This is a genomic window from Embleya scabrispora, assembly GCF_002024165.1.
Lineage (GTDB): Bacteria > Actinomycetota > Actinomycetes > Streptomycetales > Streptomycetaceae > Embleya > Embleya scabrispora_A.
On record NZ_MWQN01000001.1, the window covers coordinates 6,529,174 to 6,586,844 of the forward strand.

At 72.8% G+C, this 57,671-nt stretch carries 50 protein-coding genes and 1 riboswitch (2 of these 51 only partly in view); of the genes, 35 read left to right on the forward strand and 15 right to left on the reverse strand.

What is annotated here, in order from left to right:
* From B4N89_RS28705 to gcvP, 6 genes are all read left to right on the forward strand, one after another.
* Positions 1-750, forward strand: the 3' portion of a protein-coding gene (locus B4N89_RS28705) for a MerR family transcriptional regulator (protein ID WP_078978668.1). It extends 12 nt beyond the left edge of the window; the window shows 750 of its 762 coding nt (coding positions 13-762); its start codon lies off the left edge, out of view; the stop codon is at positions 748-750.
* A gap of 186 nt (positions 751-936) precedes the next feature.
* Positions 937-1,410 (forward strand): bifunctional nuclease family protein, encoded by a 474-nt coding sequence (locus B4N89_RS28710; RefSeq protein ID WP_078978669.1) that lies wholly within the window; start codon positions 937-939, stop codon positions 1,408-1,410.
* A gap of 368 nt (positions 1,411-1,778) precedes the next feature.
* Complete coding sequence (locus tag B4N89_RS28715; protein WP_380000939.1) at positions 1,779-2,393, forward strand: MerR family transcriptional regulator; 615 nt, start codon at positions 1,779-1,781, stop codon at positions 2,391-2,393.
* A 47-nt stretch (positions 2,394-2,440) separates the two neighbouring features.
* Complete coding sequence (locus tag B4N89_RS28720) at positions 2,441-3,127, forward strand: SanA/YdcF family protein (protein WP_078978670.1); 687 nt, start codon at positions 2,441-2,443, stop codon at positions 3,125-3,127.
* 85 nt (positions 3,128-3,212) lie between these two features.
* The gene (locus B4N89_RS28725) at positions 3,213-4,619 is read left to right on the forward strand and encodes a DNA polymerase IV (protein ID WP_201260925.1); all 1,407 of its coding nucleotides are present in this window, start codon (positions 3,213-3,215) and stop codon (positions 4,617-4,619) included.
* A 71-nt stretch (positions 4,620-4,690) separates the two neighbouring features.
* A riboswitch (glycine riboswitch) is annotated at positions 4,691-4,787 on the forward strand.
* 199 nt (positions 4,788-4,986) lie between these two features.
* A complete protein-coding gene (gene gcvP / locus B4N89_RS28730; protein WP_235618832.1) occupies positions 4,987-7,908 on the forward strand; it encodes an aminomethyl-transferring glycine dehydrogenase in 2,922 nt (973 codons plus the stop codon).
* 35 nt (positions 7,909-7,943) lie between these two features.
* Here the strand turns inward: gcvP and B4N89_RS28735 are convergent, their stop codons facing one another.
* The 6 genes from B4N89_RS28735 to B4N89_RS28760 form a co-directional block, all read right to left on the reverse strand.
* On the reverse strand, positions 7,944-8,543 hold the full coding sequence (locus B4N89_RS28735) for a TetR/AcrR family transcriptional regulator (protein ID WP_078978672.1): 600 nt from the start codon (positions 8,541-8,543) through the stop codon (positions 7,944-7,946).
* A gap of 159 nt (positions 8,544-8,702) precedes the next feature.
* Positions 8,703-8,903 (reverse strand): DUF5999 family protein, encoded by a 201-nt coding sequence (locus tag B4N89_RS28740; protein WP_078978673.1) that lies wholly within the window; start codon positions 8,901-8,903, stop codon positions 8,703-8,705.
* Positions 8,904-9,055: 152 nt separating this feature from the next.
* Entirely contained in the window at positions 9,056-9,571 is a 516-nt protein-coding gene (locus B4N89_RS28745; RefSeq protein ID WP_143658121.1) for a hypothetical protein, read from the reverse strand.
* A 276-nt stretch (positions 9,572-9,847) separates the two neighbouring features.
* Positions 9,848-10,834: a hemolysin family protein gene (locus B4N89_RS28750; RefSeq protein ID WP_078978675.1), complete on the reverse strand. Its 987-nt coding sequence runs from the start codon at positions 10,832-10,834 to the stop codon at positions 9,848-9,850.
* Positions 10,834-12,174, reverse strand: a complete 1,341-nt coding sequence (locus tag B4N89_RS28755; protein ID WP_078978676.1) for a hemolysin family protein — start codon at positions 12,172-12,174, stop codon at positions 10,834-10,836. Before B4N89_RS28755 ends, B4N89_RS28750 begins: the two co-directional genes overlap by 1 nt.
* A 328-nt stretch (positions 12,175-12,502) precedes the next feature.
* Positions 12,503-13,285 carry a polysaccharide deacetylase family protein gene (locus B4N89_RS28760; RefSeq protein ID WP_235618833.1) on the reverse strand — a complete coding sequence of 261 codons (783 nt, stop codon included), beginning with the start codon at positions 13,283-13,285 and terminating at the stop codon, positions 12,503-12,505.
* 352 nt (positions 13,286-13,637) lie between these two features.
* Between B4N89_RS28760 and B4N89_RS28765 the strand changes: the two genes are divergently transcribed.
* The 14 genes from B4N89_RS28765 to B4N89_RS28830 all read left to right on the forward strand — a co-directional run bounded on the left by B4N89_RS28765 (position 13,638) and on the right by B4N89_RS28830 (position 34,111).
* The gene (locus B4N89_RS28765) at positions 13,638-15,116 is read left to right on the forward strand and encodes a glutamate--cysteine ligase (protein ID WP_078978677.1); all 1,479 of its coding nucleotides are present in this window, start codon (positions 13,638-13,640) and stop codon (positions 15,114-15,116) included.
* A 28-nt stretch (positions 15,117-15,144) separates the two neighbouring features.
* The gene (locus tag B4N89_RS28770) at positions 15,145-15,948 is read left to right on the forward strand and encodes a CPBP family intramembrane glutamic endopeptidase (protein ID WP_078978678.1); all 804 of its coding nucleotides are present in this window, start codon (positions 15,145-15,147) and stop codon (positions 15,946-15,948) included.
* Positions 15,949-16,138: 190 nt separating this feature from the next.
* Complete coding sequence (locus B4N89_RS28775; protein WP_078978679.1) at positions 16,139-16,717, forward strand: hypothetical protein; 579 nt, start codon at positions 16,139-16,141, stop codon at positions 16,715-16,717.
* 96 nt (positions 16,718-16,813) lie between these two features.
* The gene (locus B4N89_RS28780; RefSeq protein ID WP_078978680.1) at positions 16,814-18,034 is read left to right on the forward strand and encodes a hypothetical protein; all 1,221 of its coding nucleotides are present in this window, start codon (positions 16,814-16,816) and stop codon (positions 18,032-18,034) included.
* The gene (locus tag B4N89_RS28785) at positions 18,031-20,043 is read left to right on the forward strand and encodes a hypothetical protein (RefSeq protein ID WP_078978681.1); all 2,013 of its coding nucleotides are present in this window, start codon (positions 18,031-18,033) and stop codon (positions 20,041-20,043) included. Before B4N89_RS28780 ends, B4N89_RS28785 begins: the two co-directional genes overlap by 4 nt.
* Entirely contained in the window at positions 20,040-21,137 is a 1,098-nt protein-coding gene (locus tag B4N89_RS28790) for an AAA family ATPase (protein ID WP_078978682.1), read from the forward strand. The genes B4N89_RS28785 and B4N89_RS28790 overlap by 4 nt, the downstream gene beginning before the upstream one ends.
* A gap of 3 nt (positions 21,138-21,140) precedes the next feature.
* Complete coding sequence (locus tag B4N89_RS28795) at positions 21,141-23,834, forward strand: SAV_2336 N-terminal domain-related protein (RefSeq protein ID WP_078978683.1); 2,694 nt, start codon at positions 21,141-21,143, stop codon at positions 23,832-23,834.
* Between the two features lie 245 nt (positions 23,835-24,079).
* Positions 24,080-25,681, forward strand: a complete 1,602-nt coding sequence (locus B4N89_RS28800) for a hypothetical protein (RefSeq protein WP_078978684.1) — start codon at positions 24,080-24,082, stop codon at positions 25,679-25,681.
* Positions 25,657-26,034: a hypothetical protein gene (locus B4N89_RS50035; RefSeq protein ID WP_161500847.1), complete on the forward strand. Its 378-nt coding sequence runs from the start codon at positions 25,657-25,659 to the stop codon at positions 26,032-26,034. The genes B4N89_RS28800 and B4N89_RS50035 overlap by 25 nt, the downstream gene beginning before the upstream one ends.
* Positions 26,031-27,005, forward strand: a complete 975-nt coding sequence (locus tag B4N89_RS28810) for a hypothetical protein (protein WP_078978686.1) — start codon at positions 26,031-26,033, stop codon at positions 27,003-27,005. The genes B4N89_RS50035 and B4N89_RS28810 overlap by 4 nt, the downstream gene beginning before the upstream one ends.
* Positions 27,006-27,008: 3 nt before the next feature.
* The gene (locus B4N89_RS28815) at positions 27,009-28,832 is read left to right on the forward strand and encodes a vWA domain-containing protein (protein ID WP_078978687.1); all 1,824 of its coding nucleotides are present in this window, start codon (positions 27,009-27,011) and stop codon (positions 28,830-28,832) included.
* A 57-nt stretch (positions 28,833-28,889) separates the two neighbouring features.
* Positions 28,890-32,744 (forward strand): vWA domain-containing protein, encoded by a 3,855-nt coding sequence (locus B4N89_RS28820; RefSeq protein WP_078978688.1) that lies wholly within the window; start codon positions 28,890-28,892, stop codon positions 32,742-32,744.
* A gap of 5 nt (positions 32,745-32,749) precedes the next feature.
* A complete protein-coding gene (locus B4N89_RS28825; RefSeq protein ID WP_201260926.1) occupies positions 32,750-33,547 on the forward strand; it encodes a PhzF family phenazine biosynthesis protein in 798 nt (265 codons plus the stop codon).
* Between the two features lie 111 nt (positions 33,548-33,658).
* Entirely contained in the window at positions 33,659-34,111 is a 453-nt protein-coding gene (locus B4N89_RS28830; protein WP_161500848.1) for a VOC family protein, read from the forward strand.
* A 25-nt stretch (positions 34,112-34,136) separates the two neighbouring features.
* On the opposite strand, the gene B4N89_RS28835 is transcribed toward B4N89_RS28830, so the two are convergent.
* Positions 34,137-35,048, reverse strand: coding sequence for a LysR family transcriptional regulator (locus tag B4N89_RS28835; RefSeq protein WP_078978691.1), 912 nt, complete (start codon positions 35,046-35,048; stop codon positions 34,137-34,139).
* Positions 35,049-35,176: 128 nt separating this feature from the next.
* Here B4N89_RS28835 and B4N89_RS28840 point away from each other — a divergent pair, with 128 nt between their 5' ends.
* Together B4N89_RS28840 and B4N89_RS28845 are read left to right on the forward strand one after the other, a co-directional pair.
* Positions 35,177-36,679 carry an MFS transporter gene (locus B4N89_RS28840; RefSeq protein WP_078978692.1) on the forward strand — a complete coding sequence of 501 codons (1,503 nt, stop codon included), beginning with the start codon at positions 35,177-35,179 and terminating at the stop codon, positions 36,677-36,679.
* Complete coding sequence (locus B4N89_RS28845; RefSeq protein WP_078978693.1) at positions 36,676-37,446, forward strand: siderophore-interacting protein; 771 nt, start codon at positions 36,676-36,678, stop codon at positions 37,444-37,446. The genes B4N89_RS28840 and B4N89_RS28845 overlap by 4 nt, the downstream gene beginning before the upstream one ends.
* 69 nt (positions 37,447-37,515) lie before the next feature.
* On the opposite strand, the gene B4N89_RS28850 is transcribed toward B4N89_RS28845, so the two are convergent.
* The gene (locus B4N89_RS28850) at positions 37,516-37,923 is read right to left on the reverse strand and encodes an RNHCP domain-containing protein (RefSeq protein WP_078978694.1); all 408 of its coding nucleotides are present in this window, start codon (positions 37,921-37,923) and stop codon (positions 37,516-37,518) included.
* 2 nt (positions 37,924-37,925) lie between these two features.
* Entirely contained in the window at positions 37,926-38,309 is a 384-nt protein-coding gene (locus tag B4N89_RS28855; RefSeq protein WP_078978695.1) for an RNHCP domain-containing protein, read from the reverse strand.
* Positions 38,310-38,704: 395 nt separating this feature from the next.
* Here B4N89_RS28855 and B4N89_RS28860 point away from each other — a divergent pair, with 395 nt between their 5' ends.
* Positions 38,705-39,196: a GNAT family N-acetyltransferase gene (locus B4N89_RS28860; RefSeq protein ID WP_078978696.1), complete on the forward strand. Its 492-nt coding sequence runs from the start codon at positions 38,705-38,707 to the stop codon at positions 39,194-39,196.
* Between the two features lie 41 nt (positions 39,197-39,237).
* On the opposite strand, the gene gdhA is transcribed toward B4N89_RS28860, so the two are convergent.
* Positions 39,238-40,599: an NADP-specific glutamate dehydrogenase gene (gene gdhA, locus B4N89_RS28865; RefSeq protein ID WP_078978697.1), complete on the reverse strand. Its 1,362-nt coding sequence runs from the start codon at positions 40,597-40,599 to the stop codon at positions 39,238-39,240.
* Between the two features lie 303 nt (positions 40,600-40,902).
* Here gdhA and B4N89_RS28870 point away from each other — a divergent pair, with 303 nt between their 5' ends.
* Both B4N89_RS28870 and B4N89_RS28875 read left to right on the forward strand, forming a co-directional pair.
* The gene (locus B4N89_RS28870; RefSeq protein WP_161500849.1) at positions 40,903-41,742 is read left to right on the forward strand and encodes a glutamate ABC transporter substrate-binding protein; all 840 of its coding nucleotides are present in this window, start codon (positions 40,903-40,905) and stop codon (positions 41,740-41,742) included.
* A 101-nt stretch (positions 41,743-41,843) separates the two neighbouring features.
* The gene (locus B4N89_RS28875; RefSeq protein WP_078978699.1) at positions 41,844-42,761 is read left to right on the forward strand and encodes an LLM class F420-dependent oxidoreductase; all 918 of its coding nucleotides are present in this window, start codon (positions 41,844-41,846) and stop codon (positions 42,759-42,761) included.
* 111 nt (positions 42,762-42,872) lie between these two features.
* On the opposite strand, the gene B4N89_RS28880 is transcribed toward B4N89_RS28875, so the two are convergent.
* Positions 42,873-44,087 carry a pyridoxal phosphate-dependent aminotransferase gene (locus tag B4N89_RS28880; RefSeq protein WP_078978700.1) on the reverse strand — a complete coding sequence of 405 codons (1,215 nt, stop codon included), beginning with the start codon at positions 44,085-44,087 and terminating at the stop codon, positions 42,873-42,875.
* Positions 44,088-44,452: 365 nt separating this feature from the next.
* Here B4N89_RS28880 and B4N89_RS28885 point away from each other — a divergent pair, with 365 nt between their 5' ends.
* The 3 genes from B4N89_RS28885 (at position 44,453) to B4N89_RS28895 (ending at position 47,697) form a co-directional block, all read left to right on the forward strand.
* A complete protein-coding gene (locus tag B4N89_RS28885) occupies positions 44,453-44,977 on the forward strand; it encodes a GNAT family N-acetyltransferase (RefSeq protein ID WP_143658122.1) in 525 nt (174 codons plus the stop codon).
* Positions 44,978-45,080: 103 nt separating this feature from the next.
* Complete coding sequence (locus tag B4N89_RS28890) at positions 45,081-46,082, forward strand: ketopantoate reductase family protein (RefSeq protein ID WP_078978702.1); 1,002 nt, start codon at positions 45,081-45,083, stop codon at positions 46,080-46,082.
* A gap of 265 nt (positions 46,083-46,347) precedes the next feature.
* A complete protein-coding gene (locus B4N89_RS28895; RefSeq protein ID WP_078979712.1) occupies positions 46,348-47,697 on the forward strand; it encodes an SDR family NAD(P)-dependent oxidoreductase in 1,350 nt (449 codons plus the stop codon).
* A 152-nt stretch (positions 47,698-47,849) separates the two neighbouring features.
* On the opposite strand, the gene B4N89_RS28900 is transcribed toward B4N89_RS28895, so the two are convergent.
* Complete coding sequence (locus B4N89_RS28900) at positions 47,850-48,278, reverse strand: PadR family transcriptional regulator (RefSeq protein WP_414646397.1); 429 nt, start codon at positions 48,276-48,278, stop codon at positions 47,850-47,852.
* Positions 48,279-48,632: 354 nt separating this feature from the next.
* Here B4N89_RS28900 and B4N89_RS28905 point away from each other — a divergent pair, with 354 nt between their 5' ends.
* The 4 genes from B4N89_RS28905 to B4N89_RS28920 all read left to right on the forward strand — a co-directional run bounded on the left by B4N89_RS28905 (position 48,633) and on the right by B4N89_RS28920 (position 51,323).
* Positions 48,633-49,301, forward strand: a complete 669-nt coding sequence (locus B4N89_RS28905; protein WP_078978704.1) for a class I SAM-dependent methyltransferase — start codon at positions 48,633-48,635, stop codon at positions 49,299-49,301.
* A gap of 260 nt (positions 49,302-49,561) precedes the next feature.
* The gene (locus B4N89_RS50040) at positions 49,562-49,906 is read left to right on the forward strand and encodes a hypothetical protein (protein WP_078978705.1); all 345 of its coding nucleotides are present in this window, start codon (positions 49,562-49,564) and stop codon (positions 49,904-49,906) included.
* Between the two features lie 43 nt (positions 49,907-49,949).
* Positions 49,950-50,381 (forward strand): proteasome activator, encoded by a 432-nt coding sequence (locus tag B4N89_RS28915; RefSeq protein ID WP_078978706.1) that lies wholly within the window; start codon positions 49,950-49,952, stop codon positions 50,379-50,381.
* A gap of 81 nt (positions 50,382-50,462) precedes the next feature.
* Positions 50,463-51,323, forward strand: coding sequence for a thioesterase family protein (locus B4N89_RS28920; protein WP_078979713.1), 861 nt, complete (start codon positions 50,463-50,465; stop codon positions 51,321-51,323).
* A gap of 27 nt (positions 51,324-51,350) precedes the next feature.
* Here B4N89_RS28920 and B4N89_RS28925 read toward each other — a convergent pair whose 3' ends face one another.
* Positions 51,351-52,229: an AIM24 family protein gene (locus B4N89_RS28925; protein WP_235618834.1), complete on the reverse strand. Its 879-nt coding sequence runs from the start codon at positions 52,227-52,229 to the stop codon at positions 51,351-51,353.
* 326 nt (positions 52,230-52,555) lie between these two features.
* Here B4N89_RS28925 and B4N89_RS28930 point away from each other — a divergent pair, with 326 nt between their 5' ends.
* On the forward strand, positions 52,556-53,488 hold the full coding sequence (locus tag B4N89_RS28930) for a TIGR03620 family F420-dependent LLM class oxidoreductase (protein WP_235618835.1): 933 nt from the start codon (positions 52,556-52,558) through the stop codon (positions 53,486-53,488).
* 57 nt (positions 53,489-53,545) lie between these two features.
* On the opposite strand, the gene B4N89_RS28935 is transcribed toward B4N89_RS28930, so the two are convergent.
* Together B4N89_RS28935 and B4N89_RS28940 are read right to left on the reverse strand one after the other, a co-directional pair.
* Positions 53,546-54,601, reverse strand: coding sequence for an aminotransferase class V-fold PLP-dependent enzyme (locus B4N89_RS28935; protein ID WP_078978708.1), 1,056 nt, complete (start codon positions 54,599-54,601; stop codon positions 53,546-53,548).
* A gap of 199 nt (positions 54,602-54,800) precedes the next feature.
* Positions 54,801-55,295, reverse strand: coding sequence for a hypothetical protein (locus B4N89_RS28940; RefSeq protein ID WP_078978709.1), 495 nt, complete (start codon positions 55,293-55,295; stop codon positions 54,801-54,803).
* A gap of 266 nt (positions 55,296-55,561) precedes the next feature.
* Between B4N89_RS28940 and B4N89_RS28945 the strand changes: the two genes are divergently transcribed.
* Together B4N89_RS28945 and B4N89_RS28950 are read left to right on the forward strand one after the other, a co-directional pair.
* Entirely contained in the window at positions 55,562-57,043 is a 1,482-nt protein-coding gene (locus tag B4N89_RS28945) for an MFS transporter (protein WP_235618836.1), read from the forward strand.
* Positions 57,044-57,197: 154 nt separating this feature from the next.
* A protein-coding gene (locus tag B4N89_RS28950) for an ABC transporter ATP-binding protein (protein WP_078978711.1) crosses the window boundary here: on the forward strand, positions 57,198-57,671 show its 5' portion. 384 nt of this gene lie beyond the right edge of the window; the window shows 474 of its 858 coding nt (coding positions 1-474); it begins with the start codon at positions 57,198-57,200; its stop codon lies off the right edge, out of view.

The window sequence follows — 57,671 nt, forward strand, 5'->3', positions numbered from 1 at the left end:
GCGGCCGGATCGGTCTCCTCGAGCATCGGCGGGGTGTTGACCCTGCTGCGTCCCGAGTTCCCGGACATCAGCATCTCCAAGATCCGGTTCCTCGAGGCGGAAGGGCTCATCGAGCCGCAGCGGAGCCCGTCGGGCTACCGCAAGTTCGGCCCCGCCGACATCGAACGACTGCGCTACGTGCTGCGTGTGCAGCGCGACCGCTACCTGCCCCTGCGGGTGATCAAGGACCAACTCGACGCGATGGATCGCGGGCTCGAACCGGCCGGCCCGACCCCGGCCGAATCCGCGCACCCCGGGGACGGGGACGGCGATCCCGGAGCGGCCGGCCGGGACGGGGGCACGGTGCTCCTCGACCGGCCGGGGCTGATCGCCGCGGCCGGCATCCAGGACGCGGATCTGGCCCGGCTCGAGGAGTTCGGCCTGATCCAGCCGCACCGGCCGCGCCCCGACGGGGCCGGTGCGGACCCGGCCGAGGAGGGCGTTGTCTACGACGGGGACGCGCTCGTGGTGGCCCGCCTGGTGGCCGCGCTCGGCCGCTACGGCGTCGAGCCGCGCCACCTGCGCCAGGCCAAGGCCGCGGCGGACCGCGAGGCCGCCCTGGTCGAGCAGATCGTCGCGCCGCTCCTGCACCGCAGGGGCGCCCGCGCGAAGGCGGGCGCCGAGGAGACCGTCCGCGACCTGCTGGCGCTCACCTCGCGCCTGCACACCGTCCTGGTCACCACCGCGCTCGCGCCCCGCCTGGGCCGCTGATCGGCGCCCCGACGCGGCGTGCCCGCCTCGGCGCCCTACCCCGGCGTACGGTCGGCGCGCCGAACGCCGCCCGTCCCGGCCCCTCGCCGGCCGCCTCGCGGCGCCGCGAAGAAAAAACGACGAATCCCCGACCTATTCGGCCCCCGGGGATCGGTCACCGACAGTCGGGCGCGCTAGTGTGGCGATGTGAACGAGCTAGAGGTTGTGGGCGTCCGGGTGGAGATGCCCTCTAACCAGCCGATCGTGCTCCTACGGGAGACGGGGGGCGATCGTTATCTCCCCATCTGGATCGGCCCGGTAGAGGCGACGGCCATCGCGTTCGCCCAACAGGGCGTGGTACCCGCGCGTCCTCTGACGCACGATCTGTTCAAGGACGTGCTGGAGGCGTTGGGGCAGGAATTGACCCAGATCCGGATCATCGACCTGCGCGAGGGCGTGTTCTACGCCGAGCTGGTCTTCTCCGGCGGCGTGGAGGTCAGCGCGCGCCCGTCGGACGCGATCGCGCTCGCGCTGCGCACCGGGACGTCGATCGTGGGCAGCGACGCGGTCCTGGACGAGGCGGGCATCGTGATCCCCAACGAGCAGGAGGACGAGATCGAGAAGTTCAGGGAGTTCCTGAACGACATCTCGCCCGAGGACTTCGGCACCACGAGCCAGTAGCCGGCCCGCCCCGGCCCCGGCGCATCCTCGGAACCGTCGACCGACCCCTCGCCTCCTCGGCGACCGGGTCCCGGTCGGCGGTTCTTCGCGTCTCGGACCCGATCAGGGTCGATCGATTCCGAGCAGAGGCGATCAGTGGCAAAGTCGGCAGACCTACCCGTGTCCATGGGGTTCAAACCACTCGTGCGAGCAGCGTCACTCGGCGTGCCGAACGGCCCGGTCGTTGACGCGCTGTTGGTGACTGCCTACCGTCGAAATCGACAGTTCCGGGATGACCCCTGCGCGTTGCACCTCGCCGCCTGCGGCCCGGGACTGAAAGAGACTCCTCGCGCCGTACCCGGGCGCGCGGGGACGAAAGGGAGGTCGGCGTGAGCAGCACCGGCGACATCACGGCGGCGGAGCGCGCCCGCACGGCACGTCCTCTGCCGGCGACCGACCCCGGTGCGGGCCTCCGGCGGCCGGACGTCGTCCCACCCGGCACTCCGTCGGAGGACGTGGGCTACCGCGGCCCGACCGCCTGCGCGGCGGCCGGCATCACCTACCGGCAACTCGACTACTGGGCCCGCACCGGCCTGGTCGAGCCCACGGTCCGCTCGGCCCACGGTCCGGGCACGCAGCGGCTGTACGGCTTCCGCGACATCCTGGTGCTGAAGATCGTCAAACGGCTCCTGGACACCGGCGTCTCGCTGCAGAACATCCGGATCGCGGTCGCCCACCTGCGCGGACGCGGCATCGGCGACCTGGCCGGGATGACCCTGATGAGCGATGGGGCGAGCGTGTACGAGTGCACGTCCTACGACGAGGTCATCGACCTGGTCCAGGGCGGCCAGGGCGTCTTCGGCATCGCGGTGGGGGCGGTGTGGCGCGAGGTCGAGGGCTCGCTCGCGCAACTCCAGGGCGAGCACACCGGCACCGGGGAGCCGACGCCACAGGTCCATCCGGGCGACGAGTTGGCCCGCAGACGTCGAGATCGCGCGGTCTGAGCGGCGACACCGCCGACGGGAACCGGTGCGCGGGGCCGGACGTCCACATGGATGTGCCCATTCGTCGCCCCACCCTGCCCCGCTCACGCCGTGCCCAGCGGCGCGGCTATCAGGCCGTGGTCCTGCTCACGGTGGCCGGACTGGCCCCGGTGACGGGGCTGCATCTGTACGCCGGGGACCGGGTGCGCTCGGTGCAGCGGGTGCCCGCGCGCGACGTCACGATGGTGCTCGGCGCGGGTGTGCGGGGGGATCGGCCGTCGGAACTGCTGGCCCGCCGACTCGACGTGGCGCTGCGGCTGTACCGCTCCGGCAAGACCCGGGTGATCCTGGTCAGCGGCGACGGCGGCGGCAACCGCCACGACGAGACCAAGGTGATGCGTCGCTACCTCGTCGAGCGCGGCGTCCCGGACAAACGTGTCGTGAGCGACGACTCGGGATTCTCCACCTGGGAGTCCTGCGCCCGGGCGAAGCGGATCTTCGGCGTCGAGCGGATGATCGTGGTCACGCAGAGCTTCCATCTGCGCCGTGCGCTGGCGTTGTGCAAGGCCGCCGGCATCGATGCCTACGGTGTTCCGGACCGATCCCTGACATGGGGCCACATCGGGCCCACCGTGTACGGAACCGGTCGCGAGGTGCTCGCCGCGATCAAGGCGACCGGAACGATCGTGTTCAAGCCGGACCCCCGCGTGACCGCCCGCCCCAGCGACGCGATCCGGCGCGCCCTGGCGGACTGACCGCCGGCCGCCCGGCCGCCCGAGACGGCGCGCCCGAACGAGCGTTCACCGGGCATGTCGGACCGATGCGTCAGAATTGCGCGGTGTGAGACAGGCGCCGGGCATCCTCCACCTCGACATGGACGCGTTCTACGCGTCGGTCGAGCAGGTCGCCAAGCCCAGCCTGGCCGGCAAGGCGGTGATCGTGGGCGGCATCGGGGCCCGAGGTGTGGTGGCCACCGCCTCCTACGAGGCCAGGGTCTTCGGCGTCCGCTCCGCGATGTCCATCGGCGAGGCCCGTCGGCGCTGCCCCAACGCCGCCTTCCTCAGCCCCCGCTTCGGCCTCTACCGGCAGGTCAGCGACACCGTGATGGAGCTGCTGCACCGGTTGTCCCCACTGGTCGAACCGCTCAGCCTGGACGAGGCGTTCATCGACCTGGACGCGGGCCCGCACGGCGGCGCCCTGGACACCGCCCGGGTCACCGAGATCGCCGTGCGCCTGCGCGCCGACATACACGCCGCCACCGGCCTGACCTGCTCGGTCGGCGCGGCCACCTCGAAGCTGCTGGCCAAGATCGCCTCCGAGGCGGACAAGCCCGACGGGTTGTGCGTGGTGGTGCCCGGCACCGAGCGGGCGATGCTCGATCCGCTTCCGGTGCGCGCGCTGCCCGGGGTCGGACCGGCCACCGGTGACGTGCTGCGCCGGGCCGGCCTGGACACCGTCGCCGAACTGGCCGCGGTGGACGAGAGCGAACTGGTCCGCCTGCTGGGCCAGGCGCACGGACACGGCCTGTACGTACTGGCCGCGGGCCTGGACGCGCGCCCGGTGGTGGCCGACCGCGACGCCAAGTCGGTGTCGGTCGAGGACACCTTCGCCACCGACCTGGTCGACCGCGAGCGGATCACCCGGGAACTGGACCGCCTCTCGATCCGCTGCGTGGAGCGGCTGCGCGCGGCCGGCCGCTCCGGTCGCACCATCGTGTTGAAGCTGCGCCGCTACGACTTCAGCACGCTCACCCGCTCGGAGACGCTGCGCGGCCCCACCGACGACCCGGGCGTGGTGCGCGAGACGATCCGCCGGTTGGCCGCCCAGGTGGACGTCACCGGCGGGGTGCGGCTGCTCGGGGTGGGCGTCAGCGGCCTGGCCGACTTCGCCCAGCAGGACCTGTTCGGCGCCGCCGACGCGCCGGCACAGGAGCCGGCGGAGGACGACGACGCGGAGCCGACGGGGGAGGAGCCCGCCGAGGCCGGCCCCGGGCGGGTCTCCTGGTCCCCCGGGCAGGACGTGGTCCACGAGGACTTCGGCCCCGGCTGGGTCCAGGGCAGCGGCGTCGGGCGCGTCACGGTGCGCTTCGAGGTCCCGGGCGGAAAACCCGGCCGGGTGCGCACCTTCGCCCTCGCCGACCCGGCGCTGCGACCGGGGGAGCCGCTGCCCCTGCCGGGCACGGGCGGCGACCGGGGCGACCGGCCGGCCGGTCCCGGCGACCTCGGTCCGCCGGACCCGCCGACCTGACAACCCCCGCACCTCCGGCCTGGCGTCCCGTCCGTACCCGATGCCACGCTGATACCGTTGAAGCCGCCCATTACGTTCGCGCGGGAGAGTCCTCGTGTCGTCCGCACGAGGCGCCGAAGGAGCAACTCCTCCCCGGAATCTCTCAGGCACCCGTACCGCGTGGTCGTGGGCACTCTGGAAAGCAGGATCCGCACGTGGCTCGCCGAGTCGGGTCGGATCCTCGCCGACGGTGCAAATCGCGTTCGTGGGACCGGCCCCGCCGGTGTTCCGGGCGGGGTGAAGCTCTCAGGTACCGATGACAGAGGGGGAGGCCGGTGGGCGCGCGACCCGCGTGTCCGTCCAGGAGCGATCCAGGAGGCCTTTCGCGATGACACCGCGCACCCCTGCCCCGACGCGTGCTCACGCCGTACTCCCCTCCGGCCCCGGCTCGTTGACCGGCCTGGAGGCCGCGTCGCCGTTCACCGGCCGGCACATCGGTCCGGACACCGACGAACAGGCGAAGATGCTCGCCGCCATCGGCTACGGGTCCCTGGACGAGCTGACCGACGCGGCGGTGCCGGCCGCGATCCGCGCGCTCGCGGGCTTCGAGTTGCCGGCCGCGCGCACCGAGGCCGAGGTGCTGGCCGAACTGCGCGAGCTGGCCTCCCGCAACACCGTGCTGACCTCGATGATCGGGCTCGGCTACCACGGCACCTTCACCCCGCCGGTGATCACCCGCAACGTGCTGGAGAACCCGGCCTGGTACACCGCCTACACGCCCTACCAGCCGGAGATCTCCCAGGGCCGGCTGGAGGCGCTGCTCAACTTCCAGACCGTGGTCACCGACCTGACCGGCCTGGACGTGGCCGGCGCCTCGCTGCTGGACGAGTCCACCGCCGCCGCCGAGGCGATGACGCTGGCCCGCCGGGCCGGGCGGGCCAAGAGCGACGTGTTCGTCGTGGACACGGCCACGCTGCCGCAGACCGTCGCCGTGGTGCGCACGCGCGCGCGGGCGCTGGGCATCGAGGTCGTGGTCGCCGACACCGCCGACGGACTGCCCGAAGGCGGCTGCTTCGGGGTACTGCTCCAATACCCGGGCACCGACGGTCTGGTCCGCGACCTGACCCCGGTGATCGAGGCCGCGCACGCGCAGGGCGCCCTGGTGGCGGTCGCCGCCGACCTGCTCGCGCTCACCGTGCTGCGCGCGCCCGGCGCGATGGGCGCCGACATCGCGGTCGGCACCACCCAGCGGTTCGGGGTGCCGATGGCCTTCGGCGGCCCGCACGCGGGCTACCTGGCGGTCCGCGAGAAGCTCACCCGCAGCATGCCGGGCCGTCTGGTGGGGGTGTCGGTGGACGCCGACGGCGCGCCCGCGTACCGGCTCGCGCTGCAGACGCGCGAGCAGCACATCCGCCGGGAGAAGGCGACCAGCAACATCTGCACCGCACAGGTGCTGCTCGCGGTGATGGCCGGGATGTACGCCGTCTACCACGGGCCGGACGGGCTCGCCTCGATCGCGCGCCGCACGCACCGCTACGCGGCCGTGCTGGCGGGCGGGCTGCGGGCCGGCGGCGTCGAGGTGGTGCACGGCGACTTCTTCGACACGGTCACCGCCCGGGTGCCGGGCCGGGCCGAGCAGGTGCTCGCGGCGGCCCGCGCGGCCGGCGTCAACCTGCGGCCGGTGGACGCGGACCACGTGGCGATCACGTGTGACGAGACCACGCTGCGGGCGCACGTCGAGGCGGTCTGGGGCGCGTTCGGGGTGAGCGGCGACGTGGCCGCGCTCGACGCGGAGACCGCCGACACGCTGCCCTCGGGGCTGCTGCGCGACACCGAGTTCCTGACCCACCCGGTCTTCCACACGCACCGCTCCGAGACCGACATGCTGCGCTACCTGCGTCGGCTCGCGGACAAGGACTACGCGCTCGACCGGGGCATGATCCCGCTCGGCTCGTGCACGATGAAGCTCAACGCCACGGTCGAGATGGAGCCGATCACCTGGCCGGAGTTCGCGAACATGCACCCCTTCGCGCCGGTCGACCAGGCGGCGGGCTACCTGGAGTTGATCGACGGGCTGGCCGACTCGCTGGCCCGGATCACCGGCTACGCCAAGGTCTCGCTCCAGCCCAACGCCGGCTCCCAGGGCGAACTCGCCGGGCTGCTCGCGGTCCGCGCGTACCACCACGCCAACGGCGACACCGCGCGCGACGTGTGCCTGATCCCCTCCTCCGCGCACGGCACCAACGCGGCCAGCGCGGTGATGGCGGGGATGCGCGTGGTGGTGGTCAAGACCGGTGCGAACGGCGACGTGGACCTGGCCGACCTGCACGCGAAGATCGAGCAGTACCGGGACACCCTCGCGGTGCTGATGGTGACCTACCCGTCCACGCACGGCGTGTTCGAGGAGGGCATCGAGCAGGTGTGCGCGGCGATCCACGAGGCCGGCGGCCAGGTGTACGTGGACGGCGCGAACCTGAACGCGCTGGTCGGACTGGCCCAGCCCGGCGGCGCCATCGGCGCCGACGTGTCGCACCTGAACCTGCACAAGACCTTCTGCATCCCGCACGGCGGCGGCGGCCCGGGCGTCGGCCCGGTCGCGGTGCGCGCGCACCTGGCGCCGTACCTGCCCAACCACCCGCTCCAGCCCACCGCGGGCCCGGAGACGGGCGTGGGACCGATCTCGGCGGCCCCGTGGGGCTCCGCGGCGATCCTGCCGATCCCGTGGACCTACCTGCGCCTGATGGGCCCGGAGGGGCTCAAGGAGGCCACCCAGGTGGCCGTGCTCGGCGCCAACTACATCGCCAAGCGGCTCACGCCGCACTTCCCGGTGCTCTACACCGGCCCGAACGACCTGGTCGCCCACGAGTGCATCATCGACCTGCGCGGGATCACCAAGGCCACCGGCGTCAGCGTGGACGACGTGGCCAAGCGGCTGATCGACTACGGGTTCCACGCGCCGACGATGTCCTTCCCGGTGCCCGGCACACTGATGATCGAGCCGACCGAGAGCGAGAACCTGCACGAGATCGACCGGTTCTGCGACGCGATGATCGCGATCAAGGGCGAGATCGACCGGGTCGCCTCGGGCGAGCTGCCGGCCGACGACAACCCGCTGGCGAACGCTCCGCACACCGCCGCATTGCTGGCCGGCGAGTGGGCGCACGCCTACACGCGCGAGGAGGCGGTCTTCCCCGCCGGGGTGGTGCCGGCCGAGAAGTACTGGCCGCCGGTGCGCCGGATCGACGGCGCCCAGGGCGACCGCAACCTGGTCTGCTCGTGCCCGCCGGTCGAGGCGTACGGCGCCAACTGAGCCGCAGGCCCGCGCGGCCCGTCCCCGAGCACCGCTCAGGGGCGGGCCGCGCCGTGTGTCAGCAGGCGCGCCACCGACGCGGCGAAGCCGGGCTTCGTGGCCAGGTCGCTGCCCAGGACGCCGAACATCAGCGCGCCGCTGAGCGATTCGAACAACAGATCCGCGTCCAGGTCCGGCCGGGCCTGGCCACGCGCGATCGCGTCCGCGACGAAGGCCCGGAAGATCGCCCGGACCGGATCCATCCGGGCCACGAGCAGATCCTTCAGCTCGGGCTGGTCGCGGTACTCGGCGAGCAGCCCGGGCACCGCCGCCGCGGTCTCCGGGCGCCGGAAGGAGTCGAGCGCGGCCTCGGCGAAGCGCGACACGCCGGTGGCGAAGTCCTCGTGCGGCAGCGGCCGGAAGCTCATCTCGCGGGCCGGGTACACCGCCTCGTGCACCAGGTGCGCCTTCGAGGGCCAGCGGCGGTACACGGTGGGCCTGGTCACCCCCGCACGGCGGGCGACCGCGTCGATGCTGACCCGGTTGTACCCCTGCTCCGCGACCAGTTCGCGGGCCGCGGCCAGGATCGACTCGTCGGTGCGCGGGTCACGCGGGCGGCCGGGCCGAGGGGTGTCGCCAGTGTCGCCAATGCCCATGGGGACAAAACTCCGAGTCGTCGCGCGTAGCCGGTGCCGCTCGGACTGTATCGGGACCCCGGGCCGCCGCTGCGATTCGCCGCCGGACCGGGTTCCGGGCAGACGAGAGCCGGAGGTCGTTCCGAGGGACCTCCGGCTCGTCAGGGCCGTGCGAACGGTTCAGGCCGCCGAAACCAACCCCACCCGGGGTCGGTGCGGGGCGATGGTGCGTCCGTCCGGCAGCAGTTCGCCCGTGTCCTCGAACAGGACGACGCCGTTGCACAGCAGGCTCCATCCCTGTTCGAAATGAGCGGCCACAACGGCGGCGGCCTCACGATCGGGGCTGTCCGCCGGGGGGCAATGCGGTCGGTGCTGGCACATCCTCGTACCTTCTCTGTCTGCGCGGAGCGCGCCGGGCCCCATTGCCCGGCAGATCACAGTCTCCGCCTTGAAACCGCCTCGCGCAGGACTTATCGCGGTTCTCACCCGACTGCGCCCAAGATGTGACCACACGTGTGAACGGCGGGGTGTGATCAGCTGTCCGCAGCCCCCACGGCGGCCGGCCGGCGGGTACGCGCGGCCAGGACCTCGGCCAGTTCGGCCGCGGTGTATCCGCGCAGCGCCTGCACCCCGCACGGCGCCGGGGCGAGCGGGATGAGCAGGTCGACACCGCCCGCCTCGTCCGCCAGCCACAGCGCGACCATGTACATCCCGGGGACGTTCAGCAGGCGCGCCTCGTCGCGGCGCAGCATGGTCTGCGGCAGTGCGCGGGCCGCTGCGGCGGCGGGCGCGGTGGCGACGGTGAACGGGCCCTCGACGAATCGGCCGACGCCGTGGCCGGTCGGACCGGTGCGGACCTCGATGCCGCCGACGACCGTGTCCCCGGACCACAGGAGCCAGCGCCAACCCACCTGCCGAGCGCTGCGGACACCGCGCTCGGAGACCAGGTCCAGCAGGTCGATCTCGAAGACGCGGTGCGGGAATCCGGCCGTGAGCGCGGCTTGCTCGGTGCGGCAGTCGGCGGGAAGCGATTCACGGGAATCGAGCACGGCTCGCGCCGCTCGTCGGGCCGATTCGGGAGCCTCGGGCACACGCAGGACCATGAGACCGCCTCATTTCGATGCAGAGTCCAAGAAACCCGGAAAATCCGGGGAGGGGAAAGCGGCGCTGTGCTGTGGGGAACCGGGTATCCGACCGGGGGACGACCCGGCGGCGTTCAGAGGGACCCGGCAGGGCCGGTCAGCGCATTGTACCGAAACGGCTGCGAAAAGTAACGGTGTATTGCGAACTGACACCCGTTTGAAGACCTTTTGGAACAGTCTCGATCAGGGGAAAAGCGAGGACATCACGTCGTCGAGGGTGACCAGGCCCAGTGGCGCGGAGTCCGGCGCCAGCACCAGGGCCAGGTGGGTGCGGGAGCCGCGCATGCGGGCCAACAGGCCGGTCAGCGCGGTGTCCGGGGTGACGGTGACAAGCGGATAGACCGGTACCGAAGCATCCGTTTCGGGCGCCAGCACGTCGAGGACGTGGACGTAGCCCTCGGGGCGCCCGGCCGGGTCCAGAACGGGGAAGCGGGACAGACCGGTGCGCACCGCGACCTCTTCGAGGGCGGCCGCCGACACCGGCGCGGGCAGCGCCACCACGTCGGACCACGGGTGCAGCACCTCGCCGGCCGTGCCGGAGTGCAGCGCGAGCGCGCCGGCGAGCCGGTCGTGTTCGTCCACGTCCAGCAGGTCGTGCTCGCGCGACTCGGCGAGCAGCGCCGGAAGTTCCTCGGCGGTGTACACGCTGCGCACCTCGTCCACCTGCCGCACCCCGAAGACGCGCAGGCAGAGGTTGGCGATGTGGTTGAACAACCACAGGATCGGCGCGGTCACCCGGGCGAACACCAACAGCGGCGGGGTCAGCCACATCGCGCACTCCTCGGGCCCGGCCAGCGCGATGTTCTTGGGCACCATCTCGCCGAGCACCATGTGGCAGAACACCACCACGGCCAGGCCCACCACGAAGGCGATCGGATGCACCGCGCCGGCGGGCAGGCCCAGCGCCTCGATCGGGGTGCCGAGCAGGTGTGCGAGCGCGGGCTCGGCCACCGCGCCCAGGCCGAGCGAGGCCACCGTGATGCCGAGTTGGGCGGCGGCGAGCATGGTGGACAGCCGGCCCATCGCGGTGAGCACCATCGTCGCCCGGCGCGAGCCGGCCTCGGCCCGGGGCGCGATCCGGGTGCGGCGGGCGGAGATCACCGAGAACTCGGCGCCGACGAAGAACGCGTTGGCCGCGAGCAGGACCAGCGACAGCAGCAGGTCGCCCATCACTCGTCGATCTCCGTCCGCAGTTCCACCTCGTCGATCCGGTGGCGGTCCATCCGGACCACGGTGAGCCGCCGGCCGGCCACGACCACGTGGTCGCCCACCTGCGGCAGCCGGCCCAGCTCGGCCAGGACCAGGCCGGCCAGCGTGTTGTAGTCGCCGACCGGCATGCGCCAGCCGGCGGCCTCCTCGACCTCGTCGGCGCGCAGCAGGCCGGACAGGCGCAGCACGTGGGTGCTCGGGGGGCGCTGCGGCGGCGCGTCCGGCTCGTCCGCCGGGTCGTGTTCGTCGGCGAGGTCGCCGACCAGTTCCTCGGCCAGGTCCTCGGCGGTCAGGATGCCGGCGGTGCCGCCGTACTCGTCGACCACGACGGCCAGCTGGGTGCGACCCTCGCGCAGGCGCTCGACGGCGCGTTGGAGGTCGAGCGAGGTGGGCACCAGGACCGGGGCACGGGCGATCCGGGTGAGCGGGGTGTGCGGGCGCTCCGCGGCGGGCACGCGCAGCGCGTCGCGGACCACGGCCACGCCGACGATCTCGTCCAGGTCCTGGCCGCGCACCGGGATCCGGCTGTGGCCGCACGCGCGGGCGGTGTCGAGGAGTTCGGTCACCGACGCGGTCGCGGGCAGGGTGACCAGTTCGGTGCGGGGGGTCATCGCCTCGGCGGCCTGCTTGCCGGCGAAGCGCAGGGCGCGGTTCAGGATCCGGGCGGTGCCGACGGGCAGCGCGCCGGCGCGGGCCGAATGCCGGACCAGTTGGGCCAGTTCGTCGGGGGAGCGGGCCGAGCCGAGTTCCTCCTGCGGCTCGATCCCGAGCCTTCGCACCAGGGCGTTGGCGGAGCCGTTGAGGAAGACGATCAGCGGGCGGCAGAGCCGGGAGAAGCCGATCTGGAACGGACCGGCGACGCGGGCGACGCCCAGGGGGCGGGCGATCGCGGCGTTCTTGGGCACGAGTTCGCCGAGCACCATCTGCAAGGCGGAGGCCAGCACGAGGGCGGCGAACCTCGGGAGGCGGAACGCGGCCTCGGCGAGGTAGCCGGCGATCAGCGAGGTCAGCGTGATGCCGAGTTGGGCGCCGGAGAGTTGGAAGGACAGGGTGCGCAGGCCGTGGAGTACGCGACGGGCGCCGCGGTCGCCGGCTTCGGCTCGGGCGGCGACGTCGCTGCGCTCGACGGTGACGAGGGAGAACTCGGCGGCGACGAACATGCCGTTGCCGGCGATGAGGACGAGGAGGAGGCCGATGGCGAGGGGGGTGTCGATGGGGGCCTCCGGGGGGGAGCGAGCGGCGCCGCTTGCGCCCGTGCGCTCGTGCCCGGTGGGCGCGGGAGTATGCGTTCGGCCGCCCATCCGGGGGCCTTGTCCTCAAGCGCCGGACGGGCTGGGTGGGTTGCCCCGGGTGGGGAGGCTGCGGTTGTGGGTTGCTTTGTCCTCAAGCGCCGGACGGGCTGGATTTGGTGGTGTTGTGCTGGGAGGCTGCGGTTTGGTGGGGCTTTGTCCTCAAGCGCCGGACGGGCTGGGTGGGTTGCGCCGGACGGGCTGGGGTTGGTGGTGTTGTGCGGGGAGGCTGCGGTTTGGTGGGGCTTTGTCCTCAAGCGCCGGACGGGCTGGGTGGGTTGCGCCGGATGGGCTGGGTGGGTTGCCCCGGGTGGGGTTTTGGGCTTGGGGGGCGGCTTGGTTATGGGGTTACGAAGGTGTAGCCGTTGGACTTTAGTTCGGGGATTATTTGTTCGAGCATTGTCATGGTTTGGCTGCGTTCGCCGCCGCCGTCGTGGCACAGGATGATGCCTCGGGGGCCGAGTTGGCCGTGGACGTTCTGGAGCATTTTGGGGACGCCGGCCTTCTGCCAGTCGTTGGTGTCCACCGTCCAGTGCAGTGAGCCCATGCCCAGTGACGCGGCGGTCTGGCGCACCTCCTCGGACCAGTTGCCGCCCGGAGCGCGGAACCAGCGCACGGGCGTTCCGGGGGAGGCCTTGTGGATCCACTCCAGCGTCTCCTGCATCTGGCCGTGCATCTCCTGCGGCGTGCGCTTCTTCAGGTTGATGTCGTGCGTCATGCTGTGGTTGCACAACGTGTGGCCGGCCGCGACCACCTTGCGGACCAGGTCCGGGTGGTCCTTGGCCTGTTGGCCGACCATGCAGAAGGTGGCCTTGACGTCGTTGCGGGCGAGGATCGACAGGGCCTTGTCGGTCCACTCCGGCCACGGCCCGTCGTCCAGGGTCAGGGCGACCACCTTGCCCTCGCCCTTGACCTTGCTCACCAAAGTGGCGTCCGCCGGCGGCTGCTGCGCGGCCGGCGGCGTGGCCGGCTCCTGCGCGTTCGGGCTGCCCGGTTGCAGCGGTGCCTGTATCTCCTTGGGCGCGTCGCCGGCCCTGGGCGAGGCCGCCGCCGACCAGCGGCCGTCGCCGGCGACATTCCACACGAGTGCGCCACAGACGAGGATCGCGATGACCGTGACCACTGCCTGGAATCGCAGACCCTGTATCGGCAGTGCCCGAATCAACCCCCGCACGACAACCCCCAAAAAGATCTCGCTTCGGCGCCTTGGGAAGAGGCCACCCTAGGTGATCGCCGACAAGGCTTGAAGATCCACCACCGGATGCTTCCTCGATGTGATCAGTGACGTGGTTGTCGGCCTCGTGGTTCCCCTGTGTTTCGTCACGGTCGATCGGTAATGTTCCCAATGTCGGCCCGATGCATCGGTTGGGGGGAACGTCGGCGGGAACGTTCGGCACGTCCCGATCCGACAGGTACCGGATTGCGACCACTCGACCGGCTCCCTACCGGAGCCGGGTTCCTGGGGAGGGGCATTCATGGGCGAAAAGGTCGAGGTCACCGAGTTCGGCAGGTCCGATCGGCAGCGCTACCGGCACAAATTGCGTCGATGTCTGGAAACGCTCCAGCGCATGCTCGACGAGAACCGGTTCGAGAGCGCTCGAAAGCTCATGGGTGTCGAGATCGAACTCAACCTGGCCGATGCCGCCGGCCGGCCCCGGATGAGCAATGCCGAAGTACTGCGGCGGATAGCCAGCCCCGATTTCCAGACGGAACTGGGCCTGTTCAACATCGAGGTCAACATTCCGCCGCACCGGCTGACCGGACCGGTGTTCTCCGAATTGGTGGAGGAACTGCGCACGAGTCTGGACTACGCGGATCGCAAGGCCGCCGAACTCGACGCGCGGATCGTGATGATCGGAATTCTGCCGACCCTCACCGACGCGCACATGGCGTTCGAGACGATATCCGACAACGCGCGCTACACGCTGCTCAACGACCAGATCCTGAACGCCCGGGGCGAGGACATCCGGCTGCGCATCGACGGCGTCGAGCGGCTGGACACCACCTCCACCACGATCGTCTCCGAGGCCGCGTGCACGTCCGTGCAGTTCCACCTCCAGGTCACGCCGCGCAATTTCGCCCCGCTGTGGAACGCGGCGCAGTCGATCACCGGAGTGCAGTGCGGCATCGGCGCGAACTCGCCGTTCCTGTTCGGTCGCGAGTTGTGGTGCGAGACCCGGCCGATCCTGTTCGAGCAGGCGTGCGACACCCGGCCGGAGGAATTGATCGCGCAGGGTGTCCGGCCGCTGACGTGGTTCGGCGAACGCTGGATCGATTCGGTGGTCGACCTGTTCGAGGAGAACCTGCGGTATTTCCCGTCGCTGTTGCCGATCTGCGACGACGAGGATCCGATCGAGGCGCTGGATCGGGGCGACGTGCCGCATCTGCGCGAGCTCAAGCTGCACAACGGCACCATCTACCGGTGGAACCGCCCGGTCTACGACGTCGCACGCGGGAAACCGCATCTGCGGGTGGAGAACCGGGTGTTGCCGGCCGGACCGACCGTGGTCGACATCATGGCCAACGCGGCGTTCTACTACGGCCTGGTGCGCTCGCTGGTGGACGACGACCACCCGGTGTGGGAGCGGATGCCGTTCGAGGTGGCCACCGGCAACTTCCACGCGGGCGCCCGCTTCGGCATCGACGCCGAGTTGAACTGGCCCGGACACGGCACCGTTCCGGTTACCCGACTGGTCCTGGACGACCTGCTGCCGCGCGCGTACGAGGGGCTGGACCGGTGGGGCATCGACCCGCGCGAGCGGGACGAGTACCTGGGCATCATCGAGCAGCGCTGCCTCCTGCGGGTCAACGGGGCCGGCTGGCAGAGCGCGCAGTACCACCACTACCGCGACGCCAAGGGCATGGACCGACTGGAGGCGTTGCGCGCGATGACCCTGCGCTATGCCGAGCACATGCGCGGCGGTGACCCGGTGCACACGTGGCCCGTGGGCTGACGACGGGCTTGTCCGCGCTCGATACCGTGTGCCTGTGATCACCGAGCCCGCGTCCGAGACCGTCGAGACGCCCACCCAGCCCCGGCGCCGCGTGCTGCGCTCCGAGGTGGTGCTGGTGCTGGCCCTGTCCCTGGGGGCGTCCGGGGTCTCCTCGCTGATCTCCTTCCTGGGTTCGCTGACCGCGCCGGGCGGGCTCGGCCACAAGGCCGCGGTGTTGAACGGCTCGCGCGCGGTGGATCGGCCCTGGTTGGACCTGGCCTGGCAACTGTTCGGGATCGCCACCGCGCTGGTGCCGGTCTTCCTGGTCGCGCACCTGCTGATGCGCGAGGGCTCCTCGCTGCGCGTACTCGGGGTGGACCGCACCCGCCCGTGGTGGGACCTGGGGCGCGGGACGGCGGTCGCGGCGGCGATCGGCGGATCCGGCCTGGCGCTGTACCTGGGCGCGCACGCGGCCGGGGCCAACCTGACCGTGGTGCCCACCACGCTGCCCGACGTGTGGTGGCGGATCCCGGTCCTGGTCCTGTCCGCGATCCAGAACGCGGCCCTCGAGGAGGTGATCGTCCTCGGCTATCTGCTGCGCCGGCTCGACCAGTTGCGGGTGCCGTGGATCAAGGCGGTGGTGATCGGCTCGGTCGTGCGCGGCTCCTATCACCTGTACCAGGGCATCGGCGGGTTCTTCGGCAACGTGGTGATGGGCGTGCTGTTCTGCCTGCTCTACCGGCGCTGGGGACGGGTGATGCCGCTGCTCGTGGCGCACGCGCTGATCGACATCGTGGCGTTCGTGGGCTACGTGCTGCTGGCCGGCCGGGTGGACTGGCTGCCGACGGCGTAGCGGCGGGGTCGGCCCGACTCCGGGGTCGTGCGGGGTTGTCGTGGCCGGTCGCGACGATCGATTTGTGGACTCATGGGTACGTCTTGGGGGCGCCGTTGGTGTCTGATGGGCATTGTGGGCAGACCTCCATCGAGCGGGGTTCGCCGGCGGACAGGCGCATATCGGGCGACGCGGGGACGCAGGGGGTCGTATGGACAACCGGAGGCGGGCGGAGTTCTTCTCCACACCGAACCCCATCGGCGGGCCGCCGCGCGGGCGGTTCGGGCTGAACGCGCTGAGTCGACACCCGGTCCGGATCCTGATGGTGGCCGGCGGACTGATCCTGCTGGTGATCGTCTTCTTCGTGGCGCTGCTCACGGTGGACGGCGGCGGGTCGGGCGACAAGAAGAAGTCGGTGGACGCGACCGGCGGCAAGAGTTCGTCGGCCTCGCCGAGTCCGGGCAAGTCCGGTACGGGCAAGGCCACGACCGGGCCCGGGCAGAGCGCGGCGGGGCCCAAGCCGGGCTCGGTCGCGGCCACCGTGCACACCGGCGGCTGGCTGGTGATGTACAAGGGCACGTCGTACCAGTCGGACAAGGTCGTGCAGATCAAGACCGGCACCGAGGTGCGCGCGAACTGCCATGCGGAGGGCTCGATCGCCTACTACGCGGGCTCCTCCAGCAAGACGTGGGCGCAGATCGACGTGGAGGGCAGGACCGGGTTCGTGCCCGCGATATTCCTGGACACCGGCGGCGACGTGAGCAAACAGATACCCGCCTGCACGAGTTGAGCGCTCGCGCACGCCTCGGAACGCACTCCATCGGGTCGGTCGGATCACCGGCGTACGGCGGGCGGGCGGACCGGGATCGACTCCGGGGGAGAGCCCATGACCACGCTCGTCTTCGTGCACGGAACCGGCGTGCGCGATGTGACCGACTCGGCCGCGGTCCGCACCATCACCGCCAGGGTCGCCGCACGGCTGCCGGGGGTGCGGGTGGAACCGGTGGACTGGGGCGCGGCGTTCGGCGTCGAGGTCTCGCCCGAACTGCGCACGCTGATCGGGATCGCCGACCCCGCCGAGTGCGGACCGGCCGCCGAGGTCGACCCCGAGGAGGCCGAACTGCGGTTGTGGGCGGTGTTGGAACGACACCCCCGCCACGAACTGCGCGAGGTGGCCGCGGGCGTGGCGCCCGGCGGGCGGCGGACCGAGGCGGCCGAGGATCTGCGCTGGGCGGTGGAGCACGACGTGGTCGGGATCGACCTCGCCGCGGTGTTGCCCGGCGTGCCGCCCGAGTGGCCGGACGTCTTCGCCGCGGCGGCGCGGGACGTCGCCGACTCCGCCGAGTTCACCGGCGCGGTCGAGGCGTTGGCCGCCGGCGCCGACTACGACGTGATCGGCCGCGCCGTGGTGGCCGGCTTCGAGCAGGCGCTCGCCGCCCGGCCCGGGGCGCCGAGCGCGTGGTCGCCGGAGTGGCGCGACACCCTGGTCGCCGCCGTGCGCGACGCGTGCGGCGGCACCACCGCCGGCGGCACCTGGGTCGGCCGGACCTTCAAGAGCGGCCTGATGTACGCGAGTTGGCCGCTGCAGAACACGCTGCGCGGCGGCACCCTGGGCAACAGCGTGCCCGCGATCGGCGACATCCTCCACTACCAGGCGCACGGCGCGACGCTGCGCGCCTACCTCGCGGCGCGGATCGCCCGGATCGAGGGGCCGGTGGTGCTGCTCGCGCACTCCCTGGGCGGGATCGCCTCGTTCGAGACGCTGGCCGAGGCGGCCGGGCCCGACACGCCCGAGCGGCGGCGCCATCCGCTCCCGGGCGTACGGGCGCTGATCACCGTCGGCTCGCAGATCGGCTACCTCGGCGCGGTCGGCGCGCTCGCGACCCACCCGGCGCAGGCGGAGCCGCCGAGCCGGTTGAGCATTCCGTGGACCAACGTGTGGAACGCCCGCGACTGGTTGTCGTTCCGCGCCGCACCGGTCTTCGGGACGGCGGTGCGCGACGTCGAGGTCCGGGTGCGCCGGCCCTTCCCCCGGTCCCACGGGGCCTACTGGCGCTGCCCGCGGCTCTACGACGAGATCGCGCGCGCGGTGGAGGGCGCTCGGTGACGGTGCACGCCCTGTTCGTCTGCGTCGAGCACTATCCGGCGGACGAGCACGGCGTGGGAGATCTGCCGGGCGCGCTCGCGCAGACCCTGGAACTGGTCGAGTGGCTGCACGCGAGCGGCGCCGCCGGTGCCGAGCGGATCACCGTGCTCGCGTCGGTGCGGGCCGCGTCGAAGCCGACCGCCGAGCGGCTGCGGGACCTGATCGCGCGGGATTCGATCCTGCTGGGACCCGGCGCCGGGCCCGGTGAGCTGCAACACGTCCACTTCGAGCGGGTGATCGGCGGGATCGGGGAGAACTGGCGGGACGGCGACCGGTTCCTGCTGCACTGGACCGGCCACGGCCGGCTGGACGCGCACGGGCGGTGGCTGGAGCTGCCCGCGTTCCACCTGGCGGGTGATTCCCGGCTGTCGGTCCGGGCGATCGGCGTCGACGAACTCCTGGCCCGATGCGGCGAGGTGCCGCGCCGGGTCGACCAGTTCCTGATCTTCGAGACCTGCGCAGACCGTCGCGGTGAGCCCAGGGCCATCCCGCTGAACCTGACCGCGGCCGGCCCGAGCGACAAGTCGGCCAAGGCCCGGATCTCCGCCGTCTTCGCCGCCGACGACGGCCAGTTCGCGTACCGCCCCGCGGACCGGCCCGCGTTCACCACGGCCCTGATCGAACACCTGACCCTGCGGGGAGTGGACGCGCTGACCGTGCCGGCCTTTCGCGAGATGTTCGACGAGATCGACACCCGGCTCGCCGCAGGCGACCCCGGAGGCCGGCCGCTGCGCCAGTCGCCGATGTACCGCGGGCCCGGCGCCGCCGACTGGCGCGAGGGAGAGCGCGATCCGGAGAACCAGTTCGGCCTGTACCGACACCGCCTGCTCGCCCTCCTCGCCGACCTGGAGATCGGCGCCGGCGAACCCGCCGTGCTGCGCACCTACCTGCGCGAACGAGGCGTGCCCGAGTGGGTCTTCGCCGGCGCCGACCTCCTCGCGTGGGGAGAGGCGCTGATGTCGCTGTCGGGACCGCCGGGCCGGCATCCGATCCGGCACCTGCTGGAATGGCTGTACGCCGGATGCCATCAGACGCATGTCGCGGAGTGGGCCGAGCGGTTGCGCGAGGCCGGACACATCGACGCGTTCCGCCCGGCCGAGGTGCGCGAGCGGCAACCGCTGACGCTGGTGATGTTCATCCGCGAGAACGAACACTCGCCCGACCGGCCGGACCGAGTGCGCTACGACGCCGAAGCACAGTTCTACGTCGGCCTCGAACGCTTCGAGGCGCCCCCGGGCCTGCCCTCGGGCACCGGCCTGCCCCGGGAGCGACTCGACGACCACCTCGCCGACTTCTACCTGACCATCCGCACCGGCTGGACCTCCCTGGCCAGGGCCAGGGTGCAACTGGTGGTGCCGACCGAGTTGTTCAACGAGCCCTTCGAGGCGGTCCGGATCGGCGGCGCCGACGACCACATCGTGCTCGGCGAGCACCACGAGGTGGTGCTGCGGCCGATCGTGCGGCACGGCGTGGTCCGGCCGATGCACTACGACACCTGGGCCGACTCCGCGAACCTGCGTGCCAACCCGGCGGTGCGGCACCTGAACCGGCACCTGTGCGGCCGCGGCAGCCGCGACTGCGACGACGAGGCCGTCGGCTTCCTCCAGGACTACCGGTGGGAGCACCGACCGGGCCGACCCGGCACGGTCGAGACCGCGGTCGGCCGCGGCGACTGGGCCCTGCTGTGGACACACGGGACCACCTGTACCGACGCGTGCGCCGGCACGAACGGCGCGCACGCCGACTGCTCCGGCGCCGCCCTGGGGCGGGACCTGTACCGGATACTGGAGCAAAAGAACCGAAAACTGACGCAACTGCCTTCCGCCGTGACCCTCCTGCGGCGCACCCTGGGGCGCAGGGCCACGCCGCCGGAGCGGGTCGTGCTGTTGTTCGACGATCCCGGTTGGCGTCCGTGGCAGGGTGCGGGACTGCTGCGCGGCGCCCCGGCGGGCAGGGGGGACGGGCGATGAGCCAGGCCACGACGAGCAGCGCCGGGGACCACGATCCGGGGGAGTCCGCCGCGTCGTGGTGGATCTACCGCGACGCCCACGGCGAGACCGGGGGCCCGGCCGGGACCGGCCCGGTCGCACTCCCGGCTCCGCCACCGTGGCGGCTGTTCGGCACCGACGACGTCGGCGACCACGTGCCGGAGCCCGCCGCGCTGCCCGGCGAACGCTCCGGCGAGCCGTACTCGGGCGAATTCCACGGCAACCGCCGCGTCTACGACCTCGTCAACGCCGCGATCTACCTGCGCCGGCCGCTCCTGGTCACCGGCCGCCCCGGCACCGGCAAGACCACCCTGGCCCGCAGCATCGCCACCCGCCTGCGCCTGGGCCCGGTGCTGCGCTGGGGGATCACCAGCCGCTCCACCCTCCGCGAGGGGCTGTACGGATACGACGTGCTCGCCCGCCTGCACGACATGAACCTGCGCGCCAAGGGCGCGACGGGCCCGATAGGCGCCGACGCCGACGACATCGGCGCCTACATCACCCTCGGCCCGCTCGGCGACGCCCTGCTGCGCCGCCCGCACCCGAGGGTGCTGCTGATCGACGAGATCGACAAGAGCGATGTCGACCTGCCCAACGACCTGCTGCACGTGTTCGAGACCGGCCGCTTCGAGATCCCCGAACTGCGCCGGGCCCGGCTGCGCAGCGCGAAGGTGACACCGTACGACGGCGACTTCGGCGACCGGGTCGAGGTGCGCGACGGCACCGTGCGCTGCGCCGCGTTCCCGATCGTCATCCTCACCAGCAACGGCGAACGCGCCTTCCCGGCCGCGTTTTTGCGGCGCTGCGTGCCGCTGGAACTGCGCGCGCCGGATCGCGACGTGCTCAAGCGCATCGTGCGCAGCCGACTGCCCGAGGGAGTGCCCCTGGACGAGTCGTTGCTGGACCACTACCTGGAGTTGGCGAACGGCGTCGACGGGCCGCTGCTGTCGCCGGACCAACTGCTCAACGCGCTGCAGTTCCGCGACCGGATCCGCGAGCGCACCGGGCCGGCCGGCCGGCTGCCCACCAACGACACGCTCGCCACCCTCCTGTTCCACGACCTGGACGGGGGATGAGCGATGGCGGAGGAGGAACCCGCCGAGGTCACCGTCGACGCGGTCCTGGACTGGGCGTGGTTGACCGCCGTGATCGGCACGCGAGGCGCCCCGCCCGATGCGGCGGTCGAGATCGCGGCGCCGGCGGCAGCGGCGCCCGCGGCTCGCGGACCCGGGCCGCCGGTCCCGCCCGGACCGGAGCCCCCGCCCGCGCCGATCGCCCGCCGCCCGCCACGGGCGGTGCGCGGCCCCCGCCCGGAGACCTCCCTCGCCTTCACCGCCGTGCCCGACTCCGTCGAGTCGATCGAGCGGATCGGCACCGGCCCGGCGGGCGCGGTCGCCCGTCGCCTTCCCGCCTGGCTCGGCGAGGCCCGGCCGCCGGCCGCCTCGGTCCTGCCCGACCGGCTCGAACTCGCGCGCCTGCTGCGCCGGTTGCGCTCCCACGGCACCGCGCCCCACGCGGTGGTCCTGGACGAGGAGGCCACCGCGGAACAGGCGGCGCTGACCGACCTGATCGTGCCGGTGCTCGAACCGGCCCGGGAGCGCTGGTTCGAACTCGCCCTCGTCGTGGACAGCGCGCCCTCGATCGCCCCGTGGCGACGACTGCTCGCCGAGTTCACCCGACTCGTGAACGGGAACGGTACGTTCCGCGCGGTGCGTTCCTGGTCCCTCGACACCGACGTGCCCGGCCGTGCGGTGCTGCGCACGCCGTTCGGCATGCCGGCCCCACCCGCCGCACCGGTCGGCCCCACCGGACGGCGGATCGTCATGGTGATCACCGACGGGGTCGGCCGCGCCTGGTCCCACCCCCAGACCTCGGCCATGCTCGCCTCGTGGGCGAAGCAGTGTCCCGTGGTGCTGCTGAACCTGCTGCCCAAACGCTGGTGGGACCGCGCGCGGATCCCGTCCACCCCGGTCGTCTTCCGCAGCCGAGGTACGGGCGCCGCCCGCCGATCGGCCTTTCGGGTCCGGCACACCACGCGCTGGACGGGCCCGCCCGAACGGGTCGCCGTCCCGCTGATCGCCCTGCACCCCGAGGGCCTGTGGGCGGACGACCCGGCGGATCGCCGAGCCGGTCGGTGGAGCGAACTCTCCCGCTGGGCCCGGATGATCACCGACGAGCGCGGTCGCGAGTTCGCGGGCCCCGCGTGGGTGCTCGACCCGCGCGCGCCGGCGGGCGGGCCCGTGCCCGCCCCGGTGCCGGCCGAGGACCGGCGCACACCGGCGGTACGGCTCGCCGAATTCCGCGCCGGCGCCTCCCCGGACGCCGTCGAACTGCTCGGAAAACTCGCCGCCGCGCCGATCAGCCCGGCCACGATGCGCGTCGTGCAATCGGCGGTGCTCGGGCAGGAGGACCCCGCGTTCGCCGCCGAGGTGATGCTGAGCGGCCTGCTGGTCGAGTCGCCGGATCGGGACGAGGCGGCGCGAGCGGACGACGTGGTGTACGACCTGGACGAGCAGGTCCGGGAGACGTTGCTGACCGCGATGAGCCGACGGTCGGCGCTGGAGGTGTACTTCCGGGTCGCCGAGTTCCTGCACGAGCGCAACGGCCACGCCGAGTTCGACTTCCAGGACCTGCTCACCGCGCGCGAGCCCGCGGCGGTCGGTCTGCTCGGCCCGCACAGCCGCCCGCTCGCCCGGGTCGGCGCGACGCTGCTGCACCATCTCGGGCCCGACTACCGGCCCCGGGCCCGACGCCTGGAGGCCCGGGCGAACGGCCCGATGTGGCGCCGACGCGAGCTGACCCGGGCGTGGACGGCGCGGATGAGCGACTGGATCCGGGCGCGGCCGGTGGTCACGGACGGGCTGATCGTGGTGCAGGACGTGGCGGGGATGCTGGTGGTCCTCGATCCGCTGACGGGGATGGCCCGGTGGACGGCTCACCTGGGCGCGCCGTCGCGGTGCGCTCCGGTGGTGACGTCGGGGCGGGTGTGGGCGGGGTGTGACGACGGTGGGCTGTATCGGTACGACCCGACGAGGAGGCTCGGGCCGGACGCGTCGGTGACGGTCGGCGACGCCGCCGTGGTGGCGCTGGTACCGGGGCCGGTCGGTGCGGACGCGGTGTTCGTCGCCACTTCGGACGGCCGCGTCGTGTGGCTCGACGCCGCGAACGACACGACGGAGCTGTGGGGAACGCGCTCGGGCGTACCGGCCGGACTGTGTGTCTCGGGGGATCGGACCGCGGCGGTGGACCGGGCCGGCCGGGTCGGGGCGTGGCGCGCGCCCCCGGAATCCGCCTCGTGGACGCGGGACCTGTCCGAGGCCGTGCACGCCGCCCCGGTGGCCGACGAGGAGCACGTGTACGTCCCGCTCGCCACCGCCGGGATCGCGGCGCTGCGCTGGGCCGATGGGGAGGTCGCCTGGCGGGCGCGGTTGCCGGGTGGGGTGTTGAGCACACCCGGGGTCGGCGCCGGGCTGGTGGTGGCGGTGTCCACCGACGGTCTCCTGTACGCGTTCGACGTCGAATCGGGACGTCGGGTGTGGCACACCGTCGACGTGCCGCAACCCGGGTTGCGGGTGACCCTGGCGGACGGGCTGGTCCATGTGGCCGGTGACGCCGGCGGCATCCGTACCCACGACCTGGCCACCGGTCGTCGACTGGCCGAAATCCGCTCCGACGTAGGGGTGTCCGTGGCGGCCGCCGCGCGGGGACGGCTGATCCTCGCCGGGCTCGACGGCACGGTGACGTCGCTGGAAGGACCGGTGGTGGTCGACTGACCAACGCTCGGATCACGAGCCGGCGGACGACCGATCACAACCCGTGGGAAACGCTTCGACTCGGCCACGCGCGGGACTACGATCGACCACTGCGGGTAAGTGGTCGTCACGGCACGCAGGGTCGTTCGCCGACCCGCGATGTCGACTTACCCGGGGTTCCACGACCGGTGAGGCGTCGGCGGGGCGCTCCGGAAGGGACGAACGGGGGGATTCGTGCCGGGAGTTCAGCGACGGGTCGGTGACCGGTGAGCACAGCGTCGACGGGCCCGCGCGCGCCGGGCGACCGGTACACGATTCCGGAGGCGGTGTGCCCCGTCTGCTGGGGCCCGGCTCCGGCCGCGGGCCCGTGCCGGACCTGCGCGTGGCCGCCGGCAGATCCCGGGCCCACCGCCTACCAGGACGCGGCGCGGGCCTTCGACCACGCGGCCGTGCTCCGGGTCGCGCCGGCCCGCGGGTTGACCGAGGTGCCCAGTGCGCTGGCCGATCTGGTCAGGTTCGGCCCGGTCGTCTCCGAGCCGGCCTCGACCGCCGCCGCCCCGGTTCCCGGGACCGGACGGGCCGCGGTGCTCACCCTGCTCGCCGCGCTGACCGCCGGCGAACTGGACCTGGTGTTGTTCGTGGACATCGGGACCCGGTACCTGGCGGCGCAGTGGGTGACGCTCGACGAACGCGGTTTCGTCAGCGCGCCGTCGGCGAACCGGACCCGCCACGACTGGCGCGAGGTGGTGCCCTGGCTGCCCGAGGACGACGCGGCCCGCGATCTGACCCTGGCCGGCGGGGTGGGGCGACGACCGGCCGTGGGCACGGCCGAAGCTCCCGAGGCATTGGCTCCCAGGGCCCGGTCGACGCTGCGGGAGAACTGGGCCGATCCGAGTGGTTGGCGCGCGCTGCCGGGTGACCCCTGGGCGCGGGCCTGGGCCCTGGTGCTGGTGGAACGCCGCCCGGAGTGGACCTGGTGCGCGCTCGCCGCCGAGGTGGTGCGGGAGCAGGTGCGGCCGGCCGCCGTGCTGGGCGGCGGTTGCCTCCACGACGAGAGCATCGAACTCCCGGCCGTGATCGAGATGTTGGCCCTCGACGTGCCCGCTCGCCACGCACTGCACCTGGTCGGCGTCGACCCGGGGCCGGAGGACTCGACCCGAGATCGCCCCACCATGCTCCTGGATCGAGGGGCGACGCCGGGTGCGGCCGACGGCCCCCCGCTCGCCGAGATCACCCTCGGCCTGCGCGGCGAAGCCCCGCACGGGCACGACGTCGCGGTGGCGGTCGCCGACGTGGCCGACCCCGCCGGGTGGTCCGAGCTGGAGCGGGTCACCGTCTTCGCGCCGCCCGGCGAAGTCCGGCTCACCGTGCGGATGACCGGCCCGGGACGGGTGGACCTCACCGTCTGCGGCGGGGCCGCCTGGGTGCTGGGTACCGGCCGCACCGACCTTCGGCCGGCCGGGCCGCCGGCCGCCGACGCGGCGCTGCCCCGTCCCTTCTGGCAGCCGACCCCGCCGACCGCCCACGACCTCCTCTGCGTGGTCGAATTGGGCGGCTCCCCCAACAGAGCGCCGCCCGGCTCGACTTCGTCCGCGCGCTGCTCGCGGAGGCGGCCCGCGCCGACCGGTCGACGCGCTGGGAGCAGGCCGCCGTGCTCGGCTACGACGACCACCCCCGACCCCGGCGCAGCCGTCACGACCCGCTGCGCCGGGTCGACTTCGCCCCGCCCCACGCGACGCGGGCGGCGATCGCCGACTGGGTCGGGACACCTGTGGTGGACCCGTACGCCGCACCCCTGGAGCGGGTGTGCGCACTGCTGCGCACGAACACGCTCGGCCGGCAGGTGCATCGGCCCACCCTCGTGGTGACCGTCGGCCTGCGCGGCCCGCACCCGTACGTGCAGGGCCTCGACCCGGCGCAGGCGTACGGCGGCGGCCGATGGGACGCGGACCTGGCGAGTCGACGGGCGGCCCGGCCGGACGATCGCCACCTGCTGGTGACCGACGACCCCGGATACGCGGGCGCGGCGGACCCCCGGGTACACGATCGCACCCTGAAGGCGTGGCGACTGCTGGGCGCCGACGGGTGTTTCACGCTCGGCCGCACCACACCCGCCGACCTGCTGCGATTCGGCCGCGCCGCGCTGACCGGCACGACCGGCGCGCCGCTGCTGCTCGACGTGGTCACCAGGCCGTCGGGCGGGAAAGGGGTGCGCCGATGACGCGATCGTCCGGCTCCCGGGACGGGGAGCCGACCGGTGGCGCGGTCCTGGAGAAGCGGATAGCCCTGTGGGGCGCGCCGGAATCGGGCCGCACCACGTTCGTCGCCATGGTCCCCGAGGCCGCCGAGGAGCGCTCACGCGGACTCGGGCACGGCGGCACCGGCCGAGACCATCCGCCCCGGTGGAAGGTGTTCGGCACGGACGACGCCACCCAGCGCTTCCTCCGGCACACCGACCACGCGCTGCTGAGCGAACACCGGTTCCCGGGCGAGCCCGGCGGGAGCGTCGATACCGCCGAGCCGACGCGATACCGCTTCCTCTTCCGGCGCGACCCGCGCCTCGTGCCGCTGCACCGCTTCACCGACCACTTCCGATTCGCGGCCACGATCACCGAGTTGCCGGACCCGAGCACCCGGCGGGACGAGGTCAAGCGGGCCCTGGCCGACTGCACCGGCCTGATCGTGCTGTTCGACCCCACCGACGCGAGCGGCGCGGGCGAGGACGCGGTACGCGCGCTGGACCGCATGCTCACCGAAGCCGCCGCCGACCTCCAGCCGCGCACCGACCCCCGCGGCCGGTTGCCCTTCGAACCGGCCGTGTGCGTCACCAAGATCGACGACATGACGCTGTATCGGGAGGCGCGCCTGGGCGCCTGGGCCGAGTTGGACCGCGACGGCCGGGTCCGGGTGCGCGACCCCCGGGCGTACTTCCGCCGGTTGTGCGAGCGCGACGGGCCGTGCCCGTACCCGGCCGCCGCCGAATTGCCCGGCATCCTGGAGCGGCACTTCGGCCGGATCCGCTACTACGCGACCTCGGCGGCGGGCTTTCGCCGCTCCGCGGGCCGGATCGACCCGGAGAGTTGCCGCAACGTCGACCCGCACGGGAACCGCCTCGACGGACCGCCGCACCCCCAGGGTGTGCTGGAACCCATTCTCGGCATGCGCGCGGTGCGCATCGCGAAGGGGGGATGACCGATGTCCCGAATCGCCCCGAACTCCCGCCGGCCCCGGACCCGTACCCGGTTCGTGGCCCCCGTGTTGCTGCTGCTCGTCCTGGCGCTGTCCGCGTCCCCGGCGCACGGCGTCGGCCGGGCCGACGGCGAGCCGCCCGCCGATTCGACCGCGCAACTCCTGGACGAGTTGGGCGCCGACGCCCAACCGGCCGACTTCTACATGGTGCTCGACGTGTCGACGTCGATGCGGGAGAACGGCGGCTACGACGAGGCGAAGACGGCGCTGCGCAACCTGCTGACCGCGATGCAGCCCCGGGACCGGATCTCGGTGATCCGATTCGGCGCGACCACCACCGTTTTTCGGCCACTGGACGCGGCCCCCCGGGGCGGTCCCGCGGTCTCCGAGTTCCTCGCCGGGTTGCCCAAGCCGAACGACGAGGAGAGCGACTTCGGCGCGGCGATGGTGTCGGTGTCCGGGATCGTCGCCGCGGCGCCTCCCGCCGCGGACGGATATCGGCCGCCCACCGCGATCGTGGTACTCACCGACGCCGATCTGTACGCGCCGAACAATCCGCGCTTCGCCGACGAATCGGCGCCGGGGTGGGAGGCGTTGCGGCAGGAGTACGCGAAGGCGGTCGCCGAACGCGGCCCGATCTCCGCGTACGCGATGCCGCTCGGCGACAACGGGCGCGGGGTCAACCTGATCGCCAAGGTCCTGCCCAGGGCCGAGACGCTCAGCGGCTCGGTCGCCGAGCAGGCGGCCCGGGTGCGCGCCCTCGAACAGGACGCGCGCGTGCGCAAGGGGGCCGCGGTGGTGCGGGCGGACAAGGACGCGACGGTCCGGGCCCGGTTCGCCCCGGCGCCCGCACACCCGCGCGGCGTTCACCCCACCGACGCCGACTGCGCCGGCGCCGGGCCGCCGGTCGACCCGATCGACCTGTCCGCCCGAGGCACGCTCTGCCTGACTCTGGCCTCCACGGCACACCGCATCCGGTTGACCGTCGCCGACCTGCACACCGGCGATCCGGCGATCGATCGGGCGCTGCCGCGCGACCCGATCACCCTGGAGCCCGGGGTGCCGCGACACTTCCCGATCGAGGTGCGGGCGCACGAGCGCACCCGCTCCGACCTGTTCGCCCGGTCGCGGACCTACGCCGCGTCGACGACGGTGCGGGGCACCGTGACCGCCACCCGGGCCGCCGAGTTCGCCGAACTGCTGCGGGTGGAGGGCCCGTACGCCGCCGCGGGCCTGCGCGACGGCCGCCTGGCCTACACGGGCCGGGTGCGCGGATCGGTCATGTGGTCGGTGTGGGCCCTCGTGCTGGCGGCGACGACACTGGTCGCGGCGGGGGGAACGGCGGCGTGGCGCTGGTTCCCGGCCGGTGTGTACATCGAACTGAGCATGGAGGAGGAACGCTCGGAGTTCCCCCAGAGCACGGCACACCCGGCTCTGGGCATGCGCCATCGCTGGACCCACGAGCACGATCCGGCGGCCGGCGCGATCACGTCCTTCCTGGCCCGGGGCCGCCGGCCGCGCTCCGGGCGGGGTGTGACGTTGACCGCGCGCCACGAGCGGGACGGGCACATCCACACGTCCCGTCGGCGGCTGGCCGTCGACGACGCCACCATGCTGTACGGCGTCCGCGCCCGGGTGTTGCGCCGACCGCCGACACCGCGGCCCGGCGCCGACCCGGCGTCGACCACCGCGGAGGCGACCGCGATCGACGCGCCCGCGCAGAACGGCCGGTACTCGGGGATCACCCGGCCCGATCCCGGGGAACAACACACACCGGTAGCACCGGCAGGATTGATCCCCCCGACCCCGACGCCCCGGCCGCCTCGCTGACATCGTGTGCGGGCACCGGGCCCGACCTCGACCGGCATCCCGCACGGAAAGGTTCACGTGGACGCGACCGACCGACACGACCGCCCCCGCGAGACCGCGGGCACGTTGCGGGCGCATTGGGCCTGGTACCACGACGGCGCGGTGCCGGCGTGCAGCGCGGGACCCGAACGGCGGGCGCACTTCGAACGGTTGGTGCGACCCACGCTGGACGAGTACGCGCCGCCCGGCTGGGTCGGGGTGACCGGCGCCGGGCGCGAGGACTCCTTCGTCGCGATGACGCTGCGCGATCCGGAGGGGGTGCGCTACTTCACCGCGCCCTATGCCGAGATCGCCGCCGCCGGCGCCACGTACACCGCGCTGTGGCTGGCCTTTCGCGGGATCGACCTGCCCACCGACCGGGAACGGCCGCTGCGGGTGCGGCTGCCGGGACCGGCGCCGACCGCCGCCCTGCACCTGGACGACTTCGAATGGCTCGCCGGGGTCGCGGCGGCGGTGCTGGCCGGCCCCGTGGTGATCACCGGCGCCGACCGCCTGGACAGCCGGGCCCGGCTCGAACTCCTGGACCGGATCACCGCGTTGCTCCCGTACGGCTGCCGCGCCGGACTGCGCTTCGCCACCTCGCTCGGCCCCACCGGCCGGCTGCGCCCCCGACTCGCCTTCGGCCGGGTGCCCGCGCCGGGGACGGTCCGGGTCGCCCTGGACGGCGTGCCGGCCGTACCCGACCTCCCCGCCGCCCGCGCCTACCTGGGCGAACTGACCATGCTGCGCCGCCGTATCGGGCTCGACCCGCTGGTGGCCGCGCTCGCGACGCTGCGCGAGGCGGGCCCGCCGGTGGCCGGGGACCGCCTGCTCGGGCTGCTCGCCGAGGTGGGCGCGCGGTTCGGACCGGGCGCGGGAGTGGGGGTCGGCAACGGATCGGGTGTGCGGGTCGGCAACGGATCGGGTGTACGGGTCGGGCCGGCGCCGGGGTCCGAACCGGGCCGGGAGGCCGCCCGATTCGCCGCCGAAGACCCGACCGGGCCGAGCTCGCGCGCGCGGGGCGTCGAGGCGCGGCCGTCGCCGTCGCCGGTACACCCGTCGCCGCCGCCGACACGCCCGTCACCCCCGCCGCCGCCGTCGCCGCCCCCGTCGCCGCTGGAGCGGCTGCTCGGCGGCGATGTCGCGCTGGCCGCGCCGATCGCCGAGCGCTGGCGGGCGGAGGACGGCGACGACGTGACCCGGGACATGGCCGCCGCGCTGCGCGCCCGCCCGGCGAGCCTGGCGCTGGGGTGGAACACGGCGGTGGCGGCCGGGCGCGGGGATCGGCTCGTGCACGTCCTGCTCGGCCCGGTGCCGCCGCTCCTTGCCGGCTCCACCCCGCCCGCCGGTCTCGACGCGCGGGCCCTGCGCGTGCCCGAACCCTCGGTCAACGGCGCCGGCAAGGCCGACGCGGACGTGGTCTCGCCGGAGGCCCTGGTCGCCGACCTGTGCCGACTGCTCGGGCCCACCCCGACCACCGAGGTGCCCGCGCTCTACGACGCGCTGTGGAACCACCCCGTGGTGCTGCGCCGCCTCCTGGACACCGCGGGCGGCGACCTGGGCGCGTGGTTGGGGGTGATCCGACCCTGGGACGACCGGGCGCCGGAGTGGCTGGCGCCGTACGCGCTGCTCGCGGGCGAGCGGTTGCGGCCGGCCGAGATCCCGCCCGCCGAGGCGGTGTTCACCCTGCGCGTGGCCGGACGCACCGACACCGCCACGATCGCCGCGGTGCTGCACGACCTGTGGCCGACCCTGGTCCCGCTCACCGAGCAGCGCGCCGACCCCGCCGCGCGCGGACTGGCCGCGCTCCTGGAGAAGCCGCTGGGCCCCGCGGCACCGGTCGCCGCCCGGGTGCGGGCAGACGTACTGCGGCTGGCGCTCGGCGGTGCGCCGACCGACGGGCCCTACGTGGCGGCCGATCTGCTGGCGCTGCGGCACGAGCCGGTCGCCGAGGGGCGGTTCGCCGGGTGGATCGCGGCGCTGCTGCGCGCGGTGGCGGTCACCCCCGAACTGCTCGGCGAGCTGGTGCGGGCCGGGGATCCGGCGGTCACCGCCGCGGTCGCGGACGCGGTGCTCGCCGACGCGCGGCTCGCCGAACTGCCCGGCCTGGACGACGCGTGGTGGGCGGCGATCGCCCGGGCCCGCCCGGAGTTGGCCGGGCGCGCCGCGAGCGGCTGGTTCCGCAACGCGCTGCGCGGGGCGGACGCGCGGGCGGCGGCCGGGGTGTGGGCGGGCGAGATCGTGGACGGCGCGGCCCGCCCGCGGCGCGACCTGTACGTGCACGAGGTCGGCCGCTGGTGGCACGCCGCGCCCGACCGCGAACGCGACCTGCTGCTGCCCAGCCTGGAACGGGAGTTGATCGTGCGCGGCGGCACCCCGGCGCAGGCCCGGGAGGAACTGCGCGCGATCCGGGTGGCGATCGCCGCGCACGCGTGGGGGCCGGAGGCCGCTTCGTCGATCGTCGAACGCGAGCAGGAGGAGTTCGAGACGTTCCGCCGCCACCTCAAGCAGTTGCGGGCCGCGCTCAAGCACGGCGACGCGCTGCGGGTGCTGGCGATACCGGCGATCCTCGCGCTGATCGCCCTGCTGGCCGCGGTGCCGCCGGGTGGCGCCGCGGCCGCCGCGCGCCCTCCGACCGCGAGGACTGAACCGCCCGACCCCTATGGCGCCGAGCGGCTGATCACCACCCTGGGCGCGGACCGGGAGCGGGTGAACTACGTGATCCTGGTGGACACCTCGGCCTCGATGCGGCGCACCGGTCGCTATGCCACGGCCAGGTCCGCGCTGACCGCGTTCCTGGCCCGGTTGACCGCGCGCGACCGGGTCGCGCTGGTCACCTTCGACGGTGTGGCGACCGAGCACGGCAACGGCCTGGAACCGGTCACCGACCCGGCCGCGATGGCCGCGCGCCTGCCCCTCCCGCGCCCGAGCGAGCCGGCCGACGCGAACCCGGCGGGCGGCGCGCCGCCGCTCCGGGCCGAGCCGCCGAGCGATGTGCACGCGGCGCTCGAACGCGCGCTGGTGGTGTTGCGCACCTCCGCGCCGGATTCGGTGAACGGGGTCGTGCTGATCTCGGACGCGGCCCGCGACGCGGTGGGCCCGGACCTGCGCAAGGACTTCGACCGGCTCGGCGAGGAGGGCCGTGCGGTGGCCGGGTTCGCCGTCCCGCTGGCCAGTGACAGCAGCGCGGGGCCGGCCCTGCAGCGGGTGTTGCCGAACACCCGGGAGCTGCGCGACGATCCGGCCGACCCGGGCATCGCGCTGACCCAGGCCCGGACCGGTCTGTACCTGCGGCACGCCGCCCGGTTCGTCGACGCGGACCGGGACAAGGGTGTGCAGGCGACCTGGCTGATGCCGCCGCCGGAGCAACCGGACGCGGTGGACTGCCGCGCCTTCCGGCCGGTTCCGCCGGACCGGCGACTCGATCTGTCCTCGGGGCGCGAGATGTGCCTGCGCCTGGTGGCCGGCACCACCAGGGTGCCGCTCCAGGTGACCCGGTTGCGGGTGGACGGCGTGGGCGTGGTCGGCCTCAAGGACGGCGCGCCGCTGCTGGCCCCCGGGCAGCCGGTGTACTTCTCGGTCAATCTGGCCGCCCGTACGCACCGCACGGACGGCATGTGGGCGGACGCCGGTCACTACGACGCGCGGGCGCGCGTGGTGGGGGAGGTGCACAGCCCGCTGGCCGAGACGATCAAGCAGCAACTCCCGGACGCCCGGCTCGCGTTGCGCACGGATGTGGTGGGCGACGAACTGCTCTACCGGGGCGACGAGCGGGTGGACCTGAGCTGGTGGCCGTGGCTGCTCGCGGGCCTGGGCACCCTCGCCGTCGCCGGGGTGGCGTGGTTCGGATGGTCCTGGGTACGCCCGCGTGTTCGACGTCGTTGGGTACGGTGAGCGGCATGCGCATTTACGTCGTGGACGCGTTCACCGACCGGCCGTTCCGGGGCAATCCGGCGGGGGTGTGCCTGCCCGACGCGGCACATGCCGACGACGTCGCCTGGATGCAGTCGGTGGCGGCGGAACTGGGCTACTCGGAGACCGCGTTCGCGGTGCCCGCCACGGGCGGCGCGGCGGACTTCGGGCTGCGCTGGTTCACCCCGCAGACCGAGGTGGACCTGTGCGGGCACGCGACGCTGGCCACCGCGCACGTGTTGTTCGGGCAGGGGTCGGCGCCGGCGTCGCGGATTCGGTTCGCCACCCGCAGCGGGGTGCTGACCGCGTCGCTCGACAGCGCCGGCGTGGTCCTGGACTTCCCGGCGCTGCCGCCGCGCGAGGTGCCGGTCCCGACCGAACTGGGCCTGGCGCTGGGGGTGGAGCCGATCCTGGTCGCGGCCGGCGGTGACGACCTGCTGGTGGAGGTGGCGTCGGCGGCGGCGGTGCGTACGGTGGCGCCGGACCTGGCGATGCTGGCCACCCTGCCGTATCGGGCGGTGATCGTCACCGCCGCGGGGGAGGGGCGGGTCGACTTCGTCTCGCGGGTGTTCGCGCCCGCGGTCGGCGTTGCCGAGGATCCCGTCACGGGTTCGGCGCACTGCGTGCTCGGCCCCTTCTGGGCCCCGCGCCTGGACCGCCGCCGGATGACCGGCGGGCAACTGTCCGCGCGCGGCGGCACGGTCGGGGTGGAGTTGGTCGGCGACCGGGTACGGCTGTCCGGCGCGGCGGTCACCGTACTGGAGGGCGACCTGATCACCGACTGAGCCCGGGACGGCCGGCGGACCCCACGCGGTGGTGGATCATTGCGCCCGTCGTTGCTAGCGTGCGGGCACCACTGGATCTGACGCATCGTCAGCAAACTCGGGAGCCGCGCCGTGTCCGACGCCGTCAGCTACACCCCGTCCCACCTCGGCGTGTGCGTCACCGACCTGGATCGGGCGCTGCGGTTCTACCGCGACGGCCTGGGCTTCGCCCCCGTGGCCCGCTACGACGTGGGCAACGAGGTCGCCCACACCCTGGAGGTCGAGGGCGACGTACGCCTGGTCTCCCAGCTGATCGCCAAGGAGGGCATGGTCGTCGAGCTGCTGTACTACGCCTCGCCCGAACCGCGGGGCGAACCGTCGCGGCGGCGCAATCAGCTCGGCCTGACCCACCTGTCCTTCCTGGTCGAGGATGTGGACGCGGCCGCCGCCCGACTGGTCGAACACGGCGGCACGCTGCTGACCGGGACCCGGGCGAGCCTGCCGAGCGAGACCGGTTCGACCGAACTGGTGTTCCTGGCCGACCCGGACGGCACCCGGATCGAACTGATGCGCCTCGACGGCTGACCCGCGCGCGGCGCACCGCGCGCCGTCACGTCCTGCCCGCCGTCATCACGTCGCGCACACACCCGCGCAACCACGCGTGCCCGGGATCGGCGTCGTGGCGCGGATGCCAGGCCAGCCCCATCGGCAACGGGGGCAACGACAGCGGAACCTCGAAGGTGCGCAATCCCCGCGCCTCGGTCAAGCCGATCAACTGCGCCGCGACCAGGCCGACCAGGTCGCCTTCGAGCAGGATGAACAGCGAGGACGGGTAGGTCGGCACCGCGCCCACCACCCGCCGGGTGAGCCCGAGTTCGGCCAGCGCGGCGTCGACCGGGCCGTGCAGCTTGCCGCGTCGGGACACGATCAGATGCTCGGCGGCGGCGAATCGCTCCGGCGTACACCGACCGCGCAGCAGGGGGTGCCCGGCCCGGACGCAGCCGACCATGCGGTCGTCGAACAGATGCTCGGTCAGCACCTCCGGCGCGGTGGCGTCGATCACGCCCACCTCCAGGTCGGCGATCCCGTCGCGGAGCGCCTGGGTGTCGGTGTGACTCTCCGCCAGAAACTTCAGCCGTACCCCCGGGGCCTCGCGCGCCGCGCGCGCGAACAACTCCGCGGCACACGCCGCGGTGAACGCGTCGTGCGACAGCACCGTGAAGGTGCGGGAGAGCGTCCGCAGGTCCACCTCGCCGGCCGCGGTGAACAACGTCCGGGCGCGTTCCAGCACGACCCGCACCTCGGATCGGATGGCCAGCGCGTGCGGCGTGGGCACCATCGTCCGCCCGGCCCGGACCAGGACCGGGTCGCCCAGCGCCTTGCGGATCCGGCCCAGGGTGCGGCTCATCGCCGGCTCGGACAGGTGCATCCGCTGCGCCGCGCCGGAGACGCTGCACTCCTCCAGGAGCGCGTCGAGCGCGGTGAGCAGGTTGAGGTCCATCCCGGATTGCGTCACACGCATCCTTTCCATGCGATACATGCATTGGAGTAAATCGGTGCCCCAGCCTACGGTGAAGGGGTCCGGACTCGCAGTTCCCCGCACCACTCGTGCTTCCCTTCCTTCGCAGACAGTCAGTTCCTGGGGGACCCATGTCCACGCCCGTCCCGGGCACGGCGGCGCGGCGCGCCGACGGTGCCGAAACCGAACGCGCCGGCTCCTCGCGCGCCGTGCTGCTCGCGATGTGCGCCTGCGTGCTGGTCGCGCAGAGCATGGTCGCCGCGATCAACCTGGCCATTCCGCAACTGGCCGCGTCCCGGCTGCATCCGTCCGCCGACAGCATCCTGTGGATCGTCGACGCGTACGTGATCGTCTTCGCCGGCCTGCTGATCCCCGCCGGCGCGCTCGGCGACCGGTACGGCCGCAAGGGCGCGCTGCTCGCCGGGCTCGGCGTGTTCGCCGCCGGGGCCACGGTCAGCGCGCTCGCCACGAACTCCGCCACGCTGATCGCCGGTCGCGGCATCTCCGGCGCGGGCGCCGCGCTGATCATGCCCGCGACCATGTCCATCCTGATGCACGTCTTCCCGGCCGAACGCCGCCCGCAGGCCATGGCGTCGTGGACGCTCGCGGTCGGCCTGGGCGGCCTGCTCGGCAACGTCGGCGGCGGCCTGGTCCAGGAGTACCTGCCCTGGCAGGGCCTGTTCTGGATCATGGTCCCGCTCGCCCTGGCACTCGCCGCGATCGTCCAGTGGGTCACCCCCCGCACCGAGACGCATCCGGCCGCGCTCGACCCGATCGGCGCCGCGCTGCTGATCGCCGGCCTGGTCGCGGTGTTGTACGGGATCATCGAAGGCCCGGAGTTCGGCTGGGGCTCCACGCACGTGATCGGCGGCTTCGCGCTGGGCGGTGGACTTCTGCTCGGCTTCGTGCTGTACGCGCTGCGCGCGAGGAATCCGCTGCTCGACCCGCGCGTGTTCACGTCCGCCAAGTTGCGGGCCGGCGTGCTCGGGATCGGCGCGAGCTTCTTCGGGCTGTTCGCGCTGTTCTTCATCAACGCCCAGTACCTGCAATACGTCAAGGGCTTCTCGGCCATGCGCACGGGCTTCGCGATCATCCCGCTCACGGTCGGCATGGCGCTCGCGCCCAAGGTCGCGGTCAAGGCGCAACAACGCTTCGGCGCCCGCCCGTTGGTGGTGCTCGGCCTGGGCCTGATCGGGGTCGGGTTGTTGTGCATGGCGATGGTGGACGCACGCACCCCGTACGCGGTCTACGCCGCCTACCTGCTGATCCTGTCCGCGGGCATGGGGCTGTGCGCACCCGCGCTCTCCTTCGGTGTGGTCTCCGAACTGCCCAGGCACCAGGCGGGGTTGGGCTCCGGCTTGAACACCGCCGCGCGCGAGATCGGTGCCGCGCTCGGCGTCGCGGTGTTCGGCACCATTCTGGCCGTGCGATTCGACGGTCAGCCGGCGGTGGAACTGTCCCGGACCCGGGGCGCGGAACACGCGCGCGTGGTGGACTCGTTCACCGACGCGATGTCGATGGGCTTCCTGGCGGTCGGCGTCCTGGTCCTGGTGGCCACCGCCGCGGTCGCGGTGGGTTATCGCGACCGGGTCGGCACCTCGGCCGTCCGCGTGTCCTCCGGGAGCGCCGAATGAGCCCCGAGGCGGGCCGCCGCCGCGGGCCGGTGAACCGACTGCTGGACCGGGTGTTCCTGTCCGGCACGATCGTCGAGACCGAGCCGATCGCGGCCCGGATGCGCCGGATCCGGATCGGGGACGCGGGGTTGCGCGAGGTGACCTGCCGGCCCGGTCAACAGGTCCGGGTGCACGTCAACGACGTGCTCTCGATGGCGGGTTGGCGCAAAGGGGTGGGCAATCTGCTACGCACCTACTCGGTCTGGGCCCACGATCCGACGGCCGGGACGCTGGACCTGTGCGTATTGGACCACGACGGCGGCACGGGCCCGGGGGCCGCGTGGGGCCGGGCGGCGCGGTGCGGTGACCGGGTCCGGTTCGGCCGGCCCGAGGGCGGCTTCGTGTTGCGATCCGACGCGCCGTACCACGTGTTCGTCGGCGAGGAGACCGCGTCGCCGGCACTGGGTGCGATGCTCGCGGCGGTGCGCTCCGGGGCGGAGGTGTACGGGGTGATCGAGACCGCGAGCGCGGCCGATCGGCTGCCGATGCCGCGCGCCGAACGGCTCACCTGGCTCGAGCGCGGCGACAGGTCGGCGGCCTCCTCGGCGACCCTGGCCGAGGCGGTGGGCCGACTGGCGCTGCCCGCCACCCCCGGGGTGGCGTATGTGGCGGGCGAGGCGAGGACGGTCAAGCTGGTCCGGGACCGCCTGGTCGCCGACCACGGCTGGAACCGCGGATCGGTGCTCACCAAACCCTTCTGGTCGCCGGGACGCACCGGCATGGAGTAGCCGATCGGGCGCCGGTCGAGCCGTCGTCGGCTCGACCGGCGCCCACCCGCTTCTGTGGGAGGCATTGCCCTACAGCGTGAGCAACGCGCGGATCGGTCGGGTCGAATCGGTCAGCGGGCGCAGCGCGAGCCGCAGGAGGGCGAGCGGATTGTCGTCGCCCGCGATCCGGTTCGCGCCCAGCTCGCCGCAGGACCGGCACTGATGGATCAGCTGCCACTCCCCGTCCGCCCGAACGGACATGCTCAGCGCGGTCATCCGTCCCCGGCACTCGGCCGCCCGGTCGCCCGGGACGCGGCGGTCGAGGTGCAGGCTGGTCAGACAGTGCGGACAGTGGTTGCGATGCGCCGTGCCGGGCGCGGTCAGCGGTACATCGAGCCGGCACCCCACGCACCGGAAGGCGTCGCCGCGCCCGGTCCGGCCGTGGGTGACGTCCTTGTACCGCTGGGGGCGCCGGCCGCTCGATCGGTGTCGGCCCATGCTCACAGCTCCCCGAACACTTCGAGCGGGAACGGTGGTTGGGCCAGCGGTCGCACGGCCATCCGGATCAGGATCAGCTGGTTGTCGTCCGGCGCGATGGCACTGGAGGTCAGCTCGTCGCAGCGGATGCACCGATGTACGAGCATCCAGTCGCCGTTGCGCAGCACCGCGATCGAGATCGGCGACATGCGCGCGCCGCACTCGGACGGGCCGCCCTCGACGTGGTCCACCACGTGCCGCGAGTGCAGGCAGCTCGGGCAGTGGTTGCGCCGGTCGCCGGCGGGGTCGACGGTAGTCACGGTCAGGCCGCAGCGTACGCACTTGAAGGTGTCGACGCGCGGTGAAGCGGGGTGATTCCGGCCGGAATCGGTGGTGCCGGTGGACACTCGGGAATCTCCTTGCCGGGAGGTGGGATCACTGACAGCAAGGAAGCGCCGAGCGGTCTCGGAAGGGTCGTCGCCGCGGTCCGTCACGCCACGCGCCGTGCGCCGCGTGCGTGGACCGGCGAGCCCACCGGGGGATCAGTGCGGTCCGGGAGGTTTCCCGGTGCCGGATCCGACCGCGGTCGTACGAGGCGCGCTCGGCGCGGGCACGGGCATCAACACCTGATTTCACAGAAGGGGGCCGCGCGGGTCGGCGCGGGCACGATGCGGCGAAGGTAACAGCGGGCTCGGAGCCGGGGCCAACGATTTTTCGCCCGGCAGGGTGCGGCGGGTGCGCACGGCCGCGGGCCGCGCGACGGGCTCGCCGGGCGGGCGATCGTTCCTGGCAGACTCGACGGATGATCGTCAGACTCGCACAGCAGGCCGATCGGCCCGCATTCCTGACCCTGGCCGCCGAGGTGGAGCACTGGTTCGGGCCGATGGTCGCGGAACCCGGCTTCCACGCGGCCCTGGACGAGCACGTGCGGGATCGTCGGGCACTGGTGGTGCCCGACGACGGGGATCCCGCCGGCGGGATCCTGGGCGGCCTGCTGTTCGGCGCCGAGGCGCCGGTGTACCGGGTGCACTGGCTGGTGGTGTCGGAACTCGCCCGGGGACGCGGGGTGGGTCGTGCGCTGATGGCCGAGGCGATGCGCCGATTCGGCCCCGGCACCGTCGAACTGGTTACCTTCGGGGTCGACCACCCGGGCGCGGTCGCGGGCGGCTCCCGCGCCTTCTACACGTCCCTGGGCTTCACCCCCGCCGAACCCGCCGCACCGGGCCCCGAGGGCGGCTCCCGGCAGGTGTTCCGGCGCACCGTCGAGCGGGACGTGTCCGTGCGCCCCGAGTGAGTCGGGCCCGCCGCCCGTACGCGGGCGGCGGGCCCGGCGGGTCACACCACGCCGAAGGCGGTCATCGCCTCGGCGACCCGCAGGAAGCCGGCCACGTTGGCGCCCAGGACGTAGTCGCCCTCGCGGTCGTGCTCGGCGGCGGTCGCCAGGCACGTGGCATGGATGTCGCGCATGATCGCGCCGAGCCGGGCGTCGGTGTCGGCGAAGCTCCACGAGGTACGGGCCGCGTTCTGCGCCATCTCCAGCGCCGAGGTGGCCACCCCGCCGGCGTTCGCCGCCTTGCCCGGCGCGAACGGCACGCCCGCCGCCTGGAACACGTGCACCGCCTCCGGAGTGCACGGCATGTTGGCACCCTCCGCGACCGCCATCAGACCGTGCTTGACCAGGTGCGCGGCGGCCGCCCCGTCCAATTCGTTCTGCGTCGCGCAGGGCAGCGCGACATCACACGGGACCTCCCAGACGGAGCCGCCGTCGACGTAGCGCGCGTGCGGCACCCGGTCGGCGTACTCGGCGATCCGGCCGCGCCGGTCCAGCTTGATCTCCTTGAGCAGGTTCAGGTCGATGCCCTTGTCGTCGACGATGTAGCCGGCGGAGTCGGAGGCGGCCACCACCCGCGCGCCCAGTTCGCGGGCCTTCTCGATCGCGAAGACGGACACGTTGCCCGATCCGGAGACCACCGCCTTGCGGTCCATCAGGTCGTCGCCGCGCACCCGCAACATCTCGGCGAGGAAGTAGACGCAGCCGTAGCCGGTCGCCTCGGTACGCACCTGCGACCCGCCCCAGCCCAGCCCCTTGCCGGTGAGCACGCCGGCCTCGTAGCGGTTGGTGATCCGCCGGTACTGGCCGAACAGGTAGCCGATCTCCCGACCGCCGACCCCGATGTCACCGGCCGGCACGTCGGTGTGCTCGCCCAGGTGCCGGTACAGCTCGGTCATGAACGACTGGCAAAAGCGCATCACCTCGGCGTCGGAACGCCCCTTCGGATCGAAGTCCGAGCCACCCTTGCCGCCGCCGATGCCCAGGCCGGTGAGCGCGTTCTTGAAGATCTGCTCGAAGCCGAGGAACTTGACCACGCTCAGGTTCACCGACGGATGGAAGCGCAACCCGCCCTTGTACGGGCCGAGCGCGCCGTTGAACTCGACGCGGAAACCCCGGTTGACCCGCACCCGACCGGAGTCGTCGGTCCACGGCACCCGGAACATCAGCTGCCGCTCCGGCTCCACCAATCGCTCCAGGAGCGCCGCGTCGGCCAACTCGGGACGCCTGGCCAGCACCGCGCCGAGGCTTTCCAGCACCTCGTGCGCGGCCTGGTGGAACTCGGGCTCGCCGGGGTTGCGGCGCAGCACTTCGTCGAAGGTGGCCGCGGCCGGTCCGGTCAGCTCGGCGAATGCCTGGTGGCTCATGGGGGATTGTCCTTCCGTCGAACGGGCCCGTCGCGCGTGATCGGGTGCGGTTACGCTATCCGCCGCGCGGCCCGTTCCGATCCTCGCCGGACCGTGGCGCCGGTCCGAGGGAACGCCCTCACGAATCGCGAACCGTGACCTGGGATGCTGCATCCCGTGTGGTCCAAAAGACTTGATGCAGCGTCACTTCCCGTGGCGGCCCTGGCGACGGTGCTCCTCGCGTCCGGATGCGGATCCGGCGGCGGGGGCGACTCGGGTGCGTCGTCCGCGCCGTCTGCCCGATATGTACCGATCGAGGTGGGGGTGTCGGATCCCAAACTCGCGCCCCCGGTTCCGGCGCCGCCGTGCGACCCGAGCCGGAGCCTGACCCCGGCCGGCCCGGCCAGGGCGGGCGCGATGCCGGCCGGCTCGACGATGCGCGCGATCCAGGATCGGGGTCGGCTGGTGGTCGGCGTCGACCAGAACACCCGGATGTTCGCCGCGCCCAACGAGGAGAACGGGGAACTGGAGGGCTTCGACATCGACATGGCCCGGGAGGTGGCCAAGGCGATCTTCGGCGATGTCGACCGCGTCCAGTTCAAGACCATCCCACCCGGTCGACGGATCGACGTCTTGCTCAAGAACGAAGTGGACATGGTGGTGGACGCGATGACCATCACCTGCGAGCGCCGGCAACAGGTGGACTTCTCCGCGGTCTACCTCGAGGACGCGCTGCGTTTCCTGGTGCCGAAGCACTCGAAGGTGCAGAGCCTGGACGACCTGGCCGGGAAGTACGTGTGCGTGTCCTCGAACACCACGCCGGAGCGCCGGGTGGCCGAGTCCAAGGCCAAGGTCTACGCCGTGTCCGACCGGACCGACTGCCTGGTCGCGCTCCAGGAGGGCCGGGTGGCCGCAGCCTACACCAACGCGTCGCTCCTGGAGAGTCTGCGTGAGCAGGACCCGAAGCTGGAGGTGACGGGACCCAAAACCGTGGAGGAGGTCAAGGGCATCGCGATACCCAGGGGTCAGGACGATTTCGTGCGTTTTCTCAACGCCGTGTTGGAACGCATGAAGACCGACGGCACCTGGCAGCGGCTCTACGACACGTGGCTCGCCCGGTCGCTGGGCGCGGCCAAACCGCCGGCGACCACCTATCGCGACTGACCGGGGCGGGGCAGACGCCGATCGTGCCGCGAGAACGGGGCGGACGGCCGCTGTGGCAGCGGTTACTGACGATGCGTCAGGTCGCTGCTACGTTGCCGCCCATGTTCCTTTCCCTCGGACTGCCCACGCACCTGGTCGAGGCCGGCGCCGATCTGATCGGCGCCGAGGCCGTGATGGAGATGTCCCGCGCGGCCGAGTCCGCCGGGTTCGACGCGGTCTTCACCACCGACCACCCGTTCCCCGGCGACCGCTGGCTCGCCCACGGCGGCCACCACACGCTGGACCCGATGGTCACGCTGTCCTTCGCCGCGGCGGCCACCACCCGGCTGCGCCTGCACACCAATCTGTTCGTCCCGGCGTACCGCAATCCGTACCTGTCCGCGAAGATGATCTCCTCGCTGGACGCGCTCTCCGGGGGCCGGCTGATCCTGGGCGTGGGCGCGGGCTACCTGGAGCCCGAGTTCGCCGCGCTCGGCGCCGACTACGCGAATCGCAACGACGTGCTGGACGACGCGCTGCGGGCGATGCGCGCGGCCTGGACCGGGGAGAGCGTCGGGGGGAACACGATGCGGCCGCGGCCCGCGCAGGACCGCATCCCGGTGTGGGTGGGCGGCAACAGCAAGCGGGCGATCCGCCGCGTGGTGGACCTGGGCGACGGCTGGCTGCCGATGCCCGCCCCGGCCGGCGCGTCCCGGCACCTGAAGACCCCCGGCCTGGAAACGCTGGCCGATCTGGCCGCCCGGCTCGACTACGCCCGGGAGTACGCCGCCTCGGTCGGCCGCACCGACCCGATCGACATCACCTTCATGCCGCGCGGGATGAGCATGTTCGACGGCGACGGGTTCGATCCCGAGGCGATCGTGGCCGACCTGACCGAGCAGGCCGAGGCCGGGGTCACCGGAGTCACGCTGACGCTGCCGGCCACGACGCGGGCGCGGTATCTGGAGCAGACCGCGGCGCTCGGCGAGTCGGTGGTGCCGAGGGTGAAGGCGCTGGCGGTGCGCCCGCTGCTCGGCTGAGCGGGGACGCCGAGCGCGCCGCCGGACGCGGGCCGCGCCCCACGACACGCGGGCCGGGCGTCGCGACGACGCCGGGCCCGCGGGCTCGGCCGGCCGGCGGCCGGCGCCGGATCACTGTCGGTAGGACCCGATGAACTCGCCGATCCGGGTGATCGCGTCGGTCAGGTCGTCGACCTGGGGGAGGGTCACGACGCGGAAGTGGTCCGGCTGGTGCCAGTTGAAGCCGGTGCCCTGCACGACCAGGATCCGCTGACTCTGCAACAGGTCGAAGACGAACTTCTCGTCGTCGACGATCTTGCACACGTCCGGATCGATCCGGGGGAACGCGTAGAGCGCGCCCTTGGGCTTGACGCAGGTCACGCCCGGGATCGAGGTCAGCGCCTCGTACGCGGCATCGCGCTGGGCGTGCAACCGGCCGCCCGGCAGGATCAGGTCGTTGATGCTCTGGTAGCCGCCGAGCGCGGTGGCGATCGCGTGCTGCGAGGGCACGTTCGCGCACAGGCGCATGTTGGCCAGGATGTTCAGGCCCTCGATGTAGCTGGTCGCGTGCTGCTTGGGGCCGGACAACATCAGCCAGCCGGACCGGAAGCCGGCCACCCGGTACGCCTTGGACAGGCCGTTGAAGGTCAGGCACAGCAGGTCGGGCGCGAGCGAGGCGAGCGGGATGTGCACGGCGTCGTCGTAGAGGATCTTGTCGTAGATCTCGTCGGCGAGGAGGAGGAGTCCGTGCCGGCGGGCCAGGTCGACGATGCCCTCGAGGATCGGCTCCGGGTAGACCGAGCCGGTCGGGTTGTTCGGATTGATCACCACGATCGCCCGGGTGCGGTCGGTGATCTTGGCCGCGATGTCGTCGAGGTCGGGATACCAGTCGGCGCCCTCGTCGCACAGGTAGTGCACCGGGGTGCCGCCGGACAGGCTCACCGCCGCCGTCCACAGCGGGTAGTCCGGCATCGGCACGAGCACCTCGTCGCCGTTGTTCAACAGCGCCTGGAGTGCCATCACGATCAGCTCGGAGACGCCGTTGCCCAGGTAGACGTCGTCGACGTCGACACCCTCGATGCCGCGCGTCTGGTAGTGCTGGACCACGGCCCGGCGAGCGGAGAGCACACCCTTGGAGTCCGAGTAGCCCTGCGCGGCCGGCAGGCTGCGGATCATGTCGTGCAGGATCTCGTCGGGTGCCTCGAAACCGAACGGCGCGGGGTTGCCGATGTTCAGCTTGAGAATCCGGTGCCCCTCGTCCTCGAGGCGTTTCGCCTCGTCGAGAACCGGGCCTCGGATGTCGTAACAGACGTCCGCGAGCTTGCCCGACTGGCGCAGCTCGGGCATCGGACGATTCTGTGGCTGCGACAACTCTTCGACGCTCACCTGGATGTCTCCTCCTCGCAGGGCGGTCGCCCGCGCGATCCTCGAGCACATGGTGAGCGGGCGATCCTGCGAGTCTTCCACGCCGGCGGTGCGGAACGCAGTGGGATATCTGCCACGTGGACGGCTCGGAGCCCGCTCGTGACCGGTCCGGTACCCCCTCGCGATCGGTTCGGCACCACTTCGCGACCGGTCCGGCGTCCCCTCGTGCCGCCGTCGATTGCCGCCTCGTGTCGCCGTCGATCGGCCGCCAAGAGTTCACCCGAGCGTTGCCCGCGTGGCAGATCCAAATCACTCCGCGGCGCCCTCGTGGTGCCACCCTGCCGCACATGGACGTGTCGTACTTCTACGGAACAGCGGGCGAAATCGACGCCGCGAGTCTGTACCGGCTGCTGGCGCTGCGCAGCCGGGTCTTCGTGGTCGCACGCCGACAGCCCTGGCTCGACCCCGACGGCCGCGACATCGAGCCCGGGACCGCGCACCTGTGGGCGGAAGCGGACGGCGTGGTGGTGTCCACGCTGCGACTCACCGAGGAGGGGGACGGCCTGTTGCGAATGGGCCGCGTCTGTACGCTTTTGTCCCATCGACGCCAGGGACACGCGACGGTACTGGTTCGGCACGCCCTGGTCCTGGCCGGTCCGCGACCGGTGATCGCCGACGTGTACGCGCGCAGCGCCGACTGGTTCACCCGGCGCGGCTTCGAGCCGCGCGGCGGGCGCACCGTGGTGGAGGGCGAGGCGCACACCTCGATCCAGCACGTGCCGGCGGCCCGGCGAGCCGCGGCGGTACAGGCCGGCGGGAGCGGGTCCGGGCAGCGCGGCGGGGGGTACGTGCCGGCCTGGGCGCCGACCTGAGCCGAGGCCGGCTCCGGGAGACCGGAAAACCGGCGGCCTCGGCGGCCCCACGGCGCGGCCTCGACGTGTTTGGATGGGTCCTCGCGTCGGGGAGGGATCGGCCATGCGATTCGTGGTTCTGGGGGCCGGAGCGATCGGCAGCGTCCTCGGCGCCCGCCTCGCCCGGGCGGGGCACGACGTGCACCTGGTCGGTCGGCGGGCGCACGTCGATGCGATCCACGCCCACGGTCTGCGGGTCCGCACGCCCGACGGCGAGGACGTGGTCCGCCTCGACGCGGTGACCACGATCGCGGATCTCGCGGCGCGGCCGATCTGGTCCGAGGTGGACGCGGTCGTGTTGTGCGTCAAGTCGCAGGACACCGCCGGCGCGCTGCGCGAGCTGGCCCGGCACGCCGAGCCGGAGCTGCCGGTCCTGTGCGCCCAGAACGGCGTGGCCAACGAGGACACCGCGCTGCGCATGTTCGCCAACGTGTACGGCGTACTCGTCGCGTGCCCGACCGCCTATCTGGAACCGGGCGTGGTGCACGCCTACTCCGCGCCGGTGACCGGGGTGCTGGACATCGGCCGGTACCCGCACGGTCGGGACGCGTTCGCGGCCCAGGTGTCACGTGTCCTGTCCGGCGCCGGATACGGCTCCGAGGTGTACGCGGACATCACCGCGTACAAGTACGGCAAGCTCGTCACCAACCTGGGCAACGCGGTCGAGGCGCTGTGCGGCCCGAACGCGCGCGGCGGGAACCTGGACCGGCTGGCCATGGACGAGGCCCGCACGGTGCTCTTTTCGGCCGGGATCCACGCCGAGTTCGCGCCGGTCAGCCCGCTGGTCCAGGTTCGCCCGGTGGGCGGTGAGCGGCGGCCCGGCGGCTCGTCCTGGCAGAGCCTGTATCGCCGCACCGGCGGCATCGAGACCGACTACCTCAACGGCGAGATCGTGCGCCTCGGCCGACTGCACGGGGTGCCGACGCCGGTCAACGCCGCACTCCAGCGGGCGGCCGATCGCCTGGCCGTCTCGGGGGGCGAGCCCGGCTCGGTGTCCGAACTGGAACTGCTGCGCGCGGTGGTGGACGCACGGGCCCCGGGACCGGGGCCGCGAGCGGCGGATTGAGCGATCGGGTCGGCCGGCCCGTGGCGTGCTCGGCGGGGAAAAGCCGGTGACCCCCGGCGCGGAGGCTCGCTAGCCTGACGATCCGTCGGCGGTGTGCCGATATGCCGGCCCGGTGTCTCGGACGGCGCCGTGCCCACGACGCGTGCGGAAGGAGTCAGCCCATGGGAGAGCAGTCGACACATTCGCCTGCCGTCCCCCTGGCGGCCGGCTCCGAGCCGTAGGGCCGGTCGCCGGAGCCACCGCAATGCCCTCGGGGGACCCCACGATGACCGACTCGGACACACTGCCCACCACCCCGTCCCTCGAGGATTGCCTCGCCGTGCTCGGCGCGCTGTCCGACCTCGCGCCCGACGCCCCGGAGCGGCGCGCGATCGAGCGGGCTCTGGCCTCCTTCAACCGTTCGGGCCGCCATCGTCGCCGCGCCGAGCAGCGCGAACTGCGCACCCGGGAGCGGACCGAGGTGACCGAGCGGACCGCGCTCGGCGCCGTCGACCGGGTCGAGGACGTCGCCTTGGACGACACCGGGCTGCCCTCCTGCGTCGGCGTGGTCGAGATGGGCCTGCGCTGCTACATCTGCAAGCAGCCCTATCGACGCGTCGACGGCTTCTACCACCGACTGTGCCCGCCGTGCGCCGCAGAGAACCGGGAGCGCCGACACGCGCGCACCGACCTGAGCGGCCGACTGGCCCTGGTCACCGGCGGGCGGGTGAAGGTCGGCCACGAACTGGTGCTCAAACTGCTGCGCGACGGCGCGGAGGTGATCGTCACCTCCCGGTTCCCGCACGACACGCGCCGACGATTCGCCGCCGCGCCCGACCACGACCTCTGGGCGCATCGGCTGCGGGTGCACCCGATCGACCTGCGCGATCTGGGCGGGCTCGTCGCGTGGTGCGACCGCCTGGTGGCCGAGGGGCGCCCCCTGGACATCCTGGTCAACAACGCCGCGCAGACGATCCGTCGACCCGCGTCGGCGTACGGGCCGCTGCTCGCGGCCGAGCGGGCGGCGTTGGGCGCGGGCGCGTTCGTGCCCCGATTCGAACTCGGCGCGGCGCCGGGGGTACCGGTGCCCGGGTACGAGCCGGGGTCGGATCCCGTTCCGGTGGACCCGGCCGGGCTGATCCCGGACCGCGCCTCGGCCAACTCGTGGTCCCAGCGGGTGGACGAGGTGGATCCGGTGGAACTGCTCGAGGTGCAACTCGTCAATGTGACCGCCCCGTTCGTCCTGGTCGGTCGGCTGTTGCCGCTGCTGCGCTCGGCTCCGGCCGAGCGGCGCTACATCGTCAACGTCTCGGCGGTGGAGGGTCAGTTCGGGCGGGCGTACAAGTCGGCCGGGCACCCGCACACCAACATGGCCAAGGCCGCGCTGAACATGCTCACCCGCACCAGCGCCGAGGAACTGGCCGCGCGGGGCGTGTACATGACGAGCGTCGACACGGGGTGGATCACCGACGAGAAGCCGGCCCCGGACAAGGAGCGGGTCGCCGCGGCCGGGTTCCGCACACCCCTGGACATCGTGGACGGCGCGGCCCGGGTGTACGACCCGATCGTGCGCGGGGAGCGGGGGCAGGCGCCCTACGGCTGCTTCCTCAAGGATTATCGGGTCGCGCCCTGGTGACGCGCTCGCCCCGGTGATCGTTCACCGAGCGAGCCCGCAGCGCGCCGCGGCGGTCGGTCGTGACCGTCGGGACGCGCTGCGGGGGATCGCCGGAACCGGCGATCGGGGGCCGGGCGCCGGGGGGCGGCGCCCGGGAGTCCGGGCGGCCGACATCAGTCGGCTTCGGCCAGGATCAGGTAGAGCCGCTTGCGGGTGTCGGTGACCACTTCGAGCGCCTTGGCCCGCTGGGCCTCGGTGCCGTTGGACATCAACTGGCGCAGTGCGTCGCCGATGCCGTGCATGGCCGAGCGCATGTCGTGGACGGCCTCGAAGTCGACGCCCTGGCTGGCCTCGTCCCACGGCTTGGTGTCCTCGGGCAGGGCGGCGGCCTCCTCGCGGCCGGCGTCGGTCAGCGTGAACAGCTTGCGGCCGCTGCCCTCGACGCCCTCGATCACGCCCTCGTCCTCGAGGAGTTGGAGCGTCGGGTAGACCGAGCCGGGGCTGGGCTTCCACACGCCGCCGGTGCGTTCGCCGATCTCCTGGATCATCTCGTAGCCGTGCATCGGCCGTTCGGTGAGCAGGGCCAGGATCGAGGCCCGCACGTCGCCGCGCCGGGCACGACCGCCGCGCCCGCGGCCTCGCCCGCGCCCCTCCGGTCCGCCACGCCCACCGTGACCGTGCCCGCGTCCCCACGGACCCTGGGGCGGCGGGCCCCACGATCCGAAGGCCGGGCGGTTGTGCTCTTCGTCGCCCCAACGGGAGCGTCCTTTACTGCGGTGCATGAGTTTTCTCCTTGATTCGACGCGGACAGCCCGTATGCCCCGAAGGGAACGAGGGTGCTCCGCGATTTTGTGAACATATCGCGATCGTTCGCGATGGCTCAACGATATATCGGTACTGCTCGTTGCGCAAGCATGGAATGCGGGCCGGTCGTCCGGTCCCCTACAGTCGCCGGCGTGACCGAGCCCTCCTACCTCGCCGCCGTCCGGGAGTCGTACGACACCGTCGCCGGCGACTACGCGGATCTCGTCAAGCCCCCGGCGGACCTGGATCCGTTGTCGCGCGCGATGCTCGCCGCGTTCGCCGAGACCGTGCGGGCGGCCGGTCGCGGGCCGGTCGCGGACCTGGGGTGCGGGCCCGGCAAGGTCACGGCGCATCTGGTGGACCTGGGGGTGCCCGCGTTCGGCATCGACCTGTCCCCGAAGATGATCGAGTCGGCCCGGCAGGCCTACCCGAACCTGGACTTCACAGTGGGCTCGATGACCGCGCTCGCGATCGGGGACGACGAGCTCGGCGGCATCCTGGCCTACTACTCCACGCACCACACGCCGCCGGACCTGTTGCCCCTCGTGTTCGCCGAGTTCCATCGCACGCTCGCCCCCGGCGGCTGTTCGATGGTGGCCGGCCATGTGGGAGACGATGTGCGGCTGCGACCGACGCGGGCATACGGCGGCCATCCGGTGTCCTACGAGTCCCACCTGCAACCGCCGGATCGGATCGTCGCGCTCCTGGAACGGGCCGGACTCGTCGTCACCTCTCGACTGCTCCAGGAGCCGGACGAAGGAGCGCGGCGAACGATCGCCACCTTTCTGGCGCACAAGCCCGAACCGCCCGCGACCCCGTAGGGGGATTGGGGCGGGGGTTTCGGGGCAGGACGCTGCGGCGGTGGGGAATCGCATGCGCGGTGCGCGAGGGGAACTTCGCTCGGGTGTCGGGCGTCCTTCGGGGGCATGGGATGCGCCGTGATCGATCCACGCGGCGAGCCTTCGCAGGTTCTCCACGGAATCCGCACGAAGCGGGCGCACGAGACGCGTTGGGCGAGCCTCGCTTACGGGTAGATTTCGGTTGATCGCTCTTGGTGACCGGCTGGCGTGGGGAGAGGGCTGTGTGGACCTGGTTGGCGGTGGGGTCGGCCGCATACCTCGCGTTCCTCGCGTGCGTGATCGTGGTGCTGCGCGCCGCCAAGGCCCGCGCGCGGGTGGAACGGGCGGTGGACGCCCGGGAGTTCGGGGCGCCGTCGCCGTTGCCGTCGTCTCCGTCACCGCCGGCGAAGCCGGATCCGGGTTCGGCCGCGGCGCCGACGACGGATGGTGGGCCGGCGGAGCCTCGCGGCGAGGAGGAGGCGGCGCGGGCGCACCCGGAGCCGGGCGAGACCGGCGAGCCGGTGCGGGGATGTGCGCCGAGGCCGGTGGCACCGCCGAATCCGCCCACCTCACGGATGCGGGGCTGAGATCGAACCGTTTCCCCCGAGCGGCTCGGGGTAGGGGCGGCGCATGGCCGACCCGATGCCCGCCGCCGCGCCCGATGGGGAGGACCGACGTCCGCTGGGCGAACTGGTGCCCGCCCCCGATCGAGTGATGCGCATCGCCGAGATGGTTCGCCGACTCATGGAGGAACTGCGCGACGCGCCACTGGACGAACCCGGGCGCGACCGGGTCCGGGAGGTCTACGAACGCTCGTTGCCCGAGCTGCGCCGTTCCCTCGCGCCCGACCTGTACGCCGAACTGGAACGCCTCGCCGCGCCGTTCGCCGGCACGGACACCCCGAGCATGGCCGAACTGCGGATCGTGCACGCGCAGTTGGTCGGCTGGCTGGAAGGGTTGTGGGGCGGAATCCGGCTGACCCTGTCGATGCGGCCCGGGGGCGCCGAGATCGGCCCGCTCCGGCCGGTTTCGGACGACGGTGACGACGGCTCGTACCTGTGACGGTTGCCTGACTGTGTCAAGCTGACGGGAGGTCAGCCGCGCGCTGACGACACGTCAGCCGAGCACCGTGGAGTGGCCACCATGACCGAGCGGGCAGCCGCCGAGACCGCGCCGACCCCGGACGGGACGCGCTACGAACTCGACCGGGACACCACGTGTGTGGCCCGCCCGGACGCCCCGGGCGTCCTCGACACCACCCTGTCCGCGGACTGGGCGTTCGGCATGGGTGTCAACGGCGGCTACCTGCTCGCCCTCGCCGCCCGCGCACTCGGCACGAGCCTGCCGCAACCGGACCCGTTCACGATCACCGCCCACTACCCGACCGCCTCGCACCCCGGACCGGCGGAGGTGCACACCGAGGTGCTGCACGCGGGACGCACGCTGGCCACCGGCACCGCGCGGATCGTTCAGGACGGCCGGACCCGGGTGCACGTCACCGGCACCTACGGCGACCTGGACGCACTGGATGCCGAGGTGCGGACCAGCGCCCGGCCGCCGGAGTTCCCCTCGTTGGCGGAGTGCGCGGCGAACGGCGCCCTCCCGGCCGCGTTCCGGCGCAACGCCTTCATGCACCGCAGCGAGCAGTTGCTCGATCCCGCGACGGTGCGCTGGGCGGCCGGCGAGCCGTCCGGGCGCGGCGAGATCCGGGCCTGGTGGCGCCTGGCCGACGGGCGCGACCCGGATCCGCTCGCGCTGCTGCTCGCGGTCGACTCGCTCGCGCCGACCGCGTTCGACCTGGGCCTGCGGGGCTGGGTGCCCACGGTGGAGTTGACCGTGCATGTGCGGGCCAGGCCGGTGCCGGGGTGGCTGCGGGTGTCGTTGCGTACGCGCAACCTGGCCGGCGGCTTCCTGGAGGAGGACGGCGAGGTGTGGGACGCGGCGGGGCGACTGGTCGCCCAGTCCAGGCAGTTGGCCCGGGCACCGCGGCGGCGGGAGGCGTAGCGCGGCGGTCCGGATGCCCGGCGCCGATCAGCGTGGCGGTCCGTACGGTCCCGGTGGGCCGTAGGGGCCCTGGGGGCCGGGCGGACCGTACTGCCCGGGCGGGGGGCCGTACGGGCCCGGCTGTTGCGGCGGCGGGGGCGCGGCGCCGTGCGGGCCGCCGGGGCCGGCCCAGCCGTTGTTCCGGAAGCCGTCCCGCCCCATGCCGAAGTAGCGGTTGCCGTCGGTCGCGGTCAGGTTCGCGGGCAGGATCTCACTGGGCTGCACCACCACGTAGCCCTCGCCGATGAAGGCCATCGTCCAGCCCTCGCCGGTCTGGCGACGGCGCCGCCAGATGCGCTGGGACGTGGTCTGCGCTTGGAGGCTGGTCTGGAGGCCGGCGGTCCAGGCGATCACCGCGTCGGCGTCCGCGAACACTTCGCGATCGTGCGAGGCGCGCAGCACGAGCGGTGCGCCGGAGGTGGTGATCACGATCTTGCCGGTGCCGCCGATCTGCATCGAATACGCGCCCATGCCGCCGACGTTGTAGCCGGCGTCGATCTGGATCACGCTCCAGTTGAGCGTGCCGTCCAGGGCCAGCACGTTCTCGTCCTCGACGATCAGCGCCTCGTTGTTCAGGTTCAGGATGTGGATGCTCTGTGCCTGGTTGGCGAGATAGACCGTGCCGTGCCCGTGGCAGCGCATCAGGTCGAGCATGTCGCCGGTGAGCGCGCCGGTGCGCAGTTCGGCCGCGCTCTGGAAGGCGCCCTCGAACTGCACGTTGCCCTGGTAGGCCACCATCGCGCCCTTGCGGGCCAGCACCTCGGTGCCGACCTCCGGGGCCAGCAGGACCCGGAGCATGTGCGCGCTCTGCAGGCTGTAGCGCTCTGCGGACTGGCTCACCGTGTGGTTGAACAGCGGACTCTGCACGAGGTCTCCGACGGATCCGGCAACGGCGTTGGCGTGGTGGGTGCGGCGGGCGTGGTGGTTCGACGGCGCGGGCGGGCGGCCGAACCGGCAACGCCCGGTCGCAGCACAAGACTCATGATTCCCCGTCGGCGGTTCCGGCGGAAACCAAGGGCTGCCCATGTCGGTGGCGGGGGAGCGGACGGGTCTCTGTTACGGCGTTACAGTGCGGCGGTACAGTGCGGTGGCGCGGCGCGATGTCGTGTCGCGGTGCCGCGTCGGGGCGTCGCGGCGCACGGCGGCGTCGTGTTGGTTTCGCATCGCCGTTCCACGACCTCTCGGGGGTTCCCATGACCACGCCATCGCCCGGTGTGCCGGCCGCGCATCGACCCGTTCCGGAGTTGGGGCGGATCGGCCTGTGGACCGCCGCACTCGATCACATGCCGGTGTCGCGACTGCGCGAGACGGTGGCCGAACTCGACGAACTCGGCTACGGCACGCTGTGGTGGGGCGAGGCGGTGGGCCGTGAGGCGTTCACGCAGGCGCTCCTCGTGCTCGGCGCCGCGCCACGGATCGCCGCCGCGACGGGGATCGCGAACGTCTGGGCGCGGGACGCGATGGCGGCCAACGCGGCGGCGCGGACCGTCGACGACGCGCACCCGGGGCGGTTCCTGACCGGGCTCGGGATCAGCCACGACGGCCTGGTCGAGGGCCTGCGGCCGGGCGGACGCCGGTACGAGAAGCCGCTGGCGCACCTGCGCGAGTACCTGGACGCGATGGACTCCGCCCTGTACCTGGCCGCCGGCGCCGACACTCCGCGACCGGCGCGGGTCCTGGCCGCGCTCGGCCCGCGCATGCTCGACCTCGCGCGCGAGCGGGCCGAGGGCGCGCACACGTATCTGGTCACCCCCGAGCACACCGCCGAGGCGCGCGCGGCACTGGGCCCGGACCGCCTGCTCGCGGTGGAACAGGCGGTCGTGCTGTCCGACGATCGGGAAACCGTGCTGCGCCGCGCCCGCACGCACCTGGGCATGTACCTGTCCCTGCCGAACTACCGCCGCAACCTGCTGCGCCTGGGCCTGACCGAGGCCGACTTCGAGGCCGGCGGCAGCGCGCGGCTGATCGACCGCCTGATCCTGTCCGGGTCGGAATCCGCCGTCGAGGAAGGTGTTCGGGCGCACATCGCGGCAGGCGCCGACCACGTGTGCCTCCAGGTACTCGGCGACACCCTGGGGGAGGCTCCGACCGCGGACTGGCGGCGGTTGGCGGCGGCGCTGATCTGAAGGCACCCGGGTGGGCCGGGACCGGAGTCCGCGGGCGGTGCCCGGCCCTCCCGCCGGTCACGCGGTGAGCGCGCGAATCGCGTCGTCCACCTCGGCCTCGGTGTTGTACACGTGGAACGCCAGACGGGTACGGCCCGCGCGGGCGGAGAACCGGATGCCTGCGGCGCTCAGCCGGGCCTGGGCGTCGGACTGTTCGATGGCGACGATCGCGCTGTCGCCGGAGGGCAGGCCCAGGCCGGTCAGGAAACGGTTGGCCAGGCCGACGTCGTGGGCCCGGATGTGCTCGACGCCGATCCGCTCGACCACCTCGAGCGCGGGCGCGGCGCCCACCTGGCAGAACCAGGCCGGCGAGGTGTCGAAGCGGCGGGCGCCGGCGGCCAGGCGCAGCGGCGGGCCGTAGTAGGGATCCCCGTCGGGCGCGCCCGCGTACCAGTTGGCGGCGTGCGCGAGGGTGCGCTCGGTCAGGTCCGGGTCCACGTAGCCGTACGCCGCGCCGCGCGGGGTCATCAGCCACTTGTACGCGCTGACCACGAACAGGTCGTAGCGGGTCACGTCCACCGGCAGCCAGCCGCACGCCTGGGTGCCGTCCACGTAGACGCGCGCGCCGTACGCGCGGGCCGCCGCGACGATGTCCGCCTCGGGGGCGATCGTTCCGTCCGCCGACTGGACCAGGCTGAACGCGACCGCGGTGGTGCGCTCGTCGATCGACTCGACCAGCTTGGACACCGGCACGGTGACCACCTCGACGCCCCGGGCCTGCTGGACCAACCACGGGAAGAGGTTGGAGGTGAACTCCACCTCGGGCACCACCACTCGCCCGCCGACGGGCAGCCCGGCGGCGAACGGGGCGAGCAGGGCCGAGGTGGTGCCGCTCGCCATGATCGTCTCGGCCGGTGCGCCCACGAGGCGCCCGAAGGTCGCCCGGGCCCGCTCGCCGGCCGCGTGGAACTCGTCCATGTCGGTGCGACCCAGGCGCCACGACTCCTGGGCCAGGGTCATCGCCTCGTACGCGACGTCCGGCGGTAGACCGTGACTCGCGGTGTTGAGCCAACCGGGCTCCGCACTCCACCGTGCGTGCCCGCGGATCGGATTCTGGTCCGGATTCGAGTCCATGCGTCGAGGCTAGGCGGCGAGCGGATCGCCCGGACAGGGCCAATGAGAGGCGAGTGGCCTGATTTTTGCGCGGTTCGCTTGATCCGACGGCAGGTGAACGGGCCACCCGGCGAGGTGGCCCGCCGTGTGGCCTGTCGGAGTGCGGATGATGTGGCCCGCCGTCCGGCCCGCCGAGGCGCGTGCCGGATGGGGTTGCCGCCTACGTCGCAGCGCTCTCCGCCGCGGGGTTGCCGTCCGTCCGGGCGGCGAGCCAGTCGGGCCACGGGACCGGGGGATTGGGCAGGGGGGTGATGTCGCGTTCGGCGCACAGGCGTTCGAAGCCCTCGCGGTCGGCGGGGACCGCCCTCGGGTCGCCGCACATGATCTCGTACAACGTCGCGCCCTCCGGGCCGGCGATCAACGGGCCGAACGCGGCGCCCTGTTCGAGCGTGATGTGGGTGCCGGTCGGGCAGGGGCGGTCGCCGATCAGGACCTCGCCCGCCAGTACGAAGACGTAGTGCTCGGACATATGGCCGTGGCGTTCGACCACGACGCCGGCGTCGTAGCGGGCGTAGATGACCAGGCGCTCGGGGGACCACTCCAGGAACTTCTCCCAGACCGACGTGCGCCGTCCGCCGTGCGACTGGGCCTTGACCTCGTGCCAGGGGGTCTCGGAGATGTGGGTGATGCGCAGTTCCGGTTCTCGATCCGTCACGGGGTTGCCCTCCCAGAAGGTGACGATGCGTCAGATCGATCTTGGCATACGACACCAGGCAGAGTTTTGCCCGTTATTTGGCTGATTTCGGCGCTTCGAGCGGCAAATACTTACGCGGAATTTACCCCCGGGTCCCTTCTCCCAGTGTCCTCGTGTCGGAACGGCCGCATACAGTCGGTTGATACACCCAACCAAAACTCCCCACCGCGGGCCGCCGTGTGATCCAGTCGGTGCCCCGTACATGTCGTACATGTAAGGAACCAGCCTTGAAGAGCGCGCAGCAGGCGCCGGCCGCCACTGTCCCGCCCACCACCCCCGAAACCCCGACCGCCTCCGATGCCCCCGGCGCCGACCGAGGGGGGATGAGCCGGACCGGATTCGTCCTGCTCGTCCTGATCATGGGCGCGCTCACCTACTCGCTGCTCCAATCGATGCTGGCGCCGGCCCTGCCGCAGATCCAGACCGAGATCGGCGCGAGCGCGGACGCGACGTCGTGGCTGATGACCGGCTACCTGCTGTGCGCGTCGGTGACCACGCCCATCCTCGGGCGGCTCGGCGACATGTACGGCAAGAAGCGCCTGTTCGTGTTCACCATCGGGATGCTCGCGGTCGGCTCGCTGGTCTGCGCGCTCGCCGACTCCGTCGGGCTGATGATCATCGGTCGAGTGATCCAGGGCTTCGGCGGCGCGGTCTTCCCGCTGTCCTTCGGCATCGTGCGCGACGAGTTCCCGCCGGAGCGCCGGGCCGGTGCGATCGGACTGATGTCGGCGATCATGGGCATCGGCGGCGGCATAGGCATCGTGGTGACCGGGCCGATCATGGATCACCTGTCCTACCACTGGCTGTTCTGGATCCCGATGGTCACCTGCCTGGTCACCGCGGTCGCTTCGTGGTTCCTGATTCCCGACTCGCCGGTCCGGGTCAAGGCGAGAATCCACTGGCTCGGCGGCGCGCTGATGTCGCTCGGTCTGGTCGGCGTGATGCTCGCGCTGAGCAAGGGCGAGTCGTGGGGCTGGGGTTCGGTGAACACGATCGGGCTGTTCGTGGCCGGATTCGTCTTCCTCGGGCTGTGGGTGTTCGCCGAGTCGCGCGCGGCGGAACCGCTCGTGGACATGCGGGTGATGCGGCTGCGCGGAGTGTGGGCGACCAACCTCGGCGGACTGCTCGTCGGCTTCTCGATGATGGCGGGGATGCTCCTCGTACCGCGCTTCCTGCAGATGCCGGAGAGCACCGGCTACGGCTTCGGTACGACCGTGACCGTGTCCGGGCTGTACGTGCTGCCGCAGGCATTCGCGATGTTGCTGATCGGGCCGATGGCGGGCGTGATCGACAAGCGCTTCGGGTCGAAGCTCGCGATGGTGGCCGGGTGCGTGCTGATGGCCGCCGGGTTCGTCTTCCTGGCCACGCTGCACACCAGCGGGTGGCACATCCTGGTGGCGATGTTCGTGTTCGGCATCGGCATCGGGCTGGCCATGTCGGCGATGGCCAACCTGATCGTCGGCGCCGTGCCGGTCGAGCAGACCGGCATCGCCACCGGCATCAACACCATCGCCCGCACCGTCGGCATGTCCTGCGCCAGTGCGATCTCCACCACGCTGCTCACCGCCAACCCCGGCCCGGGCGGGCTGCCGGCCGAACGCGGCTTCGTGTTGACCTTCGTCTGCGCGGCCGTCGCCGCGGTCGTCGCGCTCGGCGTCACCTTCGTGGTGCCCAGCCGGGCCAAGCCGGGCGCCCGTCCCATCGCCTGACCGACGCGCCCCGCACCGAACCTCGGGGGTGGTGCTGACCCCACCCCCGATTCGCGTGGTCGCCCCATCGTGCCCGACCCCTCGCGATCCGTAGCTTCGAACCTGTTGGTTACGACAGCGGTACCGGGCAGCGGTACAGGACACGGGAGGCAGCATGTTCGGGCGAGGCGGTCGCGGCACTCGGCAAGCGAAGCGGGATGCCGAGTACCCTCCGCGGCACGGGGTGCCCGTGTCGGCGGACCGTGGGCTGCCCGGGCCGGTCGACAGCGCGGTGCGGCTGGAGGCGGTGGCGAAGGCTTATGGGCGCGGCAGTTCGGCCGTGCACGCACTGCGCGGCATCGATCTGGTCATCCCCCGGAGCACCTTCACGGCGGTCATGGGTCCCTCCGGATCCGGCAAGAGCACCTTCCTGCACTGCGCCGCCGGCCTGGACCGACCGGACTCGGGACGGGTCCTGCTCGGCACCGACGACCTGACCGCGATGAAGGAGAACCAGCTGACCCGGCTGCGCCGGACCCGGCTCGGCTTCGTGTTCCAGGCGTTCAACCTGCTGCCCTCGCTGACCGTGGAGAAGAACATCCTGCTCCCGCTGCGGCTCGCGGGGCAGCGGCCGGAACGCGGCCGGGCC

Excerpts from the sequence above, each read along its gene's own strand:
- B4N89_RS28885 (WP_143658122.1), top strand. The coding sequence starts at position 44,453 with ATGGACGTGTCGTACTTCTACGGAACAGCGGGCGAAATCGACGCCGCG.
- B4N89_RS28850 (WP_078978694.1), bottom strand. The coding sequence starts at position 37,923 with ATGGGCCGACACCGATCGAGCGGCCGGCGCCCCCAGCGGTACAAGGAC.
- B4N89_RS28835 (WP_078978691.1), bottom strand. The coding sequence starts at position 35,048 with ATGCGTGTGACGCAATCCGGGATGGACCTCAACCTGCTCACCGCGCTC.
- B4N89_RS28750 (WP_078978675.1), bottom strand. The coding sequence starts at position 10,834 with ATGGGCGACCTGCTGCTGTCGCTGGTCCTGCTCGCGGCCAACGCGTTC.
- gdhA (WP_078978697.1), bottom strand. The coding sequence starts at position 40,599 with ATGAGCCACCAGGCATTCGCCGAGCTGACCGGACCGGCCGCGGCCACC.
- gcvP (WP_235618832.1), top strand. The coding sequence starts at position 4,987 with ATGACACCGCGCACCCCTGCCCCGACGCGTGCTCACGCCGTACTCCCC.
- B4N89_RS28810 (WP_078978686.1), top strand. The coding sequence starts at position 26,031 with ATGACGCGATCGTCCGGCTCCCGGGACGGGGAGCCGACCGGTGGCGCG.
- B4N89_RS28875 (WP_078978699.1), top strand. The coding sequence starts at position 41,844 with ATGTTCCTTTCCCTCGGACTGCCCACGCACCTGGTCGAGGCCGGCGCC.
- B4N89_RS28915 (WP_078978706.1), top strand. The coding sequence starts at position 49,950 with ATGGCCGACCCGATGCCCGCCGCCGCGCCCGATGGGGAGGACCGACGT.
- B4N89_RS28735 (WP_078978672.1), bottom strand. The coding sequence starts at position 8,543 with ATGGGCATTGGCGACACTGGCGACACCCCTCGGCCCGGCCGCCCGCGT.
- B4N89_RS28895 (WP_078979712.1), top strand. The coding sequence starts at position 46,348 with ATGACCGACTCGGACACACTGCCCACCACCCCGTCCCTCGAGGATTGC.
- B4N89_RS28840 (WP_078978692.1), top strand. The coding sequence starts at position 35,177 with ATGTCCACGCCCGTCCCGGGCACGGCGGCGCGGCGCGCCGACGGTGCC.
- B4N89_RS28765 (WP_078978677.1), top strand. The coding sequence starts at position 13,638 with ATGGGCGAAAAGGTCGAGGTCACCGAGTTCGGCAGGTCCGATCGGCAG.
- B4N89_RS28920 (WP_078979713.1), top strand. The coding sequence starts at position 50,463 with ATGACCGAGCGGGCAGCCGCCGAGACCGCGCCGACCCCGGACGGGACG.
- B4N89_RS28780 (WP_078978680.1), top strand. The coding sequence starts at position 16,814 with ATGACCACGCTCGTCTTCGTGCACGGAACCGGCGTGCGCGATGTGACC.
- B4N89_RS28740 (WP_078978673.1), bottom strand. The coding sequence starts at position 8,903 with ATGTGCCAGCACCGACCGCATTGCCCCCCGGCGGACAGCCCCGATCGT.
- B4N89_RS28775 (WP_078978679.1), top strand. The coding sequence starts at position 16,139 with ATGGACAACCGGAGGCGGGCGGAGTTCTTCTCCACACCGAACCCCATC.
- B4N89_RS28790 (WP_078978682.1), top strand. The coding sequence starts at position 20,040 with ATGAGCCAGGCCACGACGAGCAGCGCCGGGGACCACGATCCGGGGGAG.
- B4N89_RS28930 (WP_235618835.1), top strand. The coding sequence starts at position 52,556 with ATGACCACGCCATCGCCCGGTGTGCCGGCCGCGCATCGACCCGTTCCG.
- B4N89_RS28825 (WP_201260926.1), top strand. The coding sequence starts at position 32,750 with ATGCGCATTTACGTCGTGGACGCGTTCACCGACCGGCCGTTCCGGGGC.
- B4N89_RS28890 (WP_078978702.1), top strand. The coding sequence starts at position 45,081 with ATGCGATTCGTGGTTCTGGGGGCCGGAGCGATCGGCAGCGTCCTCGGC.
- B4N89_RS28795 (WP_078978683.1), top strand. The coding sequence starts at position 21,141 with ATGGCGGAGGAGGAACCCGCCGAGGTCACCGTCGACGCGGTCCTGGAC.
- B4N89_RS28720 (WP_078978670.1), top strand. The coding sequence starts at position 2,441 with ATGGATGTGCCCATTCGTCGCCCCACCCTGCCCCGCTCACGCCGTGCC.
- B4N89_RS28860 (WP_078978696.1), top strand. The coding sequence starts at position 38,705 with ATGATCGTCAGACTCGCACAGCAGGCCGATCGGCCCGCATTCCTGACC.
- B4N89_RS28755 (WP_078978676.1), bottom strand. The coding sequence starts at position 12,174 with ATGGGCGGCCGAACGCATACTCCCGCGCCCACCGGGCACGAGCGCACG.
- B4N89_RS28845 (WP_078978693.1), top strand. The coding sequence starts at position 36,676 with ATGAGCCCCGAGGCGGGCCGCCGCCGCGGGCCGGTGAACCGACTGCTG.
- B4N89_RS28815 (WP_078978687.1), top strand. The coding sequence starts at position 27,009 with ATGTCCCGAATCGCCCCGAACTCCCGCCGGCCCCGGACCCGTACCCGG.
- B4N89_RS28880 (WP_078978700.1), bottom strand. The coding sequence starts at position 44,087 with ATGCCCGAGCTGCGCCAGTCGGGCAAGCTCGCGGACGTCTGTTACGAC.
- B4N89_RS28935 (WP_078978708.1), bottom strand. The coding sequence starts at position 54,601 with ATGGACTCGAATCCGGACCAGAATCCGATCCGCGGGCACGCACGGTGG.